The organism is Pseudomonas sp. EL_65y_Pfl2_R96 (assembly GCF_963970905.1).
Taxonomy (GTDB): Bacteria; Pseudomonadota; Gammaproteobacteria; order Pseudomonadales; family Pseudomonadaceae; genus Aquipseudomonas.
This window is the reverse complement of the sequence record NZ_CAXAQH010000001.1, coordinates 227,806-285,476: the sequence shown is the minus strand read 5'-3', so window position 1 is coordinate 285,476 and position 57,671 is coordinate 227,806. Positions and strand designations below refer to the sequence as shown.

Here is a 57,671-nt window from a genome sequence, read left to right as displayed (position 1 = left end):
TGTCTCCGGTGATCACCCAGGCGATCGCCGGGGAAGAGATCAAACCGAGCCCTCACAAGATCCAGGGCATCGGCGCTGGTTTTGTGCCGAAGAACCTCGACCTGTCGATGGTCGATCGGGTCGAGTTGGTCAGCGACGACGAGTCCAAGGCGATGGCCCTGCGCCTGATGCAGGAAGAAGGGATTTTGAGCGGCATCTCTTGCGGCGCCGCCATGGCGGTGGCTGTGCGGCTGGCCGAAACCCCGGAAATGCAAGGCAAGACCATCGTGGTGATCCTGCCCGACTCTGGCGAGCGCTACCTGTCGAGCATGCTGTTCAGCGATCTGTTTACCGACCAGGAAAATCAGCAGTAGGAGCTGCCGAAGGCTGCGATCTTTTGATCTTGTTTTTGATCTGGAGAGAGAGGGGGTTGATGCAGGTCAGCCCCCGTTCAGGAACCTTGTGTTAATAAGTGTTTATTGCGTAATCCTTAACGTTGAATGTTGAACTATGCGGGTGTTTCCCGAGGCCGGTAGTGTTTATCATGGCCGACTGCCACGTCGGGTAAATGGCGTTGTGCGGAGTTTCCTATTCTCAAGGAGTCGTAGATGAGCTTTTCCTTTGTCGCGAAGGCGTCAGTGTTGCTGCTGTTCCTCGGCAGCACGCTCTATGTGCACTTGCGCGGCAAGGCGCGTTTGCCGGTCCTGCGTCAATTCGTCAACCACTCGGCCCTGTTCGCGCCTTACAACGCCTTGATGTACCTGTTCTCTGGCGTGCCGTCCAAACCCTATCTGGACCGCAGCAAGTTCCCGGAACTGGACGTGCTCAGGGACAACTGGGAAGTTATCCGCGACGAAGCCATGCACCTGTTCGACGAGGGCTACATTCGCGCCGCCGAAAAGAACAACGACGCCGGTTTCGGTTCGTTCTTCAAAAAGGGCTGGAAGCGTTTCTACCTCAAGTGGTACGACAAACCGCTGCCGTCGGCCGAAACCTTGTGCCCGAAAACCGTGGCGTTGGTCAGCGGTATTCCGAATGTCAAAGGCGCCATGTTTGCGCTGCTGCCCGGCGGCAGTCACCTCAACCCGCATCGCGACCCGTTTGCCGGCTCCCTGCGTTATCACTTGGGGCTGTCGACGCCGAACTCCGACGATTGCCGCATTTTTGTCGACGGTCAGGTCTACGCCTGGCGTGATGGTGAAGACGTGATGTTCGATGAAACCTACGTGCACTGGGTCAAGAACGAAACCGAGCGAACCCGGGTCATCCTGTTCTGCGACATCGAACGCCCCTTGAGCAACCGCCTCATGACCCGCATCAACCGCTGGATCAGCGGCTTGCTGGGCCGTGCCACTGCACCGCAGAACCTTGATGATGAACGCGTTGGCGGGATCAACCAGGCCTATGCCTGGAGCAAAAATTTCAGCGACAAATTCAGCGGCGTGATCAAACAATGGAAGCGTCGCAACCCCAAGGCCTACCGCGTCCTGCGTCCGGTGCTGGCGGTGGTGGTGTTGACGTTGTTGGGGTATTGGCTGTTTGGTTGAGGCCGACCCCGGAACAAAATCAGTTCCTCGGAAGTAATGCTGCTCAGTCAAGGCGCGGAACCTGTGGGAGCGGGCTTGCTCGCGAAGACGGCGGCACAGTCAATATTGATGTCGACTGACACACCGCTTTCGCGAGCAAGCCCGCTCCCACAGGGATCGTGCCAGACGCTTAGTCATTGCAATCGATGTCACGCGCTGGTTATAGTCGGCGCTCGGTGGTTTCCTGAGCCACCGTTTCACCCATCAAGAAAAATCAGCCCATGCCTGCTTCCCTCATCAACGCGGTAGTCGATTCAGCGGTCAACGCTGGCGTCGTGCCGTGCGGGAATCAGCAGCCTGCGCAGATCAGTCATTACCCCCCACCTGTCAGTAGCACGCCGGTGTGCGCCGTCGTATCACCGCCGGGCGTTGGCTTCTCGGGCTGATCAGCTTTTTCCGCTGCTCCCCCCTTTGCCCGCCTGAAAAAACTACTGAATTTCAGCTTCGGCTGAGTTGGCTTTTTGCCTGACTACAGGTGGTATTCATGTTTGTCCTTTCGAAAAAGTCCGCGCTTGCGGCGGCGTCCACGTGCCTGTTCGTTCTGCTGTGGAGCAGCGGGGCGATCTTCTCCAAATGGGGCCTGGCCCACGCGTCACCCTTTGCCTTTCTGCTGGTTCGCTTCGCCATCGCTCTGTGCGGGTTGGTGCTGCTGGTGCCGTTGCTCAAGCTGAAACTGCCCAAGGGCGGCAAGCCGATGTTGTATGCGATGGCCACGGGCGTGGTGTTGCTGGGGGCTTATCAGATTTTCTATCTGCTGGCCCTCGACCTGAAGGTCACGCCGGGGATGATGGCAACCATCATGGGCGTTCAACCGATTCTCACCGTGGTGCTGATGGAACGTCAGCGTTCCTGGAGCCGGCTGTTCGGTCTGGCGCTGGGCTTGGCCGGGTTGATCATGGTGGTTTATCAGGGCATCGGGTTGGCTGGCGTGTCGTTGGCCGGAATGCTCTTCGGCCTGTTGGCGCTGGCGAGCATGACGTTCGGTTCGATCATGCAGAAGCGCATCACTGACAATCCCCTGGGCACACTACCGGTGCAGTACCTGGCGGGGTTGCTGCTCTGCGGGATTTTCGTACCATTCCAGCCGTTTCACATCGAACACAGCACAGGGTTCATCGTGCCGGTGTTGTGGATGGGGTTGGTGGTGTCGGTGCTGGCGACGCTGCTGCTGTATCGACTGATCGCCCGGGGCAATCTGGTGAATGTCACCAGCCTGTTCTACCTGGTGCCGGCAGTGACGGCGGTGATGGATTACCTGTTTTTCGGCAATCGGCTGGCGATGTTGAGCTTGCTTGGCATGGGGCTGATCATCGTCGGCCTGGTGTTTGTGTTCCGTAAGCAGGCTTGATCCCGTGATGAGTGCTAGCCGTTGGTCATACCCACGGCTTCACGCGCTGACCACTCGATTGCGGCCAGCCTGTTTGGCGCTATAACTGGCCTGGTCGGCACGGCGCAGCAGCTCTTCGGCGGCGATATCCGTGTTCCAGGTGGCGACACCGAAACTGGCGGTGACGCGCCCGGCGATGGCTATGTCATGGCTGGCCAGGGACTGGCACAACACGTTGGCCAACTGTGCGGCATTCTCCTCTGAAGTGAACGGGCAAAGGATGGCCAGTTCTTCTCCACCGATCCGGCAAAACACGTCGCTGGCGCGCAAGCGTTGGCGGATCCGTGCGCAGGTTTCCTTCAACACCGCGTCACCCACATCATGGCCACATCGGTCATTGATGGACTTGAAGTGATCGAGGTCGAGCATGATCAATGAAAAGCCGGCGGCGTAACGTTTGCCGGTGTCCACCAGGTGCTCCAGAGTACTCATGAAATGACGACGGTTGTAGATACCGGTCAACTCGTCGGTAATGGCCTGGGTACGCAGTTTTTCCTCGCGGTCCTTAAGCTCGGTGATGTCACTGAACGAGCCATACCAGACGCAGCTCTGGTCCGGCTGGCGCTCGGCGTAGGATTCGCCGCGCAGCCAGCGCACGCCCTTGACCGGCAGTATCACGCGAAAATCGCACATCCAGCCTTCGGCGGTTTCCATCGACTTTGCGGTGACTGCCCGGATCATTGGCAGGTCCTCGGGATGCAGTCGCTGGAACAGTGGATTACCGGCGAAATTGACACCAACCACCGCTTCGGCCTTGAGCTCGAAAACGTCTTCGACGCTGCGGCTGCAAAACGAAAAGAAACCGTCGCCAGGCCCCTGCAGGTGGTACTGGTAGAGCACGTTTGGAATGCGTTGGGTCAGTAACGTCAACAGGGCTTTGCTTTCTTTGATCCGGTTGAGCAGCTCGATGCGTTCGCTGACATCGATGATCACGCTGATGTGCTCGACCTGACCGCTATGGGTGTCGGTGAACCGGGCATGGCGCAGCTCGCCGGTGAACCGGCTGCCGTCCTTGCGCCGATAACTCCACTCCGTGGCTTTGCTCGATCCGTTGTCATCGGTGGAGAGCTGGCCGATCAGTTGTTTATCGGTCAGTGACTGGAGCGCCGGGTCGGCGCAGGCAAGACGGCGTGCATCGATCTCTTCCTGCACATGGAGCATCTCGACGTTGTTGCGCCCCAGCATTTCTTCGCGGCTGAAGCCGAACAATGCCTGGGCGCCCTCGCTGAACACCTGTATCCGCCCTTGCGGATCGGTGGTGATGACGGCCACCTGGGTCGCGGCATTGATCAGGTTGGTGATGCGCGCGTTCAAGAAGCTGATCTGGTTTTTCTGTGCGGTCAGTTCCTCGAACCGGGCCCCGGAATGTTTCTGACGTATCCGCGTAGAAACGCCGAGAACGCCGAGTAACAGGGTTCCGACGATCAGTGCCAGTTCGGCATAACGGTGGATCGAAGTCGGATCGGGCAACCAGAGCAACAGGAGGATGGTGCTCAGGCTCAATGTCAGACACAACGACAGCCCGATCAAAAACCGGTCGCCTTTGAGGTGACGGATGGATGGGGGTATCCAGGAATTCATCTTCACCTCGGGAGTGATCTGAAACGCAGTTTGCGTGCCTGCCCCGAAAGGTTCAGTGGTGCCAGCGCTGTGGGCGGATTATCTACACAGCGCCTCGCCGATAGCTAGATACCGCACCCGGTAAACATGACGATCAGCTGTTTTATTTTGGCTTGCCGTACCTTCTACCGCGCAGCCACCTCAACCGGTTTCACCACCGCCGGCTTCAACACCAGCCACAACGCCGCGGCAATCAATACCCCGCCATAGAGGTGCGCCATCGACAGCGGCTCATCCAGCAACAGCGCCCCCCACAACACGCCGAACGGCGGGATCATGAAGGTCACGGTCATCGACTTCACCGGGCCGATCGAGCTGAGCAAACGGAAGTAAATAATGTAGGCGAAGGCCGTGCATACCAACCCCAACCCCAGCAACGACAACCAGACGCTCCAGCCGCCCCAGCTCGCCGGTGGCTGGCTGATCACGCTGTAGCCAAACAGCGGCAGCAAAAACAAGGTCGCGCCGAGCATGCTGCCCAGGGCCGAAAGACGACTGTCGAGGCCGCCGGCCTGATCGAGCCAGCGGCGGGCGAGGAACCCGGCAAAGCCGTAGCAGGTGGTGGCCATCAGGCACGCCAGTGCGCCCATCAGCAGTTCCATGTCGAACGCCACCGGACCTGCACGGGTGAGGACGCCGACGCCGAACAGGCCGAGAAACACCCCACAGACCTTCGCCCCGGTGAGCTTTTCATGGAAGAACAACCCGCCGATCAACACCCCCATCAACGGCGTGGTGGCGTTGAAAATCGCCGAGTAACCGGCCGGCAGCACTTGGGCGGCCACGGAATAGAGGGTCGCTGGAATCCCTGAGTTGATCAGCCCGAGCAGCATCACGGTCTTGAGTTTGCCTTTGAAATCCCAGCTGATGCGCATCAGCCCAAGGATCACCAGCAGCCCGACAGCGGCAATCGACACACGGAAAAAGGCAGTGGGGATTGTGCCAATCACTGGGGCGATAATGCGCATGAACAGAAAGCTCGCACCCCAAATGGCGGCAAGTGACAACAAACGCAGGATATCGACGGGGTTCACAGCACTTTCCTTCCTTGATTGGCGCGCAAGTGTCGCCCCTGTCAGGGCACAAGGCAATGGCTTGCGTTGCGTAACACAGGCCCACTAAGCTCAGGCTCCAACGATAAGAACAGCCGCCGAGGTTTCACCATGCCGCAGCAATGGCCAGCCGCCGACATCGCCCGAATGATCCTCGATGGCTTTGACGATTACCGCGAGCATTTCCGTCAGATCACCGATGGCGCCCGAGCCCGCTTCGAGCAGGCCCAGTGGCAGGAGACGCAAGTCGCTTCGGCAGCGCGGATCAATCTCTACGAAGAAAAGGTCGGCGAAACGGTCGGGCACTTGCATGCGTCGTTCGCCACCGATGTGTTGATGGACGTCAGCAACTGGCCGCTGGTCAAAAGCGCTTACATCAGCCTGATCGACCTGCGTTTCGACGATGAACTGTCCGAGACCTGGTACAACTCGATTTTCTGCGGGCTGTTCAGCCACGACCAGATCAGCGACGGCTGCATGTTCATCCACACCACGCGGCCGAGCCTGCGCCGGGCCCGGGCCGCGCAAACCCGCATCTACAAGCCGCAGGGGCAGTTGTCGGGCATGCTCACCAGCATCTTTGCCGACTACCGCTTCAGTGAGGACTACGCCAATTTGCCCGGCGACCTGCGTCGCCTCGAAGCGCAATTGCGCGAGAACCTGCCGGACTGGGTCTGCAAGGACCCGCAACTGAGTGTCGAGCTGTTTTCCTCGGTGCTTTACCGCAACAAGGGCGCCTACCTGGTGGGGCGCATTCATACCCAGGACGAGCAATGGCCACTGGTGATTCCGCTGCTGCACCGCGAAGGCCGAGGCATTCAGATCGATGCGCTGATCACCGACGAGGCGGAGGTGTCGATCATCTTCTCCTTCACCCGTTCGTATTTCATGGTCGATGTACCGGTGCCGGCGGAGTTCATCGGCTTTCTCAAGCGCATCCTGCCGGGCAAGCACATCGCCGAGCTGTACACCTCGATCGGCTTCTACAAGCATGGCAAGTCCGAGTTCTATCGGGCGTTGATCAACCACCTGGCCAACACCGACGACCAGTTCATCATGGCCCCCGGCGTGCGCGGGATGGTCATGAGCGTGTTTACGCTGCCGGGTTTCAACACCGTGTTCAAGATCATCAAGGACCGCTTCTCACCGTCGAAAAACGTCGACCGTGCCACGGTGATCGAAAAGTATCGCCTGGTGAAGAGCGTCGACCGGGTCGGCCGCATGGCCGACACCCAGGAGTTCGCCGATTTCCGTTTCCCCTTGAGCAAGTTCGAGCCGGCATGCCTGGAGGAGTTGCTTGAAGTGGCGCCATCCACGGTGTCGGTGGAGGACGATACGGTGCTGATCCGCCACTGCTGGACCGAACGCCGGATGACGCCGTTGAACCTTTATCTGGAACACGCCAACGAGGCGCAGGTGCGCGAGGCGCTGGAGGATTACGGTCTGGCGATCAAGCAGCTGGCGGCGGCGAATATCTTTCCCGGCGACATGTTGCTGAAGAATTTTGGCGTTACCCGTCATGGTCGCGTGGTGTTTTATGACTACGACGAAATTTGCTTCCTGACCGAAGCCAACTTCCGCCACATCCCGCAACCGCGTACGCCGGAAGACGAAATGGCCTCCGAGCCGTGGTATTCGATCGGACCGCTGGATGTGTTTCCCGAGGAGTTTCCACCGTTCCTGTTTGCCGATTCCGGGCAGCGGAAATTGTTCGATCAGTTGCATGGCGAGTTGTACAACGCTGATTACTGGAAGGGGCTGCAAGAGGCGATTCGGGCCGGGAAGGTGATTGATGTGTTCCCGTATCGGCGCAAGGGCCTCGATAACGAGTAGCCCACCTGAGTGAACACACTGTGGCGAGGGAGCTTGCTCCCGCTGGGTCGCGAAGCGACCCCAAAACCATCCATCACAGAGATTCAGACAAGCCGCGTTGGCAGGATTACGACTGCTTCGCAGCCGAGCGGGAGCAAGCTCCCTCGCCACAAAAGCGCGTCACTGCGCGCCCCAAATCTGCGACAATCCGCCCCCTGCGCCACTAGACGACTTTTGCGTACCTGATGACTGACGAATCGCCTTCAATCGACAAACTGCTGAAAAACCTCGATCACGCCATGCTCGCCGACCGCCACCGGCTGCGGCGGCAGTTGCTTGAGCTGCGCAAGAAACCGGACGAGGCCAAACTGGCCCAGTGGGTGACGCGCATGCAGGCGTCCTGTGATCAGGTGTTGGCGCGGCGCGCCAGCCTGCCGGTGATTCGTTACGACGACAGCCTGCCGATCGCCGCCAAGCGCGATGAAATCAAAGCGGCGCTGCAAAAGCATCAGGTGCTGATCATTGCCGGCGAAACCGGGTCGGGTAAAACCACCCAGTTGCCGAAGATCTGCCTGGAAATCGGTCGCGGCCAGCACGGTCTGATCGGGCATACCCAGCCCCGTCGAATCGCCGCCCGCAGCGTGGCGAGCCGGGTCGCTGAAGAATTGGCGACGCCGTTGGGCGCGCTGGTCGGCTATCAGGTGCGGTTCGAGGACCAGAGCGATGCCAACACCCTGATCAAATTGATGACCGACGGCATCCTGCTGGCGGAAACCCAGAACGACCGCTACCTCGAACGCTACGACACGATCATCGTCGACGAAGCCCACGAACGCAGCCTGAACATCGACTTCCTGCTCGGTTACCTGAAAACCCTGCTGCCGCGTCGCCCGGACCTGAAAGTCATCATCACCTCGGCCACCATCGACCTGGAGCGGTTTTCCAAGCACTTCGACGATGCGCCGATTGTCGAAGTCTCCGGCCGTACTTTCCCGGTCGAGACCTGGTATCGCCCGCTGACCCTGGAGCAGGACGAGGAGGGCAACCGCGTCGAGGATGACCTGACCGTGGATCAGGCGATCCTCGCCACCCTCGATGAAATCGCCGCGTTTGAACGCAGTGAGCGCAAGAGCCCCGGCGACGTGCTGGTGTTCCTGCCCGGCGAGCGCGAGATTCGCGACGCGGCAGACATGCTGCGCAAGGCCCAGCTCAAGCACACCGAGATTCTGCCGCTCTACGCACGACTGTCGCCGGCCGAACAGCAGCGGATTTTCCAGTCGCACCCAGGGCGCCGCGTCGTATTGGCCACCAACGTCGCCGAAACCTCGTTGACCGTGCCGGGCATTCGTTACGTGATCGACAGCGGCACCGCGCGCATCAGCCGCTACAGCTACCGCGCCAAGGTCCAGCGCCTGCCCATCGAAGCGATTTCCCAGGCCAGCGCCAACCAGCGTAAAGGTCGCTGCGGGCGGGTCGAACCGGGTATTTGCGTGCGCTTGTACAGCGAAGAAGATTTCATCGGTCGGCCGGAATTTACCGATCCGGAGATCCTGCGTACCAACCTTGCGGCGGTGATTTTGCAGATGCTCCATCTGCGCCTCGGCGAGATCACTGATTTCCCGTTTATCGAACCGCCGGATGGCAAAGCCATCAGCGACGGTTTCAACCTGCTGCAAGAACTGTCGGCGGTGGACCGCAACAGTCAGCTGACCCCGCTCGGTCGTCAATTGGCGCGGCTGCCGGTGGACCCGCGCATGGGTCGCATGCTGCTGGAAGCGGCCAAACTCGGCAGCTTGCAGGAAGTGCTGATCGTCGCCAGTGCCATGTCGATTCAGGACCCGCGCGAACGTCCGCCGGAGCGTCAGCAAGCGGCGGATCAGGCCCACGCCCAGTGGAAAGACGTGGACTCGGACTTCGCCGGGCTGGTCAATCTGTGGCGTGGTTTTGAAGAGCAGCGCCAAGCGCTGACTGCCAGTCCGCTGCGCAACTGGTGCCGCAAGAACTTCCTCAATTACCTGCGCCTGCGCGAGTGGCGCGACTCCCATCGTCAGTTGAGCCTGATCTGCCGCGACATGCAGCTCGGCCTCAACAAAGAGCCGGCGGATTACCCGAAACTGCACAAAGCCGTGCTTTCGGGTTTGCTCAGCCAGATCGGTCAGAAAACCGAAGACGGCGACTACCTCGGCGCTCGTCAGCGGCGCTTCTGGATTCACCCTTCATCCGGGTTGGGTAAAAAGCGTCCGCAATGGCTGATGACCGCCGAACTGGTGGAAACCACCAAGCTTTACGCGCGGATGGTCGCCAAGATCGACGCCGACTGGATCGAGCCGCTGGCCGGGCACCTGATCAAGAAAAACCACTTCGAACCCCATTGGGAGAAGAAGCGTGGGCAGGTCGTGGCCTTCGAGCAAATCACCCTGTTCGGGCTGATCGTGGTCGGACGCCGGCCAGTGCATTACGGGCCGGTCGACCCCGTGGTGTCCCGCGAGTTGTTTATCCGCGAAGCCTTGGTGCGTGGCGAGATTCAATCCAAGGCCAAGTGCCTGACGGCCAACCAACAGTTGCTGGAACAGCTCGACGAACTGGAAGCCAAGGCCCGTCGTCGCGATATTCTGGCCGACGAAGAAACCCTGTTCGCCTTCTACGATGCGCGACTGCCGGCAGAGATTCACCAGACCGCCACCTTCGACAGTTGGTACCGGGTCAACAGCCAGAAAGACCCGCAGCTGCTGATCATGCGCGAAGAAGACGTGCTGGCCCGCGAAGCCAGTGAAGTCACCGCCGCGCATTACCCGGACACCCTGCAAATCGGCGATCTGGAACTGGCGCTGAGTTATCACTTCGAGCCCAACCATCCGCGTGACGGCGTGACCTTGCGCGTGCCGGCACCGTTGTTGCCGATGCTGCCGCCGGAGCGTCTGGAATGGCTGGTGCCGGGGGTGATCGAGGCCAAGTGCATCGCGTTGGTCCGTAACCTGCCCAAGGCCCTGCGCAAGAACTTCGTGCCGGTGCCGGACTTCGTCAAAGCCGCGTTACAGCGCATCACGTTTGCCGAGGGCTCGTTGCCCCAGGCGCTGGGCCGCGAGTTGCTGCGCATGACCGGGGCGCGGGTCAGCGATGAGGCCTGGGCCGAAGCGTCGCAGCAGGTCGAAAGCCATTTGCGGATGAACCTGGAAATCGTCGACGGCCAGGGCAAGTTCCTTGGCGAAGGGCGCGATCTGGCCGAGTTGACCGCACGCTTTGCCGAGGCCAGCCAAGCGGCATTAGCCGTACCGCAAACTGCAAAAAGTCAGCAGCCGGTGGAGGCGAAAGTCTTTGCGGCGGTCGCCGAGAAAACCCAACAGAAGATCGCCGGGCTGTCGATGACGGTGTATCCGGCGTTGGTGGAAGAGGCCGGGACGGTCAAGGAAGGGCGTTTCTCGACGCCGGCCGAAGCCGAGTTCCAGCATCGCCGGGCCTTGCAGCGCTTGCTGATGCAGCAACTGGCGGAACCGGCGAAGTTCCTGCGTGGCAAGTTGCCGGGGCTGACCGAGTTGGGCCTGATGTACCGCGAATTAGGGCGCATCGACAGCCTGGTGGAAGACATTCTGCTGGCCAGTCTCGACAGCTGCATCCTCGACGGCGAAGACCCGTTGCCCCGTGATGGCGCTGGCCTGGCGTCGCTGGCCGAACGCAAACGTGGCGCCTGGACCGAGCACGCCGAGCGTCTGGCCAGGCTGACCCTGGAGATTCTCAAGCACTGGCACGGCCTGCAAAAACGCTTCAAGGGCAAGATCGACCTGGCGCAAGCCGTGGCCTTGAACGACATCAAGCAGCAGCTCAGCCATCTGGTGTATCCAGGGTTCGTGCGTGAAACGCCGATGCCGTGGCTCAAGGAGCTGCCGCGTTACCTCAAGGCCGTCGAGCAGCGCTTCGAGAAACTCGGCGCTCAGGTGCAGAAGGACCGGGTCTGGAGCGGAGAATTGTCTGGCCTCTGGAGCCAATACCAGACCCGCGCCAACAAACACGCCCAGGAAGGCAAACGCGATCCGCAGTTGGAGCTTTATCGCTGGTGGCTGGAGGAGTACCGGGTCTCGCTGTTCGCACAGCAGCTGGGGACCAAGGTGCCGATCTCCGACAAGCGCCTGAATAAGCAATGGAGCCAGGTCGAACCTTGATCCTGTGGGAGCGGGCTTGCCCGCGATGGCGGTCTGTCATTCGACATGGATGTTGAATGTGATGGCCTCATCGCGGGCAAGCCCGCTCCCACATTAGATAGGCTGTTGCTCTTGCAAAAGGGGCCAAAAGCCAGCGTTTATGGCAAACTTCGCGCCTATAAACGCCGGCCCCGCGGTTTTGAGCCTCCACGGGCCCGGGCGGATCGGAATAAAGCGATGCCAGGTTTGCGTCCGGAACCTGGGATAGACCCTTTGTGTGTTGGTACGTCGGTGCCAGCGCTTTCTGCCTGAATAGATTAGAGAAACGACCATGCATAACGTCGTCATCAGCGGCACCGGCCTTTATACCCCGGCCAACAGCATCTCCAACGAAGAGCTGGTGCAGTCTTTCAACGCTTACGTCGCACAGTTCAACGCCGATAACGCCGAGGCCATTGAGCGTGGCGAAATCCAGGCATTGACCGAATCCAGCGCAGCGTTCATCGAAAAAGCGTCCGGCATCAAAAGCCGCTTTGTCATGGACAAGGAAGGCATCCTCGACCCGCAGCGCATGGCGCCACGCTTGCCCGAGCGCTCCAACGACGAGTGGTCGGTGCTGTGCCAGATGGCCATCGGCGCGGCCGAGCAAGCCTTGCAGCGCGCCGGCAAGACCGCTGCTGACATCGATGGTGTGATCGTCGCTTGTTCCAACCTGCAACGCGCCTACCCGGCCATCGCCATCGAAGTTCAGGAAGCGCTGGGCATCCAGGGTTTCGGTTATGATATGAACGTTGCCTGCTCTTCGGCGACCTTCGGCATCCAGGCCGCCGCCAACAGCGTGCAACTGGGCCAGGCGCGGGCGATCCTGATGGTCAACCCGGAAGTCTGCACCGGTCACCTGAATTTCCGCGACCGTGACAGCCACTTCATCTTCGGCGATGCCGCCACCGCGGTGATCATCGAGCGCGCCGATCTGGCGACCTCCAAGTACCAGTTCGACGTGGTCAGCACCAAACTGCTGACCAAGTTCTCCAACAACATCCGCAACAACTTCGGCTTCCTCAACCGCGCGGCGGAAGAGGGCATCGGTGCCCCCGACAAGCTGTTCGTCCAGGAAGGCCGCAAGGTGTTCCGCGATGTCTGCCCGATGGTCGCCGAGCTGATCGCCACGCACCTGGAAGAAAACCAGCTCAACGTCAGCGACGTGAAGCGCTTCTGGCTGCACCAGGCCAACCTCAGCATGAACCACCTGATCGTCAAGAAGCTGCTGGGCCGCGAAGCCACCGAAGCAGAAGCCCCAGTGATTCTCGACACCTATGCCAATACCAGTTCCGCCGGTTCGGTGATTTCGTTTCACAAGAATCAGGACGATCTGATCAGTGGTTCGCTGGCCGTGCTCAGCTCGTTCGGCGCCGGTTACTCGATTGGCTGCGTGATTCTGCGCAAGCGTTGATCGGAACTTCTGTCGTTCTTTCCTGCGATTTGTAAGGATTGTTCCTACATTCGAAATAGTCAGGACGCTGTAATTTTCGGAAATGCCAGCAGGACGACGCCTACAGCAAAGTCCTGTTGTTTTCATTTTCGAGGTCAAGACAAGGGGTTTGTTAATGGCGGCTGACGACGCGCAACTGCTCGAGCGCTTGCTGGCAGGTGAGCAAAAGGCTTTCAAAGAGTTGGTCAACACCTATCAAAGCGCAATGCGTGCCGTGGCCTACGCTATCGTAGGTAAGCGGCACGCCGACGAAGTGGTTCAAGATGCCTGGCTGTCGGTTGTGCGTAACCTGGGCAGGTTCGAGGGGCGTTCGAGCCTCAAGACCTGGCTGCTGACCATCACCGCCAACTCGGCCAAGAACCGCTACAAGCAGAACCGCCGGGAGGTGTTGCTCGATGACCTGCCGTCGCCTCACGGCACGGTGGATGACGATCGTTTTTCATCGAGCGATGGGCATTGGCTGGTGGCGCCGTTCGCCTGGCATCAGGACACGCCAGAGGCGCTGTTGATCGAAAGCGAGCTGCGCGAATGCCTGGAGCACACGTTGCTCAGCCTGTCGGAACTGCAACGCAGCGTTTTGTTGTTGCGCGAGCGTCAGGGGCTGGAGTTGGAGGAGATCTGTAATCTTCTGGAAATCTCGCTCTCCAATGTTCGTGTGCTGCTGCATCGGGCACGGTTGAAGGTCTTTGCGACCGTAGAACATTTTGAGGAAACCGGCGAATGCTGACCTGTAAGGAACAAGTGGCGCGCTCCAGTGATTATCTCGATGGGCAATTGAGTTTTCGCGAGAAGCTGCTGATGCGACATCATTTGATGTTTTGCCCCAATTGCCGGCGGTTCATTCGACAGATGCGGTTGATGCAGGCCACCCTGAAGGTGATGCCTGAGCCACCTGTGACTGATCTTGATGCGCTGGCTGACCGACTTGCCAAAGAACATCTGAAGAACAAATCCTGATATCCCCGGCAGTACCCCCTTTATCCGCTCTGGTTTGCGGCTTGCGGCTCATCGCTTGCCGCTGCCCTCGCGTTATTTCAATTCGAAGTAAGAAAGTTCCCCTGTCATAAAATCTTTATCTACCAGCAACCCGGCTGAAATACCCCATCGCCAAGATCCCCTCCCAACACCAGCGGGCCAGCCCCGCGTGTTTCTTACGCCAAGACCACCAATTAGGGGAACTCTTCGATGATCCGTAAGCACTTCGCCGGTTTTGCCGCCAGCGCACTGGCCATGGCAGTAACCGCCCAGGCTTTCGCTGGCACCGTCACCTCTGACGGCGCTGATATCGTAGTCAAAACCAAGGGCGGCCTCGAGGTCGCCACCACCGATAAAGAATTCAGCTTCAAACTCGGCGGACGCTTGCAGGCCGATTACAGCCAGTTCGATGGTGTCTACACCAAAAACGGCGACACCGCCGACGCGGCCTACTTCCGTCGTGCGTTCCTGGAACTGTCCGGTGTGCTGTACACGGATTGGGCTTACACCATCAACTACGACTTCTCCCATAACACCGGTGACTCCGACAACGGCTACTTCGACGAAGCGTCGCTGGCCTACAACGGCTTCAAACCGGTCTCGATCAAAGTCGGTCGTTTCGACCCGGACTTCGGCCTGGAAAAGGCCACCAGCTCCAAGTGGGTCACCGCGCCAGAGCGCAACATGGCGTACGACATGGTTGATTGGGCAAACAGCCACCAGAATGGCCTGGGTCTGCAAGCCTCCAGCACCTTCGCCGATTCGTTCTACGCTTCCGCCGGCGTGTTCAGCAAAGACACCGACGATACCGATGGCAACAGCGTCAAACAGGTCAACGGCCGCTTTGTATTCGCCCCGTTGCATGACGCCGGCAACGTGCTGCACTTCGGTGTGAACGTGGCTTCCCGTGATGTCTCCGACACCGCCTTCGATTCGCGCTATCGCACCCGCATGGGCATGCGTGGCGTTGATACCCTCGGCGGCAACGATGCTGGCACCAACGGCAACCGTCCGGTGCTGGGCGGCAGCGCCACTTCGCCTGCCGGCTCCTATGACCGTGACGACGCTGTCGGCCTGGAAGCCGCTTTCGCCATGGGCCCGGCCTCGATTCAGGGTGAATACATCGCCCGCAAAACCAAGGCCGATGCCAGTAACCTTGAGGACATCAAAGGTCACGGTTTCTACGTTCAGGGTGCCTACACCCTCACCGGTGAAGCCCGTGGCTATAAAGTCGGCAAGTTCGACGCGATCAAGCCAGCCAACAAGTCCATCGGTGCCTGGGAGCTGTTCTATCGCTACGACAGCCTGACCGTCGAAGACGACAACATCACCACCGCCAGCCTGACCCGCGATGTCGGCGATGCCGAAGCTCAGGTGCATACCCTGGGCGTCAACTGGTATGCCAACGAAGCGGTGAAAATCTCCGCCGCCTACCTCAAGGCCAAGACTGACAACGTGACCAATGCCACGGCTGCCAGCGGTACTACCCCGGCACGTCGTACCGGTGATGACAGCGGTGACGGCTTCGTGGTCCGCGCTCAATACGTGTTCTAAATTGCAGCAAACCCTGTACGAGCTCTTTCTTCATCCGTTAAAGCTCCTCTCGTTTTAACCCCGCTTCGGCGGGGTTTTTTGTCTCGGTTTGGAGCATCAGATAAGCGATACTCGCCCCATCTGTAGAGAATGATGGTCGGGGATACTGATGCCGCTGCAACGTCTGGAACGTCTGTCTGAAATCGCGCCGCACACCTGGGACGCGCTGGTGCCGGAAACTCAGCCGTTTCTGCGCCATGCCTTTCTGGGTGCGCTGGAAGACAGCGGCAGCCTCGGCCCGCATTCCGGCTGGCAGCCTGAGCATCTGCTGCATGTTGAAGGTGATCGCCTGATCGCCGCGCTGCCCAGTTACCGCAAATGGCACTCCTACGGCGAGTACGTATTCGATCATGCCTGGGCCGAAGCTTGCGAGCGTGCTGGCATCGACTACTACCCCAAGCTGTTGACGGCAGTGCCGTTCAGCCCGGTCAGCGGGCCGCGATTGCTGGCGGCGACGATCGAGGACGGTTTCGAGCTCCTGCAGAGCCTGCCGGGTTATCTGGAGATCGAAGGACTCTCCAGCGCCCATATCAACTTCACCGATCCATTCACCGACGCGGCATTGGCCGAACAGCCTGGCTGGTTGCAGCGCATTGGCTGTCAGTACCATTGGCAGAACCGCGGTTATCGGGACTTTCAGGACTTCCTCGATGCCCTCAGTTCGCGCAAGCGCAAGCAAATGCGCAAGGAACGTGAGCAAGTGGCGGGGCAGGGCATCGACTTCGAATGGCTGCAAGGGCGCCAACTGGATCAGGTGCAGTGGGACTTTGTGTATGCCTGCTACGCCAATACCTATGCAGTACGTCGGCAAGCGCCGTATCTGACCCGGGAATTTTTCAGTCTGTTGGCCGAGCGCATGCCGGAATCGATTCGCGTGGTGCTGGCCAAGCAAGGCTCACGACCGGTGGCCATGGCTTTCAGTCTGGTCGGTGGCGACAGTTTTTATGGCCGTTACTGGGGCTGCCTGGCGGAGTTCGATCGCCTGCACTTCGAGACCTGTTTCTATCAGGGGATGGATTACGCGATTGCCAATGGCTTCCAACGTTTTGACGCTGGCGCTCAGGGCGAGCACAAGTTGATTCGCGGTTTTGAACCGGTGATCACCCATTCCTGGCATTACCTGCGCCATCCGGGCTTGAAGTCGGCGGTGAAAGATTTCCTTGAGCGTGAGCGGGTCGGGGTCCTGGGGTATGCAGAAGAAGCGAAGACCGCCTTGCCCTACCGACAAGGCTGATCTTCGCGCTATGTCGTTTGTCAGCTGTCTTCTTTACCCAGCCAGCGATACATCACGCCACCGATGACGGCACCCAATAGCGGTGCCAGCCAGAACAGCCATAGTTGTTGAATCGCCCAACCACCGACAATCAGCGCCGGGCCCGTGCTGCGGGCCGGGTTGACCGAGGTGTTGGTGACCGGAATCGAGATCAGGTGGATCAGGGTCAGTGCCAGGCCGATGGCAATGGGCGCCAGGCCGGCCGGGGCGCGTTTGTCGGTAGAGCCGAGAATGATCAGGATAAACATCGCGGTCATCACCAGTTCACTGACAAACCCCGCCGCCATCGAGTAGCCGCCTGGCGAGTGTTCGCCGTAGCCATTGGATGCAAGGCCGCTGGCCAGTTCGAAGCCGGGTTTGCCACTGGCGATGAAGTACAGCAAGGCTGCTGCGATGATCCCGCCAAGCACTTGGGCGATGATGTAGGCGGGCAGTTCCTTGGCTGGGAATCGTCCGCCGACGACCAGCCCGACCGAGACTGCGGGGTTGAGATGACAACCGGAAATGTGGCCGATGGCGAAGGCCATCGTCAGCACCGTCAAACCAAATGCCAGGGACACCCCCAGCAAACCGATCCCCACGTTTGGAAATGCTGCCGCCAGCACCGCACTGCCGCACCCTCCCAGCACCAACCAGAACGTACCTACCAATTCTGTAGCTGAACGTTTGAACAAAGACATAGCGAATTTCCCTGTCGAGATACCACTGTCGTTGTGCATCCAGTAGATGGACTACAGAACCATCTCCAGTACCTTGGCTGAGTACAGCAGGGTTTTTATGGAATTCCAGTGGCCATAAAAAACCGCCAGAGTCCGTGGTTGACGGGCTCTGGCGGTTATCGCAGTTCTATGTGGGAGCGGGCTTGCTCGCGAGTGCGGTGTATCAGGCAACATTGATATCGACTGACACGGCCTCTTCGCGAGCAAGCCCGCTCCCACAGGGTCGGTGTTGATCGCAAGACTCAATCGATCCCGACAAACCCGCCGGTCTGGTGCTGCCACAACCGCGCATACAAGCCGCCATGGGCCAGCAGTTCGGCGTGGCTGCCGGTTTCGGCGATCTTGCCGTTTTCCAGCACCACCAACCGATCCATCCGGGCAATGGTCGAGAGGCGGTGGGCGATGGCGATCACGGTTTTACCCTGCATCAGGGTTTCGAGGCTTTCCTGGATCGCCGCTTCGACTTCCGAGTCCAGCGCCGAGGTGGCTTCGTCCATGATCAGGATCGGCGCGTCCTTGAGCAGCACCCGGGCGATGGCAATCCGCTGACGCTGGCCACCGGAGAGTTTCACCCCGCGCTCACCGACATGTGCATCGAAACCGGTGCGGCCTTCGGAGTCCGACAGCAGCGGGATGAACTCGTCGGCACGGGCTTTGTGCACCGCCTCCCAGAGTTCGGCGTCGGTGGCGTCGGGTTTGCCGTACAGCAAATTGTCGCGGATCGAGCGGTGCAGCAGCGAGGTATCCTGGGTGATCATGCCGATGCGTTCGCGCAGGCTTTCCTGGCCGACTTCGGCGATGTTCTGGCCGTCGATGAGGATCCGCCCGCCCTGCACGTCATACAGGCGCAACAGCAGATTGACCAACGTCGATTTGCCGGCACCGGACGGGCCGATCAAGCCGATTTTCTCGCCGGGTTTGATGGTCAGGTTGAGGCCGCCGATGATCCCGCTTTTCCTGCCGTAGTGGAAATCGACGTGCTCGAAACGCACCTCGCCACGGGCCACCGCCAAGGGTTTTGCCTGTTCGCGGTCGGTGACGCTGACCGGTTGAGCGATGGTCTGCAAACCGTCTTGCACCATGCCGATGTTTTCGAAGATGCCGTTGACCACCCACATGATCCAGCCGGACATGTTGACGATGCGGATCACCAGCCCGGTGGCCAAGGCAATCGCGCCCACGGTGATCAGCGACTGCGTCCACAGCCACAGGGCCAGCCCGGTGGTACCGACGATCAGCAGGCCGTTCATGCTGGTGATGACCACGTCCATGCTGGTGACCACACGACCGGCCAGTTGGGCTTTTTCAGTCTGTTCCGCGATGGCTTCGCGGGCGTACTGCTGTTCGAAGTTGGTGTGGGCGAACAGCTTGAGGGTGGTGATGTTGGTGTAGCCGTCGACAATCCGCCCCATGAGTTTGGAGCGCGCATCGGAGGACACCACCGAACGCTCCTTCACCCGCGGCACGAAGTAGTAGAGCGCGCCGATGTAGGCGGCGATCCAGATCAGCAGCGGGATCATCAGGCGCCAGTCGGCTTCGGCGAACAGCACCAGCGAGCTGATCGCGTAGATCAGCACATGCCAAAGTGCATCCACCGCTTGTACGGCAGAGTCGCGCAGGGAGTTGCCGGTCTGCATGATGCGTTGGGCGATGCGCCCGGCGAAGTCGTTCTGGAAAAAATTCAGGCTCTGTTTGAGCACGTAACTGTGGTTCTGCCAGCGGATCAGGCTGGTCATGCCGGGGCTCAAGGTCTGGTGCACCAGCATGTCGTGCAGGGCGAGGAAAAGTGGCCGCAGGATCAGCGCAACCGCCGCCATCCAGGCCAGTTCCACACCGTGGACCTTGAAGAAATCGACGTTGGGCGTGCCCTGGGTCAGGTCGATGATGCGACTCAGGTAGCTGAACAGCGCCACTTCGATCAGCGCGCCGAACAGGCCGACGACCAACAAAACGGCGAAGATTGGCCAGACCTGCTTCAGGTAGTAGGTATAGAAGGAGAGAACCCGGCTCGGCGGAGCCGCCGTCGGTGCATCGCGGAAAATGTCGATCAGTTTTTCAAAACGGCGATAAAGCATCAGTTCTCCGCCCGCGCACGGGCTCTCCTTTAAACGATATGAGCGGCGCCGGAAGAACCGGCGGCCGCTCAAAACTCCCTGTCCAGCTTACTCTCAGTCGATGCGCTTGGCCGACTTGATGAAGACCGGATCGGCCGGCACGTCTTTCATGCCGCCACGGGTGGTGGTTGGCGAGTTGACGATGATGTCCACCACGTCCATGCCTTTCACGACTTTACCGAACACGGCATAGCCGTCGCCCTGGTCCAGGAAGTCATTGTCTTTGACGTTGACAAAAAACTGGCTGGTGGCCGAATCCGGGACGGAAGTACGGGCCATGGACAGCGTGCCACGCACGTTATGCAAACCGTTTTTGGATTCGTTCTTGATCGGCGACTTGGTTTCTTTTTGCTGCATTTGTTGAGTGAAACCACCGCCCTGGACCATGAACCCAGGAATTACACGGTGGAAAATCGTGTTGTTGTAGAAGCCGCTGTCGACGTACTCAAGGAAGTTCTTGGTACTGATCGGCGCCTTGACCGGGTCCAGTTCGATTTCGATCTGGCCGTTGGTGGTGTCCAGCAGCACGTGCGGCGCCTTGGCGGGCGTGGCGGCCATCAGGTTGGCGGCAAACAGAACGGAGCCGGCGACGAGGGCGATTTTTTTCAGCATGGGTCAGTGATCCTGAGTGGTGGTGTCGACTGCGGTGAGAAACTCGAGCAGCGTTTGGTTGAAGCGTTCGGGTTGATCCAGCGGCGTGGCGTGGCGTGAATCGGCGATCACCACCAGCCGCGCATCGGGCAGCAGTTTTACATAGGTTTCTTTCAGCGACACGGGGGTGTAGTCACGGTCGGCGCTGACGATGAGGGTTGGACAGGAAACCCTGGAAAGTCGTTCCTGAACCCCCCAGCCAACAATGGCATCGAAGCTGGCGAGATAAGCATGTTTGTCGTTTTTTGCCCAGCGTGCAGCTATTTTTTGTCGTAACGAAGCCTGTTCCGGTTTGGGGAACAGCTTGGCACCCAAGGCCTTGCCGATGGTGCCCATGCTCAGTACGCGCATCAGGCTCCAGCGTTTGAACCACTGCCAGTCATCGTTGCGGCTGCGCCTTTTGACCTCGGGCGCGCTGTTGACGATGCACAGGCTCTTGAGCAGTTGCGGCTGGTCGACCGCCAGTTGAAAGGCGATCATGCCGCCCATCGAAAGTCCCACAAGATGGGTAGGGCCGAGGTTCAAGTGCTCGATCAGCGCGATCAGGTCGGCGCTGAACCCGGCGATGCTGTAGCGCTCGCGGGGCTTGTCGGAGCGCCCGTGACCGCGCACATCCGGGACGATCACCCGGTGGTGGGCCGAGAGCGCCGGGATCTGCATTTCCCAGTCCAGGGTACTGGAACCCAACCCGTGAATCAGCAGCAATGGAGTGCCGTGGCCATATTCCTCATAATGCAGGTTGCAACCTTCATGTTCGAAATAGGCCATGGGTACACTCCGTGTCAGGCTTGTTCGGGGGCGGCGAAGGGCGCATCCAGCGGCGCGGTATCAAAGGTGCGCAGCAGTTCGATGAGAATCTGCGTCGCCGGGCCCAAGGGTTTGTCCTTGTTCGAATACAGATAGAAGCTCGGGTTGCGGCTGCCGCCCTGGTCTAACGGTAGCAGCTTGAGCGTGCCTTCCTTGAGTTCGCGCTCGATCATGTGCCGGGGCAGCCAGGCGAAACCCAGGCCGCTGCTGACGAAGGTCGCGGCGGTGGCGAGACTGCCGACGGTCCAGCGCTGTTCGGCGCCGAGCCAGCCGACGTCGCGCGGTTGCTGGCGGCCGGAGTCACGGATCACCACTTGCATCTGGCTCTCAAGGTCCTGGAAGCTCAGTTCGCGGTTCAGACGATGCAGGGCATGTTCAGGATGGGCCACCGCAACGAATTCGACGTCGCTCAATTCCGCGCCCAGATACCCGGGAATGCTGAAACCGGTGATGGCCAGATCGGCCACGCCTTCGAGCAACACTTCTTCGACACCCGACAATACTTCTTCGCGCAGACGTACCCGGCAGCCGCGACTTTGCGGCATGAACGCGGTCAGTGCGCGGACGAGGCGGGCGGAGGGGTAGGCGGCGTCGACCACCAGCCGTACTTCCGCTTCCCAGCCTTGTTCCATGTGGTGCGCCAGATCTTCCAGTTGGCTGGCCTGTTTCACCAGTTGCCGGGAACGGCGCAGCAGCACGCCGCCGGCCTCGGTGAGCACGGCTTTGCGGCCGTCGATGCGCAACAGCGGCACGCCGAGCTGGTCTTGCATGCGCGCTACGGTGTAGCTGACCGACGATTGCGAGCGGTGCAGCGCTTCGGCGGCCTGGGCGAAACCGCCGTGATCGACCACGGCCTGCAATGTTCGCCATTGATCAAGGGTCACGCGGGGCGCTTTCATGTTGAGCTCCTCTTGTCCTAAGCTGGCAGTCCTTATTGGAGACTGCCGAATGAAAAAACTTTGTTGTGTGGTGGCGGGTTGTGCGGTGTTGGCGATGCTGCCGCTGACTGCGTTTGCCTATCCGATCGATGTCACTAAACAGCTCAATGGTTTGAAGGTCGACTACAACGCCTACGACACGGACGCCGATATCGGCTCCATTCAGGTCAATAACTACGGCGACACCGATGTGTCTTGCAAGGTGGTTTTCAATAACGGCCCGGAAGCGCCACGCACCCGCAAGATCGACGTACCCGCCGGCAAACACAAAAATGCCACGGCCAAGTTCACCCGCACCATCATCAAGCTGCGTATCGACCTGACCTGCACTCCGAAATAACGTTACAACCCTGTGGGAGCGGGCTTGCTCGCGAAGAGGGAGTGTCAGCCGACATCAATTTTGCCTGGCACACCGCCTTCGCGAGCAAGCCCGCTCCCACAGGGCATGTCTCGCTTATAAACGAATTTATCGATGCTTTATAGCAGTTATTTGCGCTTTTTCATCGATATGACTCTGTTTAGCCTTCACTCCATCGACCTACAGCATTCTCAGATGGAGGCTACATCCCATGTCCCGCGTTCTGATCATCGAAAGCAGCGCCCGTCAGCAAGATTCGGTTTCCCGCCAACTGACCCAGACCTTCATCAGCCAATGGAAAGCCGCGCACCCGGCCGACCAGATCACCATCCGTGACCTGGCCGTCAACCCGGTGCCGCACCTGGACATCAACTTGCTGGGCGGCTGGATGAAACCTGCCGAACAACGCAACGAGATCGAACAGGCCTCCCTGGAACGTTCCAACCAATTGACCGACGAACTGCTGACCGCCGATGTACTGGTGATGGCAGCGCCCATGTACAACTTCGCCATCCCGAGCACCCTCAAAGCCTGGCTCGACCACGTGCTGCGTGCCGGCGTGACGTTCAAGTACACCGAAACGGGCCCGCAAGGTTTGCTCAACGGCAAGCGTGCTTATGTGCTGACCGCCCGCGGCGGGATCTACGCCGGCAGCACCGCGGATCATCAGGAACCGTACCTGCGCCAGGTCATGGGCTTCATCGGCATCCACGACGTCACGTTCATTCACGCCGAAGGCATGAACCTGGGCGGTGACTTCCAGGAGAAAGGCTTGAACCAGGCCAACGCCAAGCTTTCCCAGGTCGCCTGAGCCGTTAATCGCCAGCTAATCGCTGGATGGTCTAGTGACCTGGTGCAACCCTTCAAGACTGCACGCGCATCGAACCTCCCTTTGCACTTGTTGCTCCTGAGTGCTCTAGCCCGATTGAACGCATTAGCGAGATCGGGCTTTTTTTTGCCTGCGATTTTGTCAGCGCAACATAAACCTGTGGGAGCGGGCTTGCCCGCGATGGCGGTGTGTCAGGCAGCATTGAATTCGACTGACACACCGCTTTCGCGGGCAAGCCCGCTCCCACAGTGGATTTGTGTATTGCCTGACTGTTCGCGATGAAAGGAAAAAACCGCTATCGTCGCCGCCATTCGAAATGAGGCGAGCATGGGCTATCTACTTTTTGTCACGCTGATCCAGGCGTTTTCCTTCAGCTTGATCGGCGAATACCTGGCCGGGCATGTCGACAGTTACTTCGCGGTGCTGGTGCGGGTGCTGCTGGCGGGGCTGGTGTTCATTCCGTTGACACGCTGGCGTCAGGTCGAGCCGGCGTTCATGCGTGGCATGTTGCTGATTGGCGCGTTGCAGTTTGGCGTGACCTACGTCTGCCTGTATCTGAGCTTTCGAGTGCTGACGGTGCCGGAGGTGTTGCTGTTCACCATTCTCACACCGCTGCATGTGACCCTGATCGAAGATGCGCTGAACCGGCGCTTCAATCCGTGGGCCTTGATCGCGGCATTGGTGGCGGTGGCGGGCGCGGCGGTGATTCGCTATGACCGGATCAACCCGGATTTCTTCATGGGCTTTTTGTTGCTGCAACTGGCCAACTTCACCTACGCCGCCGGGCAAGTGCTCTATAAACATCTGGTGGCTCGCCATCCGAGTGATCTGCCGCATTACCGGCGTTTCGGCTACTTCTATCTGGGCGCGTTGGCGGTGGCATTGCCGGCGTTTCTGCTGTTCGGCAAACAGAACTTCTTGCCTGAAGCACCGCTGCAATGGGGCGTGCTGTTGTTCCTCGGCCTGGTCTCGACCGCGCTGGGTTTGTACTGGTGGAACAAAGGCGCGTGCCTGGTGAATGGCGGGACGTTGGCGGTGATGAACAACCTGCATGTGCCGGTGGGGTTGCTGATCAATTTGCTGATCTGGAATCAGCATGAAGAGCTGGGGCGGTTGTTGTTCGGCGGGATGGTGATTCTGATGGCAGTGTGGATTAGTCGGTTGGGTATGCGTAGGCCTGTCATCGCATGATCGTTCCCACGCTCTGCGTGGGAATGCCGCCCGGGACGCTCTGCGTCCCTACGCATGTGACGCAGAGCGTCACCGGATGCATTCCCACGCAGAGCGTGGGAACGATCAGTGCTGAGGTGCTACATGATGTGTTTTTCGGGCTCGGGGATGTGGCTCGCGCCCAACATCGCCGGGAGCAACCCGGACCGCAGATCACCACCGCTCGGCTGTTGATAAAGGCTCAAGCCAAACTCTGGCAGTACCGCCAACAGGTAATCGAAAATATCCCCCTGAATCCGCTCGTAATCGGCCCACGCGGTGGTGCGGGTGAAGCAGTAGATTTCCAGCGGAATGCCCTGAGCGGTGGTCTGCATCTGGCGAACCATGCAGGTCATGTTCGGCTGAATCTCTGTGTGACTCTTCAGGTAGGCCAGCGCATAGGCGCGGAAGGTGCCGATATTGGTCATCCGCCGGCGGTTGGCCGACATCGCCGCGACGTTGCCCTGGGCTTCGTTCCAGGCCTTGAGCTCGGCTTTCTTGCGGCTCATGTAGTCGGTCAGCAGATGCACTTGAGACAGCTTCAGCTCTTCGTCATCGCGGATAAACCGTACGCCGCTGGCGTCGATGAACAGGCTGCGCTTGATCCGGCGCCCACCGGACTGCTGCATGCCGCGCCAGTTCTTGAACGACTCGGACATCAAGCGCCAGGTCGGGATCGACACAATCGTCTTGTCGAAATTCTGTACCTTGACCGTGTGCAAGGTGATGTCCACCACGTCACCGTCGGCGCCGACTTGCGGCATCTCGATCCAGTCGCCGACCCGCAGCATGTCGTTGCTGGTCAGCTGCACGCTGGCGACGAACGACAGCAAGGTGTCTTTGTAGACCAACAGGATCACCGCCGACATGGCGCCCAGCCCCGACAGCAGCAACAGCGGCGAACGGTCGATCAACGTAGCGACGATGATGATCGCGCCAAACACGAACAACACCATTTTTGTCAGTTGCACATAGCCCTTGATCGAGCGGGTACGGGCATGTTCGGTGCGGGCGTAGATATCCAGCAGGGCATTGAGTAGCGCGCTGACGGCCAACACCAGGAACAGAATGGTGAACGCCAGCGCCACGTTGCCGAGGAAGTTCAGGCTGGTCTTGCCCAACTCCGGCACCAGGTGCAGGCCGAACTGGATCACCAGCGAGGGCGTCATCTGCGCCAGGCGATGAAACACCTTGTTGTGGCGAAAATCGGTGATCCACTGCAACGCCGGCTGGCGACCGAGCATTTTGGTCGCATGAAGAATGAGGTAACGCGCCACTCGTCCGAGCACCAGCGCCACCACCAGCAGCAACATCAGCGCGAGCGTGGAATGCAGGAGCGGGTGCTGATCGAGGGCACCCCAGAGGTCTTGGGCGTTGAGCCAGAGCTGTTTGATATCCATGGGCGAAAACGGTTCTTCTGTAGGACGCGACGGGGCGATTAGAGCATTTAAGACGTTGCGGATGACGTTTTGAGACAAATCAGGCAACAAAAAAACCACTGTTTGCAGCCGTTTGTATAAAGAAACTCGGCCTTCGCGCTCGAAACCGTTACCCTATGCAGCTGTTTTTTTGTATTTCTTCGAGGTAGCACCCGTGTTTTCCCAATTCGCCCTGCACGAACGCCTGCTCAAAGCCGTGGCCGAGCTTAAATTTGTCGAGCCAACGCCTGTGCAAGCAGCGGCTATTCCGCTGGCGCTCCAGGGGCGTGACCTGCGGGTGACAGCGCAAACCGGCAGCGGCAAAACCGCGGCCTTCGTTTTGCCGATCCTCAACCGCTTGATCGGGCCGGCCAAAGTCCGCGTCAGCATCAAGACCCTGATCCTGCTGCCGACCCGCGAGCTGGCCCAGCAAACCATCAAGGAAGTCGAGCGCTTCGCGCAGTTCACCTTTATCAAGTCCGGCCTGATCACCGGCGGTGAAGACTTCAAGGTCCAGGCCGCCATGCTGCGCAAGGTGCCGGACATCCTGATCGGTACGCCGGGCCGGATGATCGAGCAACTGAACGCCGGTAACCTCGACCTCAAGGAAGTCGAAGTGCTGGTGCTCGACGAAGCCGATCGCATGCTCGACATGGGCTTTGCCGAAGACGTGCAGCGTCTGGTGGACGAGTGCACCAACCGCCAGCAGACCATGCTGTTCTCCGCCACCACCGGCGGTTCGGGCCTGCGCGAGATGATCGCCAAGGTGCTGAACAACCCTGAGCACTTGCAGCTCAACGCGGTCAGCCAGCTGAATGAAACCACCCGTCAGCAAATCATTACTGCTGACCACAACCAGCACAAAGAACAGATTGTGAACTGGCTGCTGGCCAACGAGACCTACCAGAAGGCCATCGTCTTCACCAACACCCGGGCCATGGCCGACCGTATCTACGGCCGCCTGGTGGCGCAGGAATACAAAGCGTTCGTCCTGCATGGCGAGAAAGACCAGAAAGACCGCAAACTGGCTATCGACCGTCTGAAGCAGGGCGGCGTGAAAATCCTCGTGGCCACCGACGTCGCCGCCCGTGGCCTGGATGTGGACGGCCTGGACCTGGTGATCAACTTCGACATGCCGCGCAGCGGCGACGAATACGTTCACCGCATCGGCCGCACCGGTCGCGCTGGCAACGATGGCCTGGCCATCTCGCTGATCTGCCACGGCGACTGGAACCTGATGTCGAGCATCGAGCGCTACCTCAAGCAGAGCTTCGAGCGCCGCACCATCAAGGAAGTCAAAGGCACCTACGGCGGGCCGAAAAAGGTCAAGGCCTCGGGCAAAGCCGTTGGCGTGAAGAAGAAAAAGGTCGACGCCAAGGGCGACAAGAAGAAAACCGGCGCCAAGGCCCCGACCAAACGCAAGATCGCCAACCGCCCGAAGACCGACGCCCTGTCGCTGGTCAGCAAAGACGGCATGGCGCCTTTGAAACGCCGCAAGCCGGAAGCGCCGGCGGCTGAATAAAGCGCTGTAGCGACCCAATGAAAACCCGGACAGTGTCCGGGTTTTTTTTTACGTCAAAAGATCGCAGGCTTCGCCAGCTCCTACAGGGTTTTGTGTACGCCTGTAGGAGCCTGCGATCTTTTGATCTTGCCATTTAGCACTCGGCTTTTCCGCATTTCTACTAGGGGTTTTACGTATTGTTAAGCCTTGTTCCTACGCACTTCCCTGGTTTTTTCAGCGACTCCCTTAGTGAACAAGTTTCCTATGCGATTGTCGGGCGCCGGACGCAAAAACTGTGTATGGTTCGCGCCAAAATCTGTAGGACATTTCGCTATGTCCGTTACTCTCACTTAAAGGAATTAAGTATGCGATTTTTTCGCGTGGCTTCAGTGTTGTCGTTGTGGGCGGCGGCGCTTTCGGTGCAGGCTGAGCAACTGCCGATCGAAGTGCTGAGTGCGGTGGTCAAGGACCAGAAGATCGCCGACGCCGAGCTGCTGTTGCAGCGCAACGGCGCACAAAACGTGGTGGGTCGCACCAATGCTCAGGGCCAGGTCAGCCTGACCACCGAGTTTGCCGATGATGCCGGCAACCTGCTGATCATCAAGAAGCCTGGCTACTCCAATCTGGTGGTCAAGTGCCCATGCAAGGGCATGACCTATGCCATCAGCCCGGTGATGCAGAACCTCGATGGTCTGCGCGTGGTGCTGACTTGGGGTGCGACCCCGTCGGACCTCGACTCCCACATGATCTTCCCCGGTAACAACATCTATTTCCAAAAGCAGCGCGGTGACGATGCCAATCTGGATGTCGACGACACCACCAGCTATGGCCCGGAAACCATCACCCTGGAGAAGAAGCACTACGGCGAAAGTTACGTCTACGCCGTGCATGACTACAGCAATAGCGGCGAGCCGGGTTCGCGCGATCTCTCCAACAGCCAGGCCAAGGTGTTCGTGTACATGGGCCAGTCGCTGGTGCGCACCTACTACGTGCCGCAGAACCGCAGCGGCAACCTGTGGACTGTGTTCCGCATGACCGGCAATGGCGACTTCCAGGACATCAACAGCATTACGGGTGCCAGGGTCGATGCGGCAAACGTGTTGAACGAAGTGTCGCCATTGCTGGATGACAGCGTTGCCCTGACGGCGGTGGCGGTCAGCGCTTCGGCACAGGCCGATGCGAAAGGCCTGAACACCAAAGGCGAGGCAGCCTACAAAACCGGTAATCTGCCGCTGGCAATCGACTTCTTCCGTCAGGCGATCGATCTGAATAACAGCTACGGTCAGGCCTACGGCAACCTGGGCCTGGCGTATCAGAAGGCCGGTAACACCGCCGAGTCGATCTGGGCCAACCGCAAGGCCATTGCCTTGGCCAGCGGCAATTCGGCTGCCACCGTGCGTGCCGGTTCCTACTACAACATTGCCCGTATCTATGAAGCGGCCGGTCAGTTCCCCGACGCCCTGCGTCATTACCAGTTAGCCAAGGCGCAGAAGGCCAACCCGGTATATGACACGGCCATCGAGCGCGTACAAAACCGCTGATCGCCTGGTGTTGATCTGACCCCCACAACGCGCCGCACTCCGGCGCGTTGTGCATTCATGGGGAGGTGAATCCAGGCCGGGCTCCATCTCCCTGTATCAACCCGGGCGGTAAACGGACCGACCACGTTTTTCTTGAAGAAGGAGCAGTGCTCCCGCCGCAAGCACCGACTGCTGAATAAAGCGCCGTAGCGACCCATTAACCCGGACAGTGTCCGGGTTTTTTATTACGTAAAAAAAGATCGCAGCCGTTTAGCGCTCGGCTTTTTTCTCTGCTGATTGCAGCGCCTTGGCGTTGTGAGCATTTTTTTTACACCACATCAGGAAATGTCCTGCGCTCTCGTCGGAAGCGCCCGATTTAGCCATTACAAGGCGTCCCTTAACCTTCTCGAATGGATCAATTTGTTGACGCCAAAATAGCGGCTATCTAATATCGCGCCACTATTGTGCCATCACTCTCCATTCGAGGGATCGAACATGTACCCACCCGCCCTCGTGGCGAGGTTGTGCCTGGCTTTGCTGTGCCTTTCTCCGCTGAATCTTGCTCACGCCGCCCCCACCCCCGGTGAAACCGATCTGATCCGCGAACGTCAGGATCGCTTGCTCGAAGAGCAGCGTCGGCGTCTCGAGGAACTCAAGAAATTACCCGGCAAGGCAGCCAAACCCGTGCAACCGACGGCTCCGGCCGACGCCCGTTGTTTCCCGATCAAGGACATCGAACTCAAAGGCGCCGACAGTCTCTCGGACAGCGAGAAAAATCGTCTGCTCAAGCCTTATATCGGCCAGTGCCTGGGTGTCACGCAGCTCAACGAGCTGCTGAAAGTCATCACCGATCACTACATCGAGAAAGGCCTGGTCACCAGTCGTGCCTACTTGCCGCAGCAGGATTTGTCCGGCGGGCATCTGAAGGTGCTGGTGGTCGAGGGCAGGCTGGAAGGGTTGAAGGGGGCGGAGGGCAGCAAGCTGTCGGACCGCGAACTGGGGATGGCGTTTCCCGGCAAGAGCGGTGAGCTGGTCAATCTGCGGGAAATCGAGCAGATGGTGGATCAGCTGAACCGCTTGCCGTCGAATCAGGCGCAGATGGAGTTGTCCCCGGGCAAGAACGTCGGTGGCAGTGAAGTGTTGGTCAAGAACATGCCGCAGAAGCCTTGGCGTGCGGGGGTGTCCCGCAGTAATGACGGCCAGCGCAGCACCGGTGAGCAGCAGTGGGGCACGACGTTTGATTGGGACAGCCCGCTGGGCCTGGCCGATCAGTTGATGCTGCGCGGCGGTCACGATGCGATGACCGACCACCAGCACACCTCCAACAACGCCATGCTCAATTACAACCTGCCGTGGGGCTGGTGGAACTTCAGTTACACCTACAGCCAGAGCGAGTACCGCGCGCAAGCTCAGGCCAACGGTTTTAATTTCAAGCAGACCGGCGACAGCGAAAACCATCAACTACGCGCCGAGCGGGTGATCCATCGCGACGCCCTGAGCAAGACCTCCCTCAGCACCGGTCTCTCGTACTTGCGCACCAACAACTTCATCGAAGACAGCAAACTCAGGCTGAGCAGCAACCGCATCAGTGAAGCGCAGTTCGGCATCAACCACGGTCGGCGGATTGGCAGTGCGTTCGTCAACCTTGACCTGGGCATGCAGGAAGGCATCGGCATCCTGGACGCGCAGGGCAACGGTGATCCAGGCCCCGGCGAGCCGGATGCGCGCTACCGCAAATACACCGCCACCGCGAGTTACTTGCAGCCGTTCAAACTGTGGGGCGAGTCCTTCACGTTCAGCAGCCTGATGACCGGCCAGCGCAGCGAAGATGTGCTGTTCAGCCCGCAGCGCACCAGCCTTGGCGGGCAGTCGTCGATCCGGGGTTACAAAGACCAGTCCTTATCCGGCGACAGCGGCGGCTACTGGCGCAACGACCTGCGCTGGAGCCATCCGATCACCCTGGAATGGCTGCGCCCGGTGTTCGCCGAGTACGGCACCAGCCTCGGTTATGACCAGGGCGTGATTCGTGGCGACCGGTACAACGGCGATCAGCACGGGCGCATGTCCAGCAACTCCGTGGAGCTGTTCGCCCGGGGTCAGCATGTGGCTGCCAGCGTGACCTTTGCTCACTCCCTGGAACGCCCTGATGTGCTGACCGAGCGCGAAGCGCCGATCTATTTCCGCGTGGATTTCTTCCTCTAAATTCTGCTTTAACGAGATTCAAATCATGGACGTTCGTCAACTGGCCCTTCTGGCTGGTCAGCCTTCTGCTGCCATCAATAACCGTGAGTACTTCTGGGGCATGCCCAAGCGCGGGTTGGCGTTCCTGTTGGCCAACGTCATGTTCTGGCAGCCGATGTGGGCCCAGGCGGACGGAATTGTGGTGGCCTCGCCGGGCACCAGCCTCGGGCAGGCCGGCAATGGCGTGCAGATCGTCAACATCGCCACGCCCAACGGCACAGGGCTGTCGCATAACCAGTTTCACGATTACAACGTCGGCACTCAGGGCGTGATCCTCAACAACGTCGCCAACCAGACCGGTGCGACGCAACTGGGCGGGATCATCGTCGGCAACCCCAACCTGACCAACCGGGTCGCCGCACAAACCATCCTCAACGAAGTAATCGGCGGCAGCCCGAGTCAGCTGCGCGGTTATACCGAAGTGGCGGGGCAGTCGGCGCGGGTCATTGTGGCGAACCCCTACGGTATCAGCTGCAACGGCTGCGGCTTCATCAACACCCCGCGTGTTACCCTCACCACCGGCAAACCGGTGCTGGACAACGGTCGGCTCGATCGCTTCCAGGTCGATCAGGGCAGCGTCACCATCGACGGCGCCGGGCTGAACGCCGACAACGTCGACCGCTTCGAAATCATCACTCGCAGCGCGAAGATCAACGCCGAGATTCAGGCGAAAAACCTGACCATCGTCGCCGGTCGCAACGACGTCAACGCCGACAGCCTCAACGCCACCGCCCGCGCCGATGATGGCAGCGGTAAACCGGGGCTGGCCATCGACTCCTCGGCTCTGGGCGGCATGTACGCCGGGGCGATCAAACTGGTGGGCACCGAAGCCGGGGTCGGGGTGAAACTTGACGGCAACCTCGCCGCCAGTGGCGGTGATATCCAGCTCGATGCCAACGGACATCTCAGCCTCGCGCAGGCGTCGGCCACGGGCGCAGTGAACGTTAAAGCCGTCAGCCTCGATGCTCGCGGCCCGGTCTATGCCGGCACCGCTGTCAACGTGCAAACCCAAGGCAACCTGACCAACCAGCAAACGCTCGCCGCCCGGGACAGCATCACCCTGAGCGCCGGCGGTGTACTGACCAACAACGGCATCATCGAAGCCGGCGTCAACGCCGACACCAGCCGCAACACCAGCGGCGATGTGAGCCTGAGTGCGCAGAACCTCAACAACGTCGGCAAGAGCGTGGTGGCCAGCCGCAACCTGACAGTCAACACCAGCCAGACCCTGAACAACCAGGGCGGCACGTTGAGCGCCGCGCAAACCGCCAACATCACCGCCGGGACCCTGGACAACCAGAACAAGGGCCGGGTGTTGAGCAGCGGCAACCTCAATCTCACGGCCAGTCAGGTGCTTAACGGCAACGGTCTGATCACCAGTACCGGTCATCTCGGCGCCACCCTTGGCCACCTGAACAATCGCAATGGCGAACTCTCGAGCCTGGCCAGCGCGACGCTGCGCATGACCACTCTGGATAACGTGGCGGGACTGGTGAACGCCGGTCGGGCCTTGAGCATTACCGCCACGGGAGCGGTGAACAACCAGGGCGGCAAACTGACCAGCCTCGACAGCCTGAGCCTCACTGCCGGCACGGTCGATAACAGCAACAAGGGCCGGATCGCCAGCAACAAGGCCCTGACGGCCAGTGTCAGCGGCCTCGACCAACACGATGGCGGGCAACTCACCAGTGGCACGTCGCTGACTCTGGACCTGAATCACGGCGAGTTGAACAACCAGAACGGTTTGATCAACGCCCCGGTGCTGGTGCTGAAAAACCTCGCACAGGTGGACAACCGTAACGGCGAAATTTCCAGTGCGCAGGCGTTCACGCTGGCGGCCGACAGCCTCGACAACAGCGACGGCAAACTGCTCGGCAATCAGGCAGTGACCCTACGCATACAGCAGGTGCTGACCAACATCAAAGGCCTGATCGCGGCGGCAAGCGTCGATGTACAGGCCGGTAGCCTGAACAACAACGGCGGCACCCTCACCAGTCGCACCGGCCTCGACCTTCGGGTTACCGGCCAACTCGACAATCAGGACCAAGGCCTGATCAACGCCACCGACAACCTGACCATCAACACCGCGAGTTTGAACAACCAGAACGGCGGCTCGTTGCTTGGCAGCGCCATTGTCATCGACTTCAGCGGCGCCATGGGCGACCTGAACAACGCCAACGGCCTGATCACCACCACCGGGCAACTGAGCATCCGCAACCTGCGGGATTTGAACAACCAGAGTGGTGAAATCTCCAGCAGCCAAAGCTATGCACTGACTGCACGCAACCTGGACAACAGCGGCGGCAAGCTCATCAGCCGTCAGCAACTGGATCTCACCGCCGATGCCACCACTAACCTCAAGGGTCTGATTTCCGGTTGGCAAAGCCTGAGCCTTTTGGGCGGCAGCCTCGACAACCGTAATCTAGGCACCTTGTCGAGCCGCGACGGTGACGTGCTGGTGGACCTTACCGGCGCCGTGCGTAACAGCAATGCCGGCGCTCTGGTCAGTAACGGCACGTTGAAGGTCACGGCGGCCAACCTCGACAACAGCGACAACGGCATTCTCTCCAGTGTCGGTGCGCAAACCTTCGTCATCGCCGGAACACTGAATAACGCCCAAGGTGGTTTGATCGACAGTGGCGCCGCTCTGGATATCCGGGCCAAAGTGCTCGACAACACCAACGCAGCCATCAACGCCCAGCAGGACATTAGCTTCACCGGCACCGACCTGAACAACAGCACCGGTACCCTGGCCGGCACTGGCGCGGTCACCCTCGACCTGCTCGGCACCCTGACCAATACCAACGGCAAACTGGCGAGCAACGGCCCGCTGGTCATTCAGCGCGCGGTGCAGATCAACAACCAGGGCGGCCAACTGGCCAGTCAGGGTTTGCTGAGCCTGTTGACCGGCGGACTCGATAACCGCAATGGCGGCATTGTCGTGGCCAACGATCTGCTGACGCTCACGGCCAGTGGCTTTGTGCAGAACAGCGCGGGCGGTCAGGTCTTCAGCAACAACGCCGGCCTGACGCTCAACGCCGCCAGCCTCGACAACGCCAAGGGCACCCTGCAAAGCGAGGGCGACCTGACGGTAAAAACCAGCGGCGCCATCGATAACCAGAGCGGGCGCATCGTCGCCAAGAGCGGCAACCTCGACATCACCGCCGCCAGCCTCGACAGCCGTGGCGGTGTGCTCTCCAGCCTGCAAGGCGCCTTCAGCAGCCACATCACGGGTGTATTGCGCAACGGCTATGACCTGAACAACAACCGTCGGGGCGGGATCATTCAGGCCCAGAGCCTGAACCTCAAGGCACTGGCCGGCATCGACAACTACGGCGGGCGGATCACCGCGCAAACCGGTGACGCCATCGTCGACACCGGCACCAACGGCAACTTCGACAACCGCAATGGCGGTCTCTACGCCAAGGGGTTGGTCAGCGTCACGGCTAAAGACTTCGACAACAGCGGCGACAACGACGGGCAGATCGGCGGGCAACAAATCGACCTGAGCCTGCGCGGTGCATTGAACAACCGCCTGGGCATCATCGAAAGCGAAAGCACCCTGACCATCTCCGCCGCCAGCCTCGACAATCAGACCGGTCAACTTCGCGCACTGGGCGACAATGGTAAAACCGCGTTCACCCTCGGCGGCCTGTTCGACAACCGCAATGGCACCGTGGAATCCGCCAACACCAACCTGACCCTCACTGCCGGTAGTTTGCTGAACGTCGGCGGCAACGTGCTGCACGTCGGCACCGGCCTCTTCGACATCGCCACCGGCCAACTGGGCAGCGCCGGTGGCAACTTCGTCACCCGTGGTGGCCTGACCCTGGCCGCCGCCAGCTGGACCAACAGCAGCGTGATCCAGGCCGATCGCCTGACCGTCAACATCAACAGCCTCAACCAGACGGCCGCTGGTCAACTGCTGGCCGCCAGCACACTGACCGGTAACGGCGGTAACTGGAATAACGATGGCCTGATCGCGAGCGACGGCAGCCTGGGTCTGACGCTCGGTGGCACGTACTCGGGCAATGGCCGGGTCAGCAGCCTGGGAACGTTTGGCCTCAGCGCTGCACAACTGAACCTCAATGCCGCATCGAGCCTCGCCGGTGGCGGCAACACGACCATTTCCGTGGGTGGACAGCTCAGCAACGCAGGTCGCCTGACCTCGGCTGCCGACCTGACCCTGGCGGCCGGTAGCGTCAACAACACCGGCACCGTGGGCGCCGGCAAGAACCTGACGTTGACCACAGACGCATTACGCAACGACCGCGGATTGATCTTCAGTGGCGCAGACATGCAGCTTCTGAGCCCCAGCTTCACCAACTACTACGGGCAGGTCTACAGCCTGGGCAGCACGCTCATTGCCAGGGATAAAAAAGGGACCAAGGCTGATCTGCTGGACAACAGGTCTGGTGGGATTGAGAGCACCGGCGACCTGACGATCGCCGCCGCGACGGTTAACAACGTCATGGATGTGTTGCAGTACACCGAGCATGAGAAAAGTGTCGCGACCATCACTCAGTTGTCGTGCACGCTGATCTCGTATGGATGTGACAGCCGTGGCGGTGGTCGCATCAACGGCCTTTGGGAAATTGCCGAAACCGATCGCTTGAAGATCACGCTTCATTCTGAAGCCGCCTCGATCAACAGTGGCGCGGACCTGTTGATTAATGCGGGAGAAGTGAACAACACCAGCAGTAGCATGACAGCTGCTGGCGATTTAGCTGTCCATGCTTCGACGATCAACAACAAAGGTGTGCAAGAGCAGGACATCGAAACCACCCGACGATTCGTGAGCTGGGTCAACGAAACCGCCTCGGCCATTGCAATGGCTGACCTCTTCACCCAACGAAACAACCCGACCCCTTCGGCCACCGTCGAACAGGACATGAGCAACTTTCTGGCCTGGATGGGCCAAACACTGCCGACCAGCAGCCGCGTCATCAACGGCGAGTCTCTGGATGCCATCATCCAGGCGGGTGGAAACGTCACCCTCGATGCCACCCAGAACATCAACAACAGCGTGGTTCGCCCGTTCTATGCCTATGTGGCGGCGGGTCGGACCAAAACCGACACGGGCGCGGGCAGCGGCTACTCGACACCGATCCAGATCAACCAGCAACTCGCCCCCGATCTGGCCCAGCAACAAGTCAACCCGCTCACGCTTCCCGGCTTCAGCCTGCCCACCAGCCAGAACGGCCTGTTCCGCCTGAGCCAGGAAGGCAGCACCACCCCGACCGCCACCGGCCCGCAAAGCTGGACCCTCACCGGCGCCAGCGTCACCTCGCCCACCAATGCGCCGCCGATCACCCTCAACCGCGTGAAAGGCCTGCCGAGCAACGCCGGCAAATCCCAGCCGCACAAATACCTGATCGAAACCAACCCGGTACTCACCGACCTCAAGCAATTCATGAGTTCGGACTACCTGCTGTCTGGCCTCGGCTACGACCCCGATAAAAGCGCCAAGCGTTTGGGCGATGGCCTCTACGAACAACGCCTGATCCAGCAAGCCGTGGTCGCTCGTACCGGCCAACGCTTCATCGACGGCCAGACCACCGACGAAGGCTTGTTCAAGTACCTGATGAACAACGCAATCGCCAGCAAAAGCCAACTCAACCTGAGCCTCGGCGTGACCCTCACGTCACAGCAAGTCGCGGCCCTGACCCACGACATCGTCTGGCTCGAAGAGCACGAAGTGAACGGCGAAAAAGTCCTGGTGCCGGTGCTGTACCTGGCCAACGCCAACAACCGCCTGGCGGCCAACGGCGCGCTGATCCAGGGCAGCGACGTGACCCTGATCGCCGACAAGGATCTGCACAACGCCGGCACCTTGCGCGCCAGCCAGAACCTGGATGCGACGGCCAAGAATGATTTGGTGAGCAGCGGGTTGCTGGAGGCGGGGGACCAGTTGAAGGTGCTCGCCACCAATAACCTGACCAACAAGGCGGGGGGGATCATTGCCGGGCGGGATGTGACGCTCACGACCACCAACGGCGATGTGATCAACGAGCGCACGGTGACCTCCCACGACAGCAGCGTCGGCGACTACAGCCACGCACGGGACTTCGTGGACAGCGCCGCCCGCATCGAAGCCGCCAACAAACTGGTGATCAACTCCGGGCGCGACGTGCTCAACACCGGTGGCGTGTTGAAAAGCGGTGGCGACATGGACATCGATGCCAAGCGCGACGTCACCATCACCTCCGTGGAAGAGCGCCACTCCGAAAGCCGTACCGACTTCCTCGACTCAAGCCTCACCCAGCACGGCGCCGGCGTCAGTGCGGGCGGTGGCCTGACGGTCAATTCCGGCGGCGACGTGACCGTGGTGGCGAGCAAGCTCGACGCCAAGGGCGACGTGACGATGGACGCCAAAGGCGACCTGCTGTTCGCCTCCGCCGCCGACGAACAACACAGCTACTTCAAGGACAAAAAAGAAACCCGACAGGAAGACCACGTCAGCCAGATCGGCACCACACTGGAGGCGGGAGGCAAACTCACGCTCAAGTCCGGCAAGGACATGACCCTGATCGCCAGCGACATCAGCGCCGGCAAAGAAGCCTACCTGCACGCCGACGGCGACCTGCAACTGCTGGCCGCGCAGGACAGTGATTACACGCTGTACGACATGAAAAAAAGCGGTGGTTGGGGCAGTAATAAGGCCCAGCGCGATGAGGTGACGCAGATCACCCACATCGGGACGCAGATCAAATCCGGTGGCGACCTGACGTTGTCCAGTGGTGGGGATCAACGGTATCAGGTGGCCAAGCTCAACAGTGATCAGGACATCATTCTCGACAGTGGTGGAAACATCACATTTGAAGGGGTGAAGGACCTTCACGACGAGAGCCATACCAAAAGCGATGGCGACCTGGCCTGGTTTGAAGCCAAAGGTTCGGGCACCACGGATGAAACCTTCCGTCAGAGTCAACTCGTCGCCCAGGGACGACTGGTGATCAAAGCGGCTGGCCAGATCAGCATCGACATCAAACAAGTCGATCAGCAAAGCGTCAGTCAATCCATCGACGCGATGGTCAAGGCCGATCCGCAACTGGCCTGGTTGAAGCAAGCCGAAGCACGCGGCGACATCGACTGGCGTCAGGTGAAGGAGATTCACGAAAGCTTCAAGTACGACAATTCAGGTCTCGGGGCGGGTGCGAAGATCGCCATCGCCATCCTGATGTCTTTCATCATGGGCCCGGCGGGGCTGGGCTTGGTGGGCGCTGGTGCCGGGGGCGCAGTTGCCACCAGCCTGGCGACCACTGCTGTTACCAGCACTATCAGCAACAAAGGCAATCTGGGCGCTGCGTTCAAGGAAACATTCAGTGCTGACAGCCTAAAAAGTGCCGCAATTTCTGGGTTCACTGCGGGCATGCTCAATTACGCGGACACTAATTGGTTTGCCGGTGCGGCGGAAAGTGCAAAGTCCGAGAACATTCTCACCAGCACCAACTTCACCGACATTGCGGCACGGGTAGCTGGCCGTGCGGTGATTTCCAGCAGCATCTCAACTGCGATTGGTGGCGGCAGCTTTGGCGACAACCTCGGTGCGGCACTGGTGGGGGAGGCGGGCAATGTGGCCATGGCTACCGGGTTTGACTGGATTGGCGACACCATCAAGTTTCCGGACGGGAGCCTCGAAAAAATTGTCGCTCATGCGTTGATGGGCGGCCTGTTATCGCAGGCGATGGGGGGCGATTTTGCCACCGGCGCAGCGGCGGCAGGGCTTAACGAAGTGATGATGAATGGGTTGGTCGGCCTTGTGGAGGGTAATGAAGAACTGCACAAAATGCTCTCGCAACTAACCGGTTTGGTAGCGGCAGCTGCAGTAGATGGGGATCTTCAGCTAGGAGCGAATATCGCGGGAAGTGCTACGCAGTACAACCATTATCTACATGAGGGGGCAGCGCAGAAAATCGCTAAAGAAGCGTTGGATCAATGTAAATCTAATCCTAGAGAGTGCGATATAGGTGTCGATATCTCAGGTCTTTCAGTCGAGGATGTGGTTAACGCCATGCGAGTTGAGGGTGCGCATGGTGACGGTATAGACGGCATCAAACCTGAGGCGATCGAATTTATTGATGGCTACATGTATTCGAGAGTTCCCCGGCTGAGGGATGTTCTCTATAGCCCGACAGAGTCAGAGGCATCGAGACTCGATCTGGAACAAAAGGCAACTTTGGCCCTGACCGTAATCAATCTAGGTCAGTTTGTAAGGGGGGTTGGCAACACGTTGCAAGGTCTGGTTGGCCTTGGGGAGGGCGGTGCGATACTTGTTAAAAGCGGGGAAGACGCTGCATTAACCGGTTTAGCGAGTAAAGCTGAAGATACAGTTAAAGCCTTGCCGGGACCTCGCCAGATCGAAGCCGCATGGAGTGTCAATGACTATAAAAAAGGTGGTGTCATGACAGGCATTGAACATGTAATGTATCGTCATGGACCAGATACAGGGTTTTCGGGGGTTAGTAAATTCGCTGAGGGAACCTCAGTCAAAGATATCTCAATATATGTTGATAATGCATTGAGATATGGAAAGGTTACTCCCAATGGCCCCGGTGGCTATGTTGTCGAGTACAATGTTGGGCGGTCGATAGGTGTAGATAAAGCTGGTAGCCCTTCCAGTACTTTGAAGGTAAATGTCAGGGATGGAATAATTCAGACGGTATTTCCACTATAGGTTTTGGGTATGGGACGTGATTTGTTAAAAAAATTCTTGCAGGAAGAGTTAGACGCATCAACTCGTGAGGTTTTACGCTTGGCTATTATGGAGGCTAGGAAGTCAGGCAGTGTAGTGGCTGTTCGGGAGTTTGAGTTCAATCTGTTTGATGTAGTTATAGATTTTGAACGGCAGGTTGTCATCGTGCAGGATGTACTATTACCTGCGACGGATGAAGGGGTAAGTATTTCGCTCGCGGAATTTGTGAGGTTGTGTGGGATTTGACAGAAAGGGTGAAAGAAAAGGGGGTGGATTTATTTGTTACTAATTCTTCGAGTAAATAAAACTGTCCACTTTCTTCACGGTGACCTCCCACGACAGCAGCGTCGGTGACTACAGCCACGCGCGCGACTTCGCAAGAGAAGGGGGCAGGTTTTAAGTTGTACCCCGGGTACTGATCAGTTTATAAAGTTCATGAGGGGCGGAATATTGCGATGAGTACCACGCTTTTTGAATTTTCTAAATCTTTCGTTAATGAGAGGTTGAATGCTTGTGTATTTTCAAATGCTTATATTGAGCTTTGGAGGATAGAGGGGCAGCAAGGTCTTTGTAAGTTGGATGATCCTAAGTTGAGTGGTTGCTTGTCGAGCATTTTTTGTGTGGCGGATTTGTATAATCCTGATTCTGATAGGGAGGAGTATGAGTTTGATGAGGTGCAACTTCGTACCAAGGTTTCAGAGTTTATACAGAGTGCCGAGAGCGGGGTTTAGATAGTCCTTGGAGTGGGGCTATTAGTTTTTTGTATACCCCATATAAAACGTGCGACCCACAGGTCGCCCGTTTTATTCACTCCGCTGCTTGCGCCCGCAACCGCCGACCAATCACATCCATCAAATCACAGCCATCACGCAACGGTATGGCCAGCAGTTTGGAAAAGTCCGAAAGCACCACCGTGTCGCAACCAATCTCGGCGCGAAAGGCGATGTTCTCCAGCACTTGGGTGACCGTGCGAATGCGGTAATCCGCCATCGCGTGCAGGACGTCAAGTGGCGCTTGGGTATCAATAAGCAGGGAAGCCGGGATCAGGTCGATTCCGGTGAGGGGCATGTATCTATCCATAGTTGAAGCCTCGTTTAGTTTGCTGAGACTGCCAGCAGATCGTCGCCAAACGAAATGGGGTGGCAGCTGTACGCAGGTTGGCGAACCGGAAACGAGTAACCGGCAGACCCGAAGGTCTCCCGCGCACAACTGCCATAAAAAGCAGTTTTGCGGATGCGGAGGCACCTGCAAATCAGCAGACAGCTCTCGCACTCGTTAGTCAGGTCGCCAAACCCGGCCGCCATGTGGACGACGGGCGGACTATAAGCTTCATCGTTCCAGCGGTGCAAGGCGCCTGATTCCGAGGTTGTTGTAGGGCATTTGTCGCAGTTGTAGTCAGTCAACCGGACGCAACCTACAGACCACCATATAACCTTGTGGGAGCGAGCTTGCTCGCGATAGCGGTGTGTCAGTCATCATCAATGTTGAATGTCAGTCAGTCATCGCGGGCAAGCCCGCTCCCACAGGGGATTTGTGGTGTTCACGGATGTTGTGTTCAACCCGAGCCAATGCCCGCGATGGTTGCGGTCTACCCCCCATGACAGCAACTGGCCGCTGCCTTGTCCTCATACCGGTCGTGATGCCTCACCCAATCCATGATCTCCTCTTCATTACGCCCCTTGGGCGTGAGATCGAGGTAGTTGTAGGCGCCGACCAGCAGGTCCAGACCCCTCGCATAAGTTGAATAGGTGTGGAAAATCTCGCCCGCTTCGTTGCGATAAAACACGCTGAGCCCTGGGAGTTCTTCTTCAGCCCCGTCGGATTTTTCGTAGTTGTAGGTAGCTTTTCCGGCGGCGACGTCTTCGGCTCGGGCGCAGACGCCAAAGTCGTAGTTGAAGTCGCAGCCTTCGGACGAGACCCAGTCGAATTTCCAGCCCATGCGCCGTTTGAAGGGTTGGAATTCGGCAAACGGTGCGTGGGAAACCGCGACCACGGCGACGTCGTGGTGGGCCAGGTGCTGGTTGGCGCCGTCGATGTGGTCGGACAGGAACGAGCAGCCGGGACAGCCTTCGTCCCAGCCAGCGGCGAACATGAAGTGGTAGACGATCAATTGGCTGCGGCCGCCCAACAGGTCGGCCAGGCTCAGTTCGCCGTTGGGGCCCTGGAAGCGGTAGGGTTTGTCGATTTTCACCCAAGGCAGAGCACGGCGTTCGGCGCTGAGTTTGTCTCGTTCCTTGGTGAAGGCTTTTTCGTGGGCCAGGTGTTGTTTACGGGCGGCGAGCCATTCTTCCCGGGACACGACCGGATGATCCTGAATGTTCATGGTGATTTCTCCTGCGAGGCTTCGGTGAGGCCGAGCCGCGCTGCGGGTTAAACCGTCTTACACAGCCTAGTCGTTTGGCCTGCGCTCAAATCGACAGGCCGCCGGTCGGTAGGGCGAAATACCTCGGCTGAACGGCTGCCCTCCCGCTTGGTCACAACCTATGAAGGACATTTCACTCTCGGGCTTGGAGGATGAATCAGGATGACGACTTATAACTGGGATTTGATTGAACGCTTGCTGCATGAAGTGCAGAACGGTGCTGGCCACAGTTTCACTCCACGGCCCTACGCCGAGCAGTATGTTGCGGAAAAAGCCTCCGCGGGCGAGGCGATCGAGAATCTGGATCACCTGAAAACGGTGGCGGGTGAGTACGAAAAGTTACTGTTGGGACGGGGTTATATCGAGCCTCGACCGGCGGATCAGGGCGGCAATGGCGCGAACTACATTTTGACGCCTCGGGGCTCGAGTTTGTTGAGCCTGATCGACAGCTGCATTCCGGGGAATGAGCATCCGCGGCAGGTGCTGGATGAGCAGGAAGATGCACTGGATGAGCTGACGTTTGATGACGTGGCGTCGAAGGCGCAGATTGCCTGAAGATCACGCTTACCTCCTGTGGGAGCGGCGGTGCGGCGATCCGACTTGCTCGCGAATGCGGTTCAACATTCAAAATCTATGTCGACTGTCACACCGCATTCGCGAGTAAGCCCCCACATTGGATTGTGGTGGTCCGCTTAATTCTGCCGCGCCGCCTTCAGGCATCTCAAATCAGTGAAATCCTTGCGCATGCCATCGATCTTCTTCAGTAACTGTTCACGCTGAACCGGTGTGCGCTCGGCCATCAAGTCCAGCAGCAACGCCCGAGCCTGGGCTTCGGCGTTGGTGTAGGCCTCACGATATTCAGGTGTCCACAAACGCTCGCGATTCACCAGAAGCGTCTCGATTTTCTGTGGGAAATCCGGACTCTGCCGTTGCGCGACTGCCGCGCTGAATTGCTGTTGCCAATGGGCGCGGTTGGCAGCCCATTGCTTGTTCTTGTCACCCAAGGCATTCGACCACGCCAATACCCGTTGCTGTTGGGTTGGAGTGAGCGGGCCGAGCCAGTCATTCAGGCGTTTTACCATGCGCTTGCTCCGCTCTTTGATCTGTTGCTCGAGCGACGGCTTGAGGTAGTCCTGTTGACGTTTGCGCTGGTCCTTGGCGAAAGCGTCGTTCATTTCCGCGACTTGCTTGTCATCCAGCCCCTGTAACAGCTCGATGGCTGACGGGGTGATTTCCTGGGCGGTTTCGGCGATGGCCTGTTTGGCTTCCTGGGTACGGGTTTGCAGCGCGGCGTCGGTGATTTGGTTGGTCTCGACCATGGTCTGTAAACGATCCAGCCAGTCGAGGTAGCCGGGCAATTGCGTGGTGCAGTGCCAGTTCAGGTGTTCCTTGAGGCGCTCGTTGAACCAGTCTTTTTGCTCGTGGTTCATGTCCAGGTAGTCGCTGAGCGTCCAGGGAATGATCACGTCCAGGTTGCGGTAAGCCAGACCCACGCGGCTGCACGCGGCGACAGTGAGGCTGAGGGTGAGGATGACGGTGATCTGTTTCCACCAGTGCGACATGGCGAGTCCTTGCGAAGATCTGGCTTCTTATTGGATTCTCTTATGTGATCGCTGGATGAGCCCGGCAGCTCAGCCGATCAATAGAAGGCGCGTGCGGCCTTGAGGGTGACCAGGCCATCGCACTCGCTATTGTGGCCGGAATAGGCGGAGCAATCGCTGCCGCTCAGGCTTGAGTCACTGTAGATCAAGTCCAGATCGATGCCCATGAACGGCCGGGACAATTTCACTGACCAGTCGGTAAAACTGCCGACATACCCACCGTCGACGGACACCGGTGTGTTGAGTTGGTGGGTGGTGTATTTCAGGCTGACCCCGATGCCGAACGGCTGATTGCCGCTGAGGTCGGCGAACAGGGTGCTGTTCTGTTTGTCCGGGTCGTTGCTGAAGGCTGCGCCGAAGCGGCTACCCAGCAGGGTCAGGCCGCCGAAAAGCTCTTGGCTGTCGAGGGTGTCCACTTTCGGGTAGCTGTATTGGATCATGCCCACTTCGTAACCGAGGGATTGATCGAAAGGCTGTTTGAAGCCCATATAGGAATCGACTTCAAGGTTGCTCGAAGGGCTCAGTCCCATGCTGGGGGACCATTGACCCACGTAGAAGCCGCTGTCATGGCTCAGGTCGAGGCCTCCGTGGAACGAGCCGGTTGTCGAGGGTTTGACCAGCCCCTGGGCCATGCTGCGGCTGGGGGTGGTGGCGAGTTTGAGATCGAAGTCGCCCAATTCGCGCTGGAAGACTTGTGCATCGGTACCCGAACACCACAGCAGGCTGCCGAGCAGGAAAAGAGAGGGCTTGAACATGCGTCACTCCATGAGCAGCGAGGAGCAGATACTGAAAATCTGCTGAAACGCTTGATCCAGACACGTGCAAGCATACCGGCGAATGTTCGGCATCGAGGGCCGTTCGTCGATTGTTGAAATATTGATTTGTTTGATGGGGTAGTGCGGGAGGGTTCCAGTCCAAGCGCTTCGAAGCTCAAAGCGCTTAGGGACCAGTTAAAGCGGGGGAATTACTTTTTGCCCAGCGTGATCTGCTTGGACGGGCCGAACGTCTGGCCGCTGACGCCTTTGGCAATTTGCTGGATCTCGCCACCGGACTTGAGGAACGCTGCGATCTGGTTGTTGATCGATTCGCTGGTTTCAACGGCTGGAGCTGGCTTTGCTTTGCTGTTGGATGCTTTTACACGCATGGCGGCCATTAACCTGTAGAAAATTAACTTGGCCAGGCATCGTACAGGAAATACTTGACAATTGCTTGGTAAATATCATCCCGAAATACACGCAGCAGGCGCGCGAATATTCGCAAGTTATTATTTTGAATAGTCCCCTAAGCTGCTGTTTTAACTAAAAACCTCGCTGGAGAAATAGCGCTTTTCGGGTGGGCCGGCCAAGGGGCGGACCACCCGAACGGCCTGACGAGCGGCCAGAATCACCCGGCAAACCCCGCGAAAATTAAGGCTTGCAGAGGATTTTCTTGCACCACCGGGCCGGCCGCCGAACGCCGCTCGCAAAACCGGGTAGAATGCCGCCCACGCAATGAGGGTATTGGACATGGCTTTAGTCGGGCGCTACAACAGTTTGCAAGTGGTTAAACACACTAACTTCGGTTTATATCTGGACGGTGGCGCGGATGGTGAAATCCTTCTGCCTAATCGTTATATCCCTAAAGATATTCCCAGCGAAGATGAAGACTGGCTCAACGTTTTTATTTATCTGGACAGCGATGACAAACTTATCGCTACCACCGAAAAGCCGAAAGTTCAGGTCGGTGAATTCGCCAGTTTGAAAGTCGTTGAAGTCAACAGCATCGGCGTGTTTCTGGATTGGGGTTTGCCGAAGGATCTGCTGCTGCCGTATTCCGAAGAAAAGCGCCAGATGACCGCCGGCGAGTATGTCGTGGTGCATGTCTATCTCGACAAGCACACACGGCGCATCACCGCCACGGCGCGTCTGGACCGTTACCTGGACAAGTCCCCGGCCAATTACACCCCGGGCCAGGAAGTTGATTTGCTGGTGGCCGAAGCGACCGATATGGGCTTCAAGGCAATCATCAACAACAAGCACTGGGGCCTGATCCACAAGAACGAAATCTTCAAGTTCATGCGCGCCGGTAAAGAAGAGAAGGGCTTTATCAAAGAAGTCCGCGCCGATGGCAAGATCAGCCTGAGCCTGCAACCGGTGGGCGAAGAAGCCGCCACCAGTCTGAACTCGAAGATTCTTGCCAAGTTGCGCGACAACAACGGCACCCTGCCAGTCAGCGACAAGAGCGACCCGACGCTGATCAGCAGTATGTTTGGCGTCAGCAAGGGCAACTTCAAAAAGGCCATCGGTGCGTTGTACAAGAACGGCCAGATCGTCATTCATGCTGATCGCATTGAACTGAGCTGACCTTACGCCGGCCCCTGTAGGAGCTGCCGCAGTCTGCGATCTTTTGATCTTGATCTTTTACAGTCAAAAGATCGCAGCCTGCGGCAGCTCCTACGATAAGCGTCGGACGCAAAACTCCAGGCTAACCACAAATCCAATGTGGGGGCGAGCCTGCTCGCGATCGACTGCGCAGCAGCCACCTATCTCTTTGTATACATAATGCCCTGCACCGTTTGCAGGCGCGGACGCCCTGTTCATGGGCATTATCACCCCCATTACGATATCGCTGCCAACTTCGTCTCCCCGGCGTTCGACTTCGCCAACGTCGCCCCGAGCAAAATCAGTTGGCGCGCCGGCGGCATGATCGCCGCCGTGGCGTCGATCTTCATCACCCCGTGGAACCTGTTCAACAACCCCGAAGTGATTCACTACACCCTCGACGTGCTGGCAGCGTTCATCGGCCCGCTGTTCGGGATTCTGCTGGTGGATTACTACCTGATCAAAAAGCAACAGATCGACGTCGATGCGCTGTTCAATGACGGCCCGAGCGGGCGTTACTACTACAGCGGCGGGATCAACTGGACGGCGAAGGCACTGATTCCGGCCACCCTGATGGGCGTTGCGATCACGTTCACCCCGGTGCTCCAACCGATGGCCAACTTCGCCTGGTTTACCGGCTGTTTCCTCGGTGGCGTCCTGTACTTCGCACTGGCCAAGCGCAAGCAGGCACAGCAATCGGCGGCGCTGATCATCGCGGGATGACGCACGCGACGATCTAAAGGTCTTTTGCAGGCACCTTTTTCTGTCCATCTGGTTAATAATCGACAGCATCATTTTTCGCCCCGGTGCCTTCTGTTCAACAAGAAGGCCGGGGCTTTGCTTTTACTGTCGAGTCACTGCCATGGATTGTGTTATCGAGGTGTTCCGGTGAGCGTCAGCCGGCGTAGCGCCGATGGGTTTGCCCTGCAAGTGATGGTCGGGTTGTGCCTGATCTGGGGTGTGCAGCAGGTGATGATCAAATGGGCCGCACCTGACATCGCGCCGGTCATGCAGGCGGCGGGGCGGTCGGGAATTTCCGCGTTGCTCGTAGGATTGTTGATCTGCTGGAAGGGTGGCTGGGATCAGGTCGGCGCTACCTGGCGCGGTGGTTTGCTGGCCGGCGCGTTGTTTGGCCTGGAGTTCTTCTTCATTGCCGAAGGCCTGCAATTGACCACGGCGGCACACATGTCGGTGTTTCTCTACACTGCGCCGATTTTCACCGCGTTGGGCGTGCATTGGCTGCTGCCGAGTGAGCGTTTAAGACCGGTCCAGTGGCTGGGGATTGTTCTCGCCTTCATCGGCATTGCCATTGCGTTTGCCGGTGGCGTGTCCTGGGACAACCTCGACCACCGCATGCTGATGGGCGATGCCTTGGGCGTGCTGGCCGGCGCGTCGTGGGGCGCGACCACCGTGGTGGTGCGCGCCTCGCGTCTGTCGGAAGCGCCGGTGACCCTGACGCTGTTTTATCAACTGATCGTCGGCTTCGTCGGCCTGCTGTTGATCGCAATCCTCAGCGGTCAGGTCACCCATGTCAGCCTGACCACGGTGGCGGTGGCCAGCGTGCTGTTTCAGGGGCTGGTGGTGTCGTTCTTCAGTTACCTGACCTGGTTCTGGCTGCTGCGCCGTTATCTGGCGGCGAACCTGGCGGTGTTTTCGTTCATGACACCGTTGTTCGGCGTCACGTTCGGCGTGGTGCTGCTGGGCGAAGCACTGAGCCTGAACTTCGTGATTGGCGCGGTGCTGGTTCTGCTGGGGATCACTTTTGTGAGCGCAGAGCAGTGGGTTCGCCGTCGTTTACGCAAAGCACTTGGGCAACCCTGACCGGGCGCAGCAGTAAACCGCCGGCGATGATCAAGCCGCTGCCGGCGATCACCAGCGCGGGTTGCAAACCACCGCTGAAATGGCTGCTCAGCGCCGCCAGTAACGGCCCGCTGAGCTGACCCACGGCGAAACACGCGGTCAGTAGCCCGGCGTTGCGCTGGGTGGCGTGGGGCGCGAGTTCCCGGGAGCGCTGCATCACCAATTGCATGCAGGCCAGGAACGGCCCGCCACACAGGATCACCCCCAGCGCCAGGCCGGCACCGCTGCCCAACAGGCAGGTGAAGACCCCGGCCGCCTGCAACCACAACGTTGCCATCAGCCAATGACGAGTGGTATTCGGGTTGTGCCGACGCAGGCTTACCAACACGACCCCGGTCGCCGCTGCCAGGCCGAAGCACGGCCAGAACAGATCGGCTTGCCATTGTCCATGAAACTGCGCGCTGGCCATCTGCGAGAGGAAAGTGGCCGGGATGATGTAGCCCAAACCGTACAACCCATAGATCACCGGTAAACGTCCGACACCTTGCGCACCCGACGTGGTGGCAGGCGGTGTTGCCGTAGAAGGGCCGGCCGAAAGCGGCAGGAGCGGCAGAATCCCCAGCAGCATGACCAGCCCGACACCGGCATACACCAGCCACAACGTTGCAGACGTCTGACCCAGAAGGTTCGAGCCCAAGGCCAGCAAGCCCGTCAGAAAAATCCCCAGACCCGGTCCGGCAAAAACCAGGGCACCGAGCCGCGGGCGACCAACCGCCGCTGCCAGCGGCTGGCTCAACGCGGTAATCATCACCAACACCCAGGCACTGGCCACACCCGTGCTGAAACGCAGCGCCAGATGCGACCAGAACCCGTTGGCCCAGAACGAGGCCAGGGTCAGCAGCACACAGAGCCACAAACCACCGAGCAGGCGCCGACGAACCTGATCGGGACGACGGGCGAACATCGCGTCCACTGCGCCGACGAAGTAGCCGAGGTAGTTGGCGGCGGCAATCAGACCGGCGGCGGTCAGGTCGATCTGACCCTCGCTGAGCAAGTGCGGCAGTTGCGGCGTCAGGGCGAAACGCCCGATGCCCATGGCCATCATCAGGGCGATGAAACTGGCGGTTAAGCGAATCAGAGGGGACATGGTCTGAGTTCCGTTTCGAGGATCAATGACCGTCAGGCTAGGACTGATTGACTTTCTTTAAAAATGAATAATAGTGAGAAACTTGTTCTGATTTGGAGAATGGCATGGAATTCAGCCAATTGCGGATTTTCCAGGCAGTGGCGCAAGAGGGCTCCATTACCCGGGCCGCTGAGCGCCTGCATCGCGTGCCCTCCAACCTGTCGACCCGGCTCAAACAGCTTGAAGAGCAACTTGGCGTCGAACTGTTCGTGCGCGAGCGTCAGCGTTTGCAGTTGTCACCTGCGGGAAAAGTCCTGTTGGACTACACCGCCAAGTTGTTCGCCTTGCACGACGAAGCCCACGCGGCGGTGCAGGGCGGGCAACCCGCCGGGGATTTTGTTCTTGGCACCATGTACAGCACCGCCGCGATTCACTTGCCAGAGCTGTTGGCGCGTTATCACCGCCGCTACCCGGCGGTGAACCTGCAAGTGCAATCGGGGCCCAGCGGCGAATTGCTCGAAGGCCTGCTCACCGGGCGCCTCGACGCGGCGCTGGTGGACGGCCCGCTGGAACTGGCCGGGCTCGACGGCGTGCCGTTGTGCGACGAACGGCTGGTGCTGATCAGCGAGGCCGATCATCCGCCGGTGCGTAGTGCGCTGGATGTCGAAGGGCGTTCGGTGTTTACGTTTCGCCAGGGCTGTTCCTACCGGATGCGTCTGGAAGCCTGGTTCGCCCATGACCATGCGGCCATGGGCCGGGCCATGGAGATCGAGTCGTATCCGGGAATGCTGGCTTGTGTGATTGCCGGTTCCGGCGTGGCGCTGATGTCGGAGTCGATGCTCGCCAGCCTGCCGGGGCGCGAAAGCGTGGCGGTGCACCCGTTGGTCGAGCCGTTCGCCAGCGCCACTACCTGGCTGATGTGGCGCAAAGGCATGGTCGGGGCCAACCTGAATGCATGGATCGAGCAGCAGCAGGCGGTGTATCCGTCTGCAGCGATTCAGGCCCAGGCATTTGCTTGAACGGGCGTACTAGGATTTGGATCAATTTAGTAACAGATCATTGCGATCTTGGGCGAGCATTGCGTAGGACTTAGGACTATTATCAGTGCGAAGGGGCTACGGAACTTCGGCCGCTCGGCACGACCCTGAAGGGGGGCATCATGAAAGAGAAAATCCAAAACTGGCTGCATGACCTGGGTGTCGCACTCGGTTTGATTGAACCGCCTCTGCAACCCGTGCCTATTCGCACGGACGACGAACAACGTCGCCGCCAGCAGCGCCGCCGGTAAGTCTGGTAAATCACCTGTGGCGAGGGAGCTTGCTCCCGCTGGGGCTCGCAGCGGCCCCATTCATCGCCACTCAGGTGGGGCAGGTTGAGCGCGAGTGCAGCTTGCGATTGCTGTGCAATCGAGCGGGAGCAAGCTCCCTCGCCACAGAGGTTCATTCGGCACATCGGATGTATTTAGCAATCCGTTTCAATACCGCCCGATCTCAATCAAAAACCGCGTCAAATCATTTGCCGTCCTGGCAGTCTTGAGCATGCGGTCTTCTTCGGCGGTAAACGCCGTCAATCCCAGCTGATCCTCCAGATGGAAGATCAGCTCTTCAATATCCTCTTTATCCAACCCCAACTGCACCAGGTTGGTGTTGTCGTCGAAGTCATCCTGATTTTCCAGCAGGCGGCGAATGAAGTGATGCACGGCGGCACGAACGGCGGCTCTTGTCATGAGATCCTTCTTCGAGGGCGTTATGAGGTCCCTGATGCTGAGTACAGCAGGCTTCAGGCGTGCCGGCGCTGCCATTCGTCAATCATCGTGCGCAGATACTCCCCGGAAAAACTCCCGAAATGCCCGCCGTGCACCGTGCGGATCGGCAGCGCGCGCAAGCGTTGCAGGCTGCGGGCGTAGTCGTCGAGGTTGGAGTGGTAGGCGTTTTCGATCAGCGGCCCGTCGTAGATGATGTCGCCGCTGAACAGGGTTTCGGTCGCCGCCTCAAACAGGCTGATGCCGCCCGGTGAATGGCCCGGCGTGTGCAGCACTTGCAGGACCCGATTACCGAGATCGAGCACGTCGCCTTCTTCGATAAAACCCGTGGCCGGTGCGGCTCTGACCCGGTATTCGGCGTAGCACAACGGGCAGTCGGGGTGAGCCTCGAACATGCCATCACCGACGAAAAGCTTGCTCAGGGTGTTGTCGCCGTCGGGTTCGGCTAGGATCTGTGCTTCGGCCGGGTGCACCAGCCGTTCGGGGAATTCGTGATGGCCGGCGATGTGGTCGAAATGGCAATGGCTGGCCACCGCCACCAAGGGCCGTTCGGTGAGCCACGGCAATTGCTCGCGCAGGCTGACCAGCCCGGAACCGCTGTCCAGCAGCAAGTCCTTGTCGCGGCCCTGAATGTGCCAGAGGTTGCAGCGGTAAAAGGGCCGAATGTAAGGCTCGTGAATCAGGCGGATGCCGTCGCTGAGCTGTTTGACCTCAAACCACTGATCGCGGCTGACGATCTTCATAAGCGATTTTCTCCAGACGAAAAAAAACGGGTGTGGCAACCGACGCCACACCCGTCGAAGAAAGCATCAAGTCGTCATGTTTAAGCTTAGGCGGCGCTCGTCACCACGGCCGGGCGACGGGACAGCAGGCTGACCAGCACGAAACTCACCAGGCCCACGCCGAGGCTGTAGTAGATCGGGGTATTGGAATCCATACCGTCCTTGATCATGAACAGCAGCGCGGTGGCAAAGCCCAGGCCCATGCTGGCGATAGCGCCGGCGGTGGTTGCGCGTTTCCAGAAGATTGCACCGATCAGCGGGATCAGCATGCCGCCCACCAACAGGTTGTAAGCCAGGGTCAGGGCGCTGATCACGTCGTTGACTACCAGCGCGATACCCAGCACGGCGACGCCGGTCAGCAGGGTGAACAGGCGGTTGATGCCCAGGCTCGACTGTTTACCGCCGCGCAGTTTTGGCAGCAGGTCTTCGGTCAGGGTGGTGGCAGCGGCGAGCAGGCCGGCGCTGGCGGTGGACATCATGGCCGCCAGGGCCGCGGCGATCACCAGGCCACGGATACCGTCCGGCAGGGACAGTTTGACGATGGCGGCGAAGGCGTTGTTGACGTTGTCCAGGTCCGGGATCAGCACATGAGCGGCCATGCCGATCAGGGCGCAGGCCAGTCCGTAAAGGATGCAGTAGAAGCCTGCGAATGTACCGGCGACCTGAGCCACTTTGGCGCTCCTGACGGTGAACACACGCTGCCAGATGTCTTGGCCGATCAGGATCCCGAAGAAGTAGATCATGAAGTAGGTGACGATGGTGTCCCAGCCAATGGTGGTGAAGCTGAAGGCGGATGCCGGCAGTTTCAACACCAATTCATCCCAACCACCGACGCGGTACAGGCAGATTGGCAACAGGATGAACATCAGGCCGACGGTCTTGATGATGAACTGGACGATGTCGGTCAGGGTCAGGGACCACATGCCGCCGATCGCCGAATAGATCACCACCACGCCACCACCGAGCAATACCGACAGCCAGAACGGCAGGCCGAACAGCACTTGCAGCACGGTGCCAATGGCCAGGATCGAGACCACGCCGATCATCAGCGCATACGCCAGCATGATCACCGCGCTCGCCGAGCGGGCCATCGGGTTGTAGCGTTTTTCCAGCACCTGGGTAACGGTGTAGATTTTCAGCTTCAGCAGCGGTTTGGCGAGGAACAGGTTCAGCGCCACGATCCCGCAACCGAGGGCCGCGCAGAGCCAGAAACCGGAGATGCCATGAACGTAGCCCAGGCGCACGGTGCCAACAGTTGACGCGCCACCCAGAACGGTCGCGGCCATGGTGCCCATGTACAGGCTCGGGCCGAGGTTACGACCGGCGACCAAAAAGTCTTCGTTGGTCTTGGCCTTGCGCATGCCGTAGTAGCCGAGTATCAGCATCGCGGCGGCGTAGATGAGTACGACGAATAAATCCAAAGCCATGATGGCGTGTCTCCGATTGTCTTTTTTATGGTGAAGCAAAGATGGTTCTGTGGGCCAGGTCTCTGTGGGAGCGAGCCTGCTCGCGATTGCGATTTGTCAGTCACATCAATGTTGGATGTGCCGCAGTCATCGCGAGCAGGCTCACTCCCACAGGTGGATCTGTGTCAGGCGGGCTGACGTAGTTCAGGTTTTGCCATGGTGCTTGCGCCCTTGCTGCGTGAATCGTTGGGGCCGAACACCGTGGCCGGTTCCGGGAACAGGCTCAGCAGTGTCAGGTACACCAGCGACGCCAGGCCCAGCGTGACTGGCAGACTGATGTCGATCCCGCCCGCCAGATTCCCGAGCGGCCCGACAAACTGCCCCGGCAGGTTCACGAAGCACAAACCCACCAGCGCGCTCGGGATCCAGGCACCCAGGCCGCGCCAGTTCCAGCCGTGGGTGAACCAGTAACGGCCACCTTTTTCGCCACGGGTGAACACTTGCAGGTCATCCGGGCAGTAGAAGCCACGACGTACCAACAGGCCGATGATCATGATCACCATCCACGGAGTGGTGCAGGTGATGATCAGCACGGCGAAGGTCGACACGCTCTGCACCAGGTTCGCCGCAAAGCGCCCGATGAAGATGAAGGCAATCGACATCACGCCGATCAACAGCGTTGCCTTGACCCGCGACAGCACCCGTGGGAACACGCTGGACATGTCCAGCCCGGTGCCATACAGCGACGTGGTGCCGGTGGACATGCCGCCGATCACCGCAATCAGGCACACCGGCAGGAAGAACCAGCTCGGCGATACCGCCAGCAGGCCGCCCACGTAGTTGTTGGCGGCGATGTAGTCCGGTGCCTTGATCGCCACGATGGTGGCGGTGGCGAGGCCGAACAGGAACGGGATGAACGTCGCGATCTGCGAGATCACCACGGCGGCCATGATCCGGCGCTTGGAGGTGTCACGCGGGATGTAGCGCGACCAGTCGCCGAGGAACGCGCCGAAGGAAATCGGGTTGCTCATGGCCACCAGCGCGGCGCCGATGAAGGCCGCCCAGAAACCCGGTTGACCGAGGCTGACGCTGCCGGCGTAGTTCACATCGAAGGGACCGGCGAAAGCGAAGATGCCCAGCAGGAACAACAGGCTGGCGCTCCATACCGCGATCTTGTTGACCCACAGCAGGAAGCGGAAGCCGTAGATGCACACCGTCAGCACCAGGATCGCGAACAGACCGTAGGCCAGACCCAAAGTCAGGTCGGTTTCCGGCAGGCCGATCAGGCGTTTCGCACCACCGATCAACGCATCGCCCGAGCTCCACACCGAGAGCGAGAAGAAAGCGATGGCGGTCAGCAATGACAGGAATGAGCCAACGATCCGCCCGTGAACACCAAAGTGCGCACCGGACGACACGGCGTTGTTGGTGCCATTGATCGGGCCGAACAGGCCCATCGGTGCGAGGATCAGCGAGCCCAGCAACACACCCAGCACAATCGCCCAGACGCCCGCTTGAAAAGACAGGCCGAACAGTACCGGGAAACTGCCGAGCACGGCGGTGGCGAAGGTGTTGGAACCGCCGAAGATCATCCGGAACAAGTCCGTCGGGCCTGCGGTGCGTTCGTTGTCCGGGATCTGTTCGACCCCGTAGGTTTCAATTTGCGTAAGGCTTTGGTCTTTGTTGTTGTTATTCATGATCTGCTCCGATCATAAAGGCGCGCTCATCGTGCGTGAGCGTCACCTGTTTGGCTAAGGGGGTGGCAGCCCTTCCGGCATTGCGGATAAATGTTCGTGGCAGGCCAGCCATAGGCCTTGTTGTTCTTGGCCAGACGCTTGTTTCTTGAAAACAATCGTCTCGCGTTCCTGGCTGAAGTGTTGCTCCCCTTGCATGCGCAGCTCGGTGGCCACGTCATGGATGAAAATCGCCACGTCACCTTGCAGGCTGACAAAGGCGTTGCTTGAGGTGCACGACAGCACCTCGAAGCCGTCCTCGGCACGCCAGCTGTCCCACAGCGCCTGGTAGGCATCGCGCGACAGCAGGGGCTGCTCGAGGGTGTAGAACACGAAGCTGGCATCAACGCTGAATGCGCCGAAGTAAGCTTCGCGATCGTTACGGGCAAAGGCCGACACCAGCTCGGCGGCGGCGTTGAGTACCTGATCACGTTCGTTCATGACCGATCCTCAGCGATGGACCACGCCTGGCAGTACGCAGAGCATTTCGTACAGCAGGTTGGCGCCCAGCAGCGAGGTGTTGCCGGTGGTGTCGTACGCTGGCGAGACCTCTACCAAATCGCAGCCGACCAGGTCGAGGCCTTGGCAGCCGCGCACGATTTCGATCGCCTGAATGGTTGTCAGACCGCCGATTTCCGGGGTGCCCGTGCCGGGTGCCCAAGCCGGGTCGATACCGTCGATATCGAAACTCAGGTACACCGGACCGCCGCCGACTTTCTCGCGAACTTCGGCCATCAGCGGCGCCAGGGATTTGTGCCAGCATTCTTCGGCCTGAACCACACGGAAGCCTTGATTGCGGCTCCAGTTGAAGTCATCGGCGGTGTAACCCTGAGCGCGCAGGCCAATTTGCACCACGCGGTCGCAATCCAGAAGGCCTTCTTCTACCGCGCGACGGAAGGTGGTGCCGTGGGCGATCTTCTCGCCGAACATGTGATCGTTCACGTCGGCGTGAGCGTCGATGTGCACCAGGCCGACCTTGCCGTGTTTTTTATGGATGGCACGCAGGATTGGCAGGGTGATGGTGTGGTCGCCGCCCAGGGTCAGGGGGATCACATCGTGTTCGAGGATATTGTCGTAGGCCTCTTCTATGATCCGTACGGCGTCCAGCAGGTTGAAGGTGTTGATCGCCACGTCACCAATGTCGGCAACCGACAGCGAATCGAACGGCGCAGCGCCGGTGGCCATGTTGTACGGGCGGATCATCACTGATTCAGCGCGGATTTCACGTGGTCCGAAACGGGTGCCGGGGCGCAGGGACGTGCCGATGTCCAGCGGGATGCCGATAAAGGCAGCGTCCAGGCCAGCAGCAGATGGCAAATGGGGGAGTCGCAGCATGGTGGCGATGCCGCCGAAGCGCGGCATTTCGTTGCCGCCCAGTGGTTGGTGAAGAATCTTGTCCACGGGTAAGGCCTCATCGTCGTTGTTTTATTTATGTCGGTTGCACGCTCGGGGAGAGACGGGCACCGCTGTGGGCCGATTCTGCGAAATGCAGTGGCCGGGAAGAATCGCTACGGGCAAATACTTAGTTCAGATTTTTCTAAACTAATGGCGAGGGCAGCGATAGACTCTTACGCGTGATCGTTCCCACGCTCTGCGTGGGAATGCATCCACGGACGCTCCGCGTCCAGCTGTTTCCTGCATGTGACGCAGAGCGTCACGGGCTGCATTCCCACGCAGAGCGTGGGAACGATCTAGGTGCTTGGAGTCGCCCATGGCCAACGCTTTACCCGACCTGAAACTATTGCGCATCTTCGTCAGCGTGGTCCGCCATCAGGGGTTCGCCAACGCCCAGCACGAGCTCAACCTCTCGACTTCGGCCATCAGCACTTACATGAGCCAGCTCGAAGCGGCCCTCGGCCTGGTGCTGTGCCATCGTGGTCGCGGTGGTTTCAGCCTGACCAGCAAGGGTGAGCTGTTTCATCAGGAAACCCTGCGTCTATTGGCCGAACTTGAAGGTTTCGAACAATACGCCGCCGCCCTCAAAGGCGAGCTGCGCGGCACTTTGAACCTGGGGGTGATCGACTCCACCGTCAGCGACAAGGCCTTGCCGTTCGCCGAAGCCATCGGCGCCTACAGCCAGGAACACCCGGCGGTGCATTTGCATCTGTCGGTCATGAGCCCTTACGAACTGCAACTCGGCGTGCAGGACAACCGCCTCGACCTGGCCATCGGTGCCTTTTCCACGCGCATGAGCGGTCTGGTCTACATGCCGCTGTACCGCGAGCAACATTGGCTGTATTGCAGCAGTCGTCATCCACTGTTCACCGAGCGGCGCATTCCCGAGCAAGTCATCACCCAACAGCGCATGGTCGGTCGCGGCTATTGGAGCCAGGCCGAACTGGCGCGCCACGGTTTCAAACACAGCGCGGCGACCGTGGAAAGTATGGAGGCCCAACTGATTCTGGTGCTGTCCGGCGCTTACATCGGTTACCTGCCGGAGCACTACGCCCAGGCCTGGGCCGACAAGGGGGATTTGCGTGTACTGCTGCCGGCAACGTTTGGCTATCAGGCACCGTTTTCGATGATCGTGCGCCGTGGCCGTAGCCGCGAACCGTTGATCCAGACTTTCCGTGATTTGCTCAAAGCACAGCTCAATCAGGCTTAAGAATATGTCCAGAATCCAGTGCCCGCGCTGTCTGCGTCCGCAAACTCACTGCCTGTGCCCGTTGATCCCGAGCCTGGATAGCCGCACTCGGGTGTTGCTGCTGCAGCATCCGAGCGAAGTGAACCATGCGCTGAATACCGCGCGGTTGGCGGCGTTGGGGTTGAAGAATGCCGAGTTGATTGTTGGCGAGGTGTTCGAGGATTTGCCGGCGTTGTTGAATCGACCGGGT

At 59.4% G+C, this 57,671-nt stretch carries 47 protein-coding genes and 1 pseudogene (2 of these 48 only partly in view); 28 read left to right on the top strand and 20 right to left on the bottom strand.

From position 1 onward, the window contains the following. The 4 genes from cysK to AACY49_RS01255 form a co-directional block, all read left to right on the top strand. A protein-coding gene (gene cysK, locus AACY49_RS01270) for a cysteine synthase A (protein WP_258697071.1) crosses the window boundary here: on the top strand, nt 1-353 show its 3' portion. 622 nt of this gene lie to the left of the window's left edge; only the last 353 of its 975 coding nucleotides appear in the window; the start codon falls outside the window, past its left edge; the stop codon is at nt 351-353. Nucleotides 354-587: 234 nt separating this feature from the next. Beyond that, a complete protein-coding gene (locus tag AACY49_RS01265) occupies nt 588-1,526 on the top strand; it encodes an aspartyl/asparaginyl beta-hydroxylase domain-containing protein (RefSeq protein ID WP_339521425.1) in 939 nt (312 codons plus the stop codon). A 260-nt stretch (nt 1,527-1,786) separates the two neighbouring features. Then, nucleotides 1,787-1,951, top strand: a complete 165-nt coding sequence (locus tag AACY49_RS01260; protein ID WP_165353262.1) for a hypothetical protein — start codon at nt 1,787-1,789, stop codon at nt 1,949-1,951. 98 nt (nt 1,952-2,049) lie between these two features. Beyond that, nucleotides 2,050-2,913, top strand: a complete 864-nt coding sequence (locus AACY49_RS01255; RefSeq protein ID WP_339521424.1) for a DMT family transporter — start codon at nt 2,050-2,052, stop codon at nt 2,911-2,913. A 39-nt stretch (nt 2,914-2,952) separates the two neighbouring features. Here AACY49_RS01255 and AACY49_RS01250 read toward each other — a convergent pair whose 3' ends face one another. Together AACY49_RS01250 and AACY49_RS01245 are read right to left on the bottom strand one after the other, a co-directional pair. Then, the gene (locus AACY49_RS01250) at nt 2,953-4,533 is read right to left on the bottom strand and encodes a sensor domain-containing diguanylate cyclase (protein WP_339521423.1); all 1,581 of its coding nucleotides are present in this window, start codon (nt 4,531-4,533) and stop codon (nt 2,953-2,955) included. A 164-nt stretch (nt 4,534-4,697) separates the two neighbouring features. Continuing rightward, nucleotides 4,698-5,606, bottom strand: coding sequence for a DMT family transporter (locus tag AACY49_RS01245; RefSeq protein ID WP_258697066.1), 909 nt, complete (start codon nt 5,604-5,606; stop codon nt 4,698-4,700). Nucleotides 5,607-5,735: 129 nt separating this feature from the next. Here AACY49_RS01245 and aceK point away from each other — a divergent pair, with 129 nt between their 5' ends. The 7 genes from aceK to AACY49_RS01210 all read left to right on the top strand — a co-directional run bounded on the left by aceK (nt 5,736) and on the right by AACY49_RS01210 (nt 16,866). After that, nucleotides 5,736-7,457 (top strand): bifunctional isocitrate dehydrogenase kinase/phosphatase, encoded by a 1,722-nt coding sequence (gene aceK / locus AACY49_RS01240; protein ID WP_339521422.1) that lies wholly within the window; start codon nt 5,736-5,738, stop codon nt 7,455-7,457. 224 nt (nt 7,458-7,681) lie between these two features. Continuing rightward, nucleotides 7,682-11,593, top strand: a complete 3,912-nt coding sequence (hrpA, locus tag AACY49_RS01235; RefSeq protein ID WP_339521421.1) for an ATP-dependent RNA helicase HrpA — start codon at nt 7,682-7,684, stop codon at nt 11,591-11,593. Nucleotides 11,594-11,903: 310 nt separating this feature from the next. Continuing rightward, on the top strand, nt 11,904-13,025 hold the full coding sequence (locus tag AACY49_RS01230) for a beta-ketoacyl-ACP synthase III (RefSeq protein ID WP_258697063.1): 1,122 nt from the start codon (nt 11,904-11,906) through the stop codon (nt 13,023-13,025). A 154-nt stretch (nt 13,026-13,179) separates the two neighbouring features. Beyond that, a complete protein-coding gene (locus AACY49_RS01225; RefSeq protein ID WP_339521420.1) occupies nt 13,180-13,791 on the top strand; it encodes an RNA polymerase sigma factor in 612 nt (203 codons plus the stop codon). Then, nucleotides 13,785-14,021 carry an anti-sigma factor family protein gene (locus AACY49_RS01220; RefSeq protein ID WP_339521419.1) on the top strand — a complete coding sequence of 79 codons (237 nt, stop codon included), beginning with the start codon at nt 13,785-13,787 and terminating at the stop codon, nt 14,019-14,021. The genes AACY49_RS01225 and AACY49_RS01220 overlap by 7 nt, the downstream gene beginning before the upstream one ends. Nucleotides 14,022-14,249: 228 nt before the next feature. Beyond that, nucleotides 14,250-15,593 (top strand): OprO/OprP family phosphate-selective porin, encoded by a 1,344-nt coding sequence (locus tag AACY49_RS01215; RefSeq protein WP_258697060.1) that lies wholly within the window; start codon nt 14,250-14,252, stop codon nt 15,591-15,593. Nucleotides 15,594-15,741: 148 nt separating this feature from the next. Then, nucleotides 15,742-16,866 carry a GNAT family N-acetyltransferase gene (locus tag AACY49_RS01210; RefSeq protein WP_320391587.1) on the top strand — a complete coding sequence of 375 codons (1,125 nt, stop codon included), beginning with the start codon at nt 15,742-15,744 and terminating at the stop codon, nt 16,864-16,866. Nucleotides 16,867-16,886: 20 nt separating this feature from the next. On the opposite strand, the gene aqpZ is transcribed toward AACY49_RS01210, so the two are convergent. The 5 genes from aqpZ to AACY49_RS01185 all read right to left on the bottom strand — a co-directional run bounded on the left by aqpZ (nt 16,887) and on the right by AACY49_RS01185 (nt 22,095). Next, the gene (gene aqpZ, locus AACY49_RS01205) at nt 16,887-17,585 is read right to left on the bottom strand and encodes an aquaporin Z (RefSeq protein WP_258697058.1); all 699 of its coding nucleotides are present in this window, start codon (nt 17,583-17,585) and stop codon (nt 16,887-16,889) included. 281 nt (nt 17,586-17,866) lie between these two features. After that, nucleotides 17,867-19,699, bottom strand: a complete 1,833-nt coding sequence (locus AACY49_RS01200) for an ABC transporter ATP-binding protein (protein WP_258697057.1) — start codon at nt 19,697-19,699, stop codon at nt 17,867-17,869. Nucleotides 19,700-19,792: 93 nt separating this feature from the next. After that, nucleotides 19,793-20,350, bottom strand: coding sequence for a peptidylprolyl isomerase (locus AACY49_RS01195; RefSeq protein ID WP_339521418.1), 558 nt, complete (start codon nt 20,348-20,350; stop codon nt 19,793-19,795). Between the two features lie 3 nt (nt 20,351-20,353). After that, on the bottom strand, nt 20,354-21,157 hold the full coding sequence (locus tag AACY49_RS01190) for an alpha/beta fold hydrolase (RefSeq protein ID WP_339521417.1): 804 nt from the start codon (nt 21,155-21,157) through the stop codon (nt 20,354-20,356). 14 nt (nt 21,158-21,171) lie between these two features. Next, nucleotides 21,172-22,095: a LysR family transcriptional regulator gene (locus AACY49_RS01185; protein WP_258697054.1), complete on the bottom strand. Its 924-nt coding sequence runs from the start codon at nt 22,093-22,095 to the stop codon at nt 21,172-21,174. Nucleotides 22,096-22,144: 49 nt separating this feature from the next. On the opposite strand from AACY49_RS01185, the gene AACY49_RS01180 reads away from it, so the two are divergent. The 3 genes from AACY49_RS01180 to AACY49_RS01170 all read left to right on the top strand — a co-directional run bounded on the left by AACY49_RS01180 (nt 22,145) and on the right by AACY49_RS01170 (nt 24,512). Then, a complete protein-coding gene (locus AACY49_RS01180; RefSeq protein ID WP_258697053.1) occupies nt 22,145-22,474 on the top strand; it encodes a 3-phosphoglycerate kinase in 330 nt (109 codons plus the stop codon). A gap of 229 nt (nt 22,475-22,703) precedes the next feature. Next, nucleotides 22,704-23,303 carry an FMN-dependent NADH-azoreductase gene (locus AACY49_RS01175; RefSeq protein ID WP_339521416.1) on the top strand — a complete coding sequence of 200 codons (600 nt, stop codon included), beginning with the start codon at nt 22,704-22,706 and terminating at the stop codon, nt 23,301-23,303. A 345-nt stretch (nt 23,304-23,648) separates the two neighbouring features. Further along, complete coding sequence (locus AACY49_RS01170; protein WP_258697051.1) at nt 23,649-24,512, top strand: carboxylate/amino acid/amine transporter; 864 nt, start codon at nt 23,649-23,651, stop codon at nt 24,510-24,512. A gap of 119 nt (nt 24,513-24,631) precedes the next feature. On the opposite strand, the gene AACY49_RS01165 is transcribed toward AACY49_RS01170, so the two are convergent. Next, the gene (locus AACY49_RS01165) at nt 24,632-25,930 is read right to left on the bottom strand and encodes a mechanosensitive ion channel family protein (RefSeq protein WP_339521415.1); all 1,299 of its coding nucleotides are present in this window, start codon (nt 25,928-25,930) and stop codon (nt 24,632-24,634) included. Nucleotides 25,931-26,123: 193 nt separating this feature from the next. On the opposite strand from AACY49_RS01165, the gene AACY49_RS01160 reads away from it, so the two are divergent. The 6 genes from AACY49_RS01160 to AACY49_RS01135 all read left to right on the top strand — a co-directional run bounded on the left by AACY49_RS01160 (nt 26,124) and on the right by AACY49_RS01135 (nt 40,636). Next, nucleotides 26,124-27,470, top strand: coding sequence for a DEAD/DEAH box helicase (locus AACY49_RS01160; RefSeq protein WP_019580783.1), 1,347 nt, complete (start codon nt 26,124-26,126; stop codon nt 27,468-27,470). A 344-nt stretch (nt 27,471-27,814) separates the two neighbouring features. Continuing rightward, nucleotides 27,815-28,990: a tetratricopeptide repeat protein gene (locus AACY49_RS01155; RefSeq protein WP_339521414.1), complete on the top strand. Its 1,176-nt coding sequence runs from the start codon at nt 27,815-27,817 to the stop codon at nt 28,988-28,990. A 474-nt stretch (nt 28,991-29,464) separates the two neighbouring features. Further along, nucleotides 29,465-31,171 (top strand): ShlB/FhaC/HecB family hemolysin secretion/activation protein, encoded by a 1,707-nt coding sequence (locus tag AACY49_RS01150; RefSeq protein ID WP_339521413.1) that lies wholly within the window; start codon nt 29,465-29,467, stop codon nt 31,169-31,171. Between the two features lie 25 nt (nt 31,172-31,196). Then, entirely contained in the window at nt 31,197-39,887 is an 8,691-nt protein-coding gene (locus tag AACY49_RS01145; protein ID WP_339521412.1) for a two-partner secretion domain-containing protein, read from the top strand. Between the two features lie 9 nt (nt 39,888-39,896). Then, nucleotides 39,897-40,151, top strand: a complete 255-nt coding sequence (locus AACY49_RS01140; protein ID WP_339521411.1) for a hypothetical protein — start codon at nt 39,897-39,899, stop codon at nt 40,149-40,151. A gap of 209 nt (nt 40,152-40,360) precedes the next feature. Continuing rightward, nucleotides 40,361-40,636 carry a colicin immunity domain-containing protein gene (locus AACY49_RS01135; RefSeq protein ID WP_339521410.1) on the top strand — a complete coding sequence of 92 codons (276 nt, stop codon included), beginning with the start codon at nt 40,361-40,363 and terminating at the stop codon, nt 40,634-40,636. Between the two features lie 76 nt (nt 40,637-40,712). Here the strand turns inward: AACY49_RS01135 and AACY49_RS01130 are convergent, their stop codons facing one another. Together AACY49_RS01130 and AACY49_RS01125 are read right to left on the bottom strand one after the other, a co-directional pair. Further along, nucleotides 40,713-40,985 carry a hypothetical protein gene (locus AACY49_RS01130; protein ID WP_048397200.1) on the bottom strand — a complete coding sequence of 91 codons (273 nt, stop codon included), beginning with the start codon at nt 40,983-40,985 and terminating at the stop codon, nt 40,713-40,715. 508 nt (nt 40,986-41,493) lie between these two features. Next, complete coding sequence (locus AACY49_RS01125) at nt 41,494-42,228, bottom strand: DUF899 domain-containing protein (protein ID WP_339521409.1); 735 nt, start codon at nt 42,226-42,228, stop codon at nt 41,494-41,496. 201 nt (nt 42,229-42,429) lie between these two features. On the opposite strand from AACY49_RS01125, the gene AACY49_RS01120 reads away from it, so the two are divergent. Continuing rightward, nucleotides 42,430-42,822 (top strand): transcriptional regulator, encoded by a 393-nt coding sequence (locus AACY49_RS01120; RefSeq protein WP_258697042.1) that lies wholly within the window; start codon nt 42,430-42,432, stop codon nt 42,820-42,822. Nucleotides 42,823-42,959: 137 nt separating this feature from the next. On the opposite strand, the gene AACY49_RS01115 is transcribed toward AACY49_RS01120, so the two are convergent. The 3 genes from AACY49_RS01115 to AACY49_RS01105 form a co-directional block, all read right to left on the bottom strand. After that, entirely contained in the window at nt 42,960-43,829 is an 870-nt protein-coding gene (locus AACY49_RS01115; RefSeq protein WP_339521408.1) for a DUF6279 family lipoprotein, read from the bottom strand. Nucleotides 43,830-43,906: 77 nt separating this feature from the next. Beyond that, a complete protein-coding gene (locus tag AACY49_RS01110) occupies nt 43,907-44,623 on the bottom strand; it encodes a TorF family putative porin (protein ID WP_258697040.1) in 717 nt (238 codons plus the stop codon). A 209-nt stretch (nt 44,624-44,832) separates the two neighbouring features. Beyond that, entirely contained in the window at nt 44,833-45,021 is a 189-nt protein-coding gene (locus AACY49_RS01105; protein WP_017337097.1) for a hypothetical protein, read from the bottom strand. 352 nt (nt 45,022-45,373) lie between these two features. On the opposite strand from AACY49_RS01105, the gene AACY49_RS01100 reads away from it, so the two are divergent. From AACY49_RS01100 to AACY49_RS01090, 3 genes and pseudogenes are all read left to right on the top strand, one after another. Continuing rightward, nucleotides 45,374-46,210: a CvfB family protein gene (locus AACY49_RS01100; RefSeq protein WP_339521407.1), complete on the top strand. Its 837-nt coding sequence runs from the start codon at nt 45,374-45,376 to the stop codon at nt 46,208-46,210. Between the two features lie 258 nt (nt 46,211-46,468). After that, a pseudogene (locus tag AACY49_RS01095) lies at nt 46,469-46,951 on the top strand (cytosine permease); the annotation flags it as partial. 165 nt (nt 46,952-47,116) lie between these two features. Beyond that, on the top strand, nt 47,117-48,049 hold the full coding sequence (locus AACY49_RS01090) for a DMT family transporter (RefSeq protein WP_339521406.1): 933 nt from the start codon (nt 47,117-47,119) through the stop codon (nt 48,047-48,049). Here AACY49_RS01090 and AACY49_RS01085 read toward each other — a convergent pair. Next, on the bottom strand, nt 47,985-49,175 hold the full coding sequence (locus AACY49_RS01085) for an MFS transporter (RefSeq protein WP_339521405.1): 1,191 nt from the start codon (nt 49,173-49,175) through the stop codon (nt 47,985-47,987). The two genes, AACY49_RS01090 and AACY49_RS01085, sit on opposite strands and share 65 nt — an antisense overlap. A 104-nt stretch (nt 49,176-49,279) precedes the next feature. Between AACY49_RS01085 and ptrR the strand changes: the two genes are divergently transcribed. After that, nucleotides 49,280-50,173, top strand: a complete 894-nt coding sequence (gene ptrR, locus AACY49_RS01080) for a putrescine utilization regulator PtrR (RefSeq protein ID WP_258697035.1) — start codon at nt 49,280-49,282, stop codon at nt 50,171-50,173. Between the two features lie 140 nt (nt 50,174-50,313). Beyond that, a complete protein-coding gene (locus AACY49_RS01075) occupies nt 50,314-50,442 on the top strand; it encodes a PA1414 family protein (protein WP_007914492.1) in 129 nt (42 codons plus the stop codon). 186 nt (nt 50,443-50,628) lie between these two features. On the opposite strand, the gene AACY49_RS01070 is transcribed toward AACY49_RS01075, so the two are convergent. The 6 genes from AACY49_RS01070 to speB all read right to left on the bottom strand — a co-directional run bounded on the left by AACY49_RS01070 (nt 50,629) and on the right by speB (nt 56,238). Further along, nucleotides 50,629-50,880 carry an acyl carrier protein gene (locus AACY49_RS01070; RefSeq protein WP_258700776.1) on the bottom strand — a complete coding sequence of 84 codons (252 nt, stop codon included), beginning with the start codon at nt 50,878-50,880 and terminating at the stop codon, nt 50,629-50,631. 53 nt (nt 50,881-50,933) lie between these two features. Continuing rightward, on the bottom strand, nt 50,934-51,659 hold the full coding sequence (locus tag AACY49_RS01065) for an MBL fold metallo-hydrolase (RefSeq protein WP_339521404.1): 726 nt from the start codon (nt 51,657-51,659) through the stop codon (nt 50,934-50,936). Between the two features lie 86 nt (nt 51,660-51,745). Then, nucleotides 51,746-53,125 (bottom strand): sodium:solute symporter, encoded by a 1,380-nt coding sequence (locus tag AACY49_RS01060; RefSeq protein WP_339521403.1) that lies wholly within the window; start codon nt 53,123-53,125, stop codon nt 51,746-51,748. 164 nt (nt 53,126-53,289) lie between these two features. After that, nucleotides 53,290-54,801, bottom strand: a complete 1,512-nt coding sequence (locus AACY49_RS01055) for a purine-cytosine permease family protein (RefSeq protein ID WP_320391561.1) — start codon at nt 54,799-54,801, stop codon at nt 53,290-53,292. Between the two features lie 54 nt (nt 54,802-54,855). Further along, on the bottom strand, nt 54,856-55,278 hold the full coding sequence (locus AACY49_RS01050) for a YybH family protein (RefSeq protein WP_258697031.1): 423 nt from the start codon (nt 55,276-55,278) through the stop codon (nt 54,856-54,858). A gap of 9 nt (nt 55,279-55,287) precedes the next feature. Next, nucleotides 55,288-56,238, bottom strand: coding sequence for an agmatinase (gene speB / locus AACY49_RS01045; RefSeq protein WP_030131905.1), 951 nt, complete (start codon nt 56,236-56,238; stop codon nt 55,288-55,290). 310 nt (nt 56,239-56,548) lie between these two features. On the opposite strand from speB, the gene AACY49_RS01040 reads away from it, so the two are divergent. Then, entirely contained in the window at nt 56,549-57,442 is an 894-nt protein-coding gene (locus AACY49_RS01040) for a LysR family transcriptional regulator (RefSeq protein WP_258620607.1), read from the top strand. A gap of 4 nt (nt 57,443-57,446) precedes the next feature. Next, a protein-coding gene (locus AACY49_RS01035; protein WP_258697029.1) for a tRNA-uridine aminocarboxypropyltransferase crosses the window boundary here: on the top strand, nt 57,447-57,671 show its 5' end (the start). Its footprint extends 369 nt past the window's final position; the window shows 225 of its 594 coding nt (coding positions 1-225); its start codon is at nt 57,447-57,449; the stop codon falls past the right edge of the window.

What these genes read in the sequence shown, in the direction of transcription:
- AACY49_RS01265 (WP_339521425.1), top strand. Translation starts at nt 588, where the DNA reads ATGAGCTTTTCCTTTGTCGCGAAGGCGTCAGTGTTGCTGCTGTTCCTC.
- AACY49_RS01260 (WP_165353262.1), top strand. Translation starts at nt 1,787, where the DNA reads ATGCCTGCTTCCCTCATCAACGCGGTAGTCGATTCAGCGGTCAACGCT.
- AACY49_RS01255 (WP_339521424.1), top strand. Translation starts at nt 2,050, where the DNA reads ATGTTTGTCCTTTCGAAAAAGTCCGCGCTTGCGGCGGCGTCCACGTGC.
- AACY49_RS01250 (WP_339521423.1), bottom strand. Translation starts at nt 4,533, where the DNA reads ATGAATTCCTGGATACCCCCATCCATCCGTCACCTCAAAGGCGACCGG.
- aceK (WP_339521422.1), top strand. Translation starts at nt 5,736, where the DNA reads ATGCCGCAGCAATGGCCAGCCGCCGACATCGCCCGAATGATCCTCGAT.
- hrpA (WP_339521421.1), top strand. Translation starts at nt 7,682, where the DNA reads ATGACTGACGAATCGCCTTCAATCGACAAACTGCTGAAAAACCTCGAT.
- AACY49_RS01230 (WP_258697063.1), top strand. Translation starts at nt 11,904, where the DNA reads ATGCATAACGTCGTCATCAGCGGCACCGGCCTTTATACCCCGGCCAAC.
- AACY49_RS01225 (WP_339521420.1), top strand. Translation starts at nt 13,180, where the DNA reads ATGGCGGCTGACGACGCGCAACTGCTCGAGCGCTTGCTGGCAGGTGAG.
- AACY49_RS01220 (WP_339521419.1), top strand. Translation starts at nt 13,785, where the DNA reads ATGCTGACCTGTAAGGAACAAGTGGCGCGCTCCAGTGATTATCTCGAT.
- AACY49_RS01215 (WP_258697060.1), top strand. Translation starts at nt 14,250, where the DNA reads ATGATCCGTAAGCACTTCGCCGGTTTTGCCGCCAGCGCACTGGCCATG.
- AACY49_RS01210 (WP_320391587.1), top strand. Translation starts at nt 15,742, where the DNA reads ATGCCGCTGCAACGTCTGGAACGTCTGTCTGAAATCGCGCCGCACACC.
- aqpZ (WP_258697058.1), bottom strand. Translation starts at nt 17,585, where the DNA reads ATGTCTTTGTTCAAACGTTCAGCTACAGAATTGGTAGGTACGTTCTGG.
- AACY49_RS01200 (WP_258697057.1), bottom strand. Translation starts at nt 19,699, where the DNA reads ATGCTTTATCGCCGTTTTGAAAAACTGATCGACATTTTCCGCGATGCA.
- AACY49_RS01195 (WP_339521418.1), bottom strand. Translation starts at nt 20,350, where the DNA reads ATGCTGAAAAAAATCGCCCTCGTCGCCGGCTCCGTTCTGTTTGCCGCC.
- AACY49_RS01190 (WP_339521417.1), bottom strand. Translation starts at nt 21,157, where the DNA reads ATGGCCTATTTCGAACATGAAGGTTGCAACCTGCATTATGAGGAATAT.
- AACY49_RS01185 (WP_258697054.1), bottom strand. Translation starts at nt 22,095, where the DNA reads ATGAAAGCGCCCCGCGTGACCCTTGATCAATGGCGAACATTGCAGGCC.
- AACY49_RS01180 (WP_258697053.1), top strand. Translation starts at nt 22,145, where the DNA reads ATGAAAAAACTTTGTTGTGTGGTGGCGGGTTGTGCGGTGTTGGCGATG.
- AACY49_RS01175 (WP_339521416.1), top strand. Translation starts at nt 22,704, where the DNA reads ATGTCCCGCGTTCTGATCATCGAAAGCAGCGCCCGTCAGCAAGATTCG.
- AACY49_RS01170 (WP_258697051.1), top strand. Translation starts at nt 23,649, where the DNA reads ATGGGCTATCTACTTTTTGTCACGCTGATCCAGGCGTTTTCCTTCAGC.
- AACY49_RS01165 (WP_339521415.1), bottom strand. Translation starts at nt 25,930, where the DNA reads ATGGATATCAAACAGCTCTGGCTCAACGCCCAAGACCTCTGGGGTGCC.
- AACY49_RS01155 (WP_339521414.1), top strand. Translation starts at nt 27,815, where the DNA reads ATGCGATTTTTTCGCGTGGCTTCAGTGTTGTCGTTGTGGGCGGCGGCG.
- AACY49_RS01150 (WP_339521413.1), top strand. Translation starts at nt 29,465, where the DNA reads ATGTACCCACCCGCCCTCGTGGCGAGGTTGTGCCTGGCTTTGCTGTGC.
- AACY49_RS01145 (WP_339521412.1), top strand. Translation starts at nt 31,197, where the DNA reads ATGGACGTTCGTCAACTGGCCCTTCTGGCTGGTCAGCCTTCTGCTGCC.
- AACY49_RS01140 (WP_339521411.1), top strand. Translation starts at nt 39,897, where the DNA reads ATGGGACGTGATTTGTTAAAAAAATTCTTGCAGGAAGAGTTAGACGCA.
- AACY49_RS01135 (WP_339521410.1), top strand. Translation starts at nt 40,361, where the DNA reads ATGAGTACCACGCTTTTTGAATTTTCTAAATCTTTCGTTAATGAGAGG.
- AACY49_RS01130 (WP_048397200.1), bottom strand. Translation starts at nt 40,985, where the DNA reads ATGGATAGATACATGCCCCTCACCGGAATCGACCTGATCCCGGCTTCC.
- AACY49_RS01125 (WP_339521409.1), bottom strand. Translation starts at nt 42,228, where the DNA reads ATGAACATTCAGGATCATCCGGTCGTGTCCCGGGAAGAATGGCTCGCC.
- AACY49_RS01120 (WP_258697042.1), top strand. Translation starts at nt 42,430, where the DNA reads ATGACGACTTATAACTGGGATTTGATTGAACGCTTGCTGCATGAAGTG.
- AACY49_RS01115 (WP_339521408.1), bottom strand. Translation starts at nt 43,829, where the DNA reads ATGTCGCACTGGTGGAAACAGATCACCGTCATCCTCACCCTCAGCCTC.
- AACY49_RS01110 (WP_258697040.1), bottom strand. Translation starts at nt 44,623, where the DNA reads ATGTTCAAGCCCTCTCTTTTCCTGCTCGGCAGCCTGCTGTGGTGTTCG.
- AACY49_RS01105 (WP_017337097.1), bottom strand. Translation starts at nt 45,021, where the DNA reads ATGGCCGCCATGCGTGTAAAAGCATCCAACAGCAAAGCAAAGCCAGCT.
- AACY49_RS01100 (WP_339521407.1), top strand. Translation starts at nt 45,374, where the DNA reads ATGGCTTTAGTCGGGCGCTACAACAGTTTGCAAGTGGTTAAACACACT.
- AACY49_RS01085 (WP_339521405.1), bottom strand. Translation starts at nt 49,175, where the DNA reads ATGTCCCCTCTGATTCGCTTAACCGCCAGTTTCATCGCCCTGATGATG.
- ptrR (WP_258697035.1), top strand. Translation starts at nt 49,280, where the DNA reads ATGGAATTCAGCCAATTGCGGATTTTCCAGGCAGTGGCGCAAGAGGGC.
- AACY49_RS01075 (WP_007914492.1), top strand. Translation starts at nt 50,314, where the DNA reads ATGAAAGAGAAAATCCAAAACTGGCTGCATGACCTGGGTGTCGCACTC.
- AACY49_RS01070 (WP_258700776.1), bottom strand. Translation starts at nt 50,880, where the DNA reads ATGACAAGAGCCGCCGTTCGTGCCGCCGTGCATCACTTCATTCGCCGC.
- AACY49_RS01065 (WP_339521404.1), bottom strand. Translation starts at nt 51,659, where the DNA reads ATGAAGATCGTCAGCCGCGATCAGTGGTTTGAGGTCAAACAGCTCAGC.
- AACY49_RS01060 (WP_339521403.1), bottom strand. Translation starts at nt 53,125, where the DNA reads ATGGCTTTGGATTTATTCGTCGTACTCATCTACGCCGCCGCGATGCTG.
- AACY49_RS01055 (WP_320391561.1), bottom strand. Translation starts at nt 54,801, where the DNA reads ATGAATAACAACAACAAAGACCAAAGCCTTACGCAAATTGAAACCTAC.
- AACY49_RS01050 (WP_258697031.1), bottom strand. Translation starts at nt 55,278, where the DNA reads ATGAACGAACGTGATCAGGTACTCAACGCCGCCGCCGAGCTGGTGTCG.
- AACY49_RS01040 (WP_258620607.1), top strand. Translation starts at nt 56,549, where the DNA reads ATGGCCAACGCTTTACCCGACCTGAAACTATTGCGCATCTTCGTCAGC.